This window comes from Flavobacterium degerlachei, assembly GCF_900106645.1.
Classification (GTDB): Bacteria; Bacteroidota; Bacteroidia; order Flavobacteriales; family Flavobacteriaceae; genus Flavobacterium; species Flavobacterium degerlachei.
On the sequence record NZ_FNMV01000011.1, the window covers coordinates 57,672 to 115,342 of the forward strand.

General features: G+C 32.4%; 49 protein-coding genes, 1 tRNA gene and 1 pseudogene (2 of these 51 cut by a window edge). 39 read left to right on the top strand and 12 right to left on the bottom strand.

The window, feature by feature from the left end:
* The 5 genes from BLV91_RS11955 to BLV91_RS11975 all read left to right on the top strand — a co-directional run.
* A protein-coding gene (locus BLV91_RS11955) for a DUF4199 domain-containing protein (RefSeq protein WP_091433605.1) crosses the window boundary here: on the top strand, positions 1-36 show its final stretch. 507 nt of this gene lie to the left of the window's left edge; 36 of the gene's 543 nt are visible here — the last part of the coding sequence; the start codon falls outside the window, past its left edge; it ends in the stop codon at positions 34-36.
* A gap of 3 nt (positions 37-39) precedes the next feature.
* Entirely contained in the window at positions 40-996 is a 957-nt protein-coding gene (locus BLV91_RS11960) for a glycosyltransferase family 2 protein (protein WP_091433607.1), read from the top strand.
* 130 nt (positions 997-1,126) lie between these two features.
* Entirely contained in the window at positions 1,127-2,854 is a 1,728-nt protein-coding gene (locus BLV91_RS11965; protein ID WP_091433608.1) for a phospho-sugar mutase, read from the top strand.
* Complete coding sequence (locus tag BLV91_RS11970; RefSeq protein ID WP_091433610.1) at positions 2,854-4,683, top strand: ABC transporter ATP-binding protein; 1,830 nt, start codon at positions 2,854-2,856, stop codon at positions 4,681-4,683. Before BLV91_RS11965 ends, BLV91_RS11970 begins: the two co-directional genes overlap by 1 nt.
* A gap of 74 nt (positions 4,684-4,757) precedes the next feature.
* A complete protein-coding gene (locus tag BLV91_RS11975; protein WP_091433611.1) occupies positions 4,758-5,459 on the top strand; it encodes a DUF2971 domain-containing protein in 702 nt (233 codons plus the stop codon).
* 15 nt (positions 5,460-5,474) lie between these two features.
* Here the strand turns inward: BLV91_RS11975 and BLV91_RS11980 are convergent, their stop codons facing one another.
* From BLV91_RS11980 to BLV91_RS11990, 3 genes are all read right to left on the bottom strand, one after another.
* Positions 5,475-6,197: a hypothetical protein gene (locus BLV91_RS11980; protein ID WP_091433613.1), complete on the bottom strand. Its 723-nt coding sequence runs from the start codon at positions 6,195-6,197 to the stop codon at positions 5,475-5,477.
* A 120-nt stretch (positions 6,198-6,317) separates the two neighbouring features.
* A complete protein-coding gene (locus BLV91_RS11985; protein WP_091433614.1) occupies positions 6,318-8,786 on the bottom strand; it encodes a TonB-dependent receptor in 2,469 nt (822 codons plus the stop codon).
* Between the two features lie 15 nt (positions 8,787-8,801).
* Positions 8,802-10,499: a M23 family metallopeptidase gene (locus BLV91_RS11990; RefSeq protein WP_175514004.1), complete on the bottom strand. Its 1,698-nt coding sequence runs from the start codon at positions 10,497-10,499 to the stop codon at positions 8,802-8,804.
* A 177-nt stretch (positions 10,500-10,676) separates the two neighbouring features.
* Here BLV91_RS11990 and BLV91_RS11995 point away from each other — a divergent pair, with 177 nt between their 5' ends.
* From BLV91_RS11995 to rny, 3 genes are all read left to right on the top strand, one after another.
* Positions 10,677-10,967 (top strand): hypothetical protein, encoded by a 291-nt coding sequence (locus tag BLV91_RS11995; RefSeq protein WP_091433616.1) that lies wholly within the window; start codon positions 10,677-10,679, stop codon positions 10,965-10,967.
* Between the two features lie 8 nt (positions 10,968-10,975).
* On the top strand, positions 10,976-11,269 hold the full coding sequence (locus BLV91_RS12000) for a cell division protein ZapA (protein WP_091433617.1): 294 nt from the start codon (positions 10,976-10,978) through the stop codon (positions 11,267-11,269).
* A 209-nt stretch (positions 11,270-11,478) separates the two neighbouring features.
* Positions 11,479-13,041 (top strand): ribonuclease Y, encoded by a 1,563-nt coding sequence (gene rny, locus BLV91_RS12005; protein ID WP_091433619.1) that lies wholly within the window; start codon positions 11,479-11,481, stop codon positions 13,039-13,041.
* Between the two features lie 83 nt (positions 13,042-13,124).
* Here rny and xerD read toward each other — a convergent pair whose 3' ends face one another.
* The gene (xerD, locus tag BLV91_RS12010; RefSeq protein ID WP_091433621.1) at positions 13,125-14,045 is read right to left on the bottom strand and encodes a site-specific tyrosine recombinase XerD; all 921 of its coding nucleotides are present in this window, start codon (positions 14,043-14,045) and stop codon (positions 13,125-13,127) included.
* A gap of 216 nt (positions 14,046-14,261) precedes the next feature.
* Between xerD and BLV91_RS12015 the strand changes: the two genes are divergently transcribed.
* Both BLV91_RS12015 and BLV91_RS12020 read left to right on the top strand, forming a co-directional pair.
* Positions 14,262-14,825, top strand: a complete 564-nt coding sequence (locus BLV91_RS12015; protein ID WP_091433622.1) for a porin family protein — start codon at positions 14,262-14,264, stop codon at positions 14,823-14,825.
* A gap of 75 nt (positions 14,826-14,900) precedes the next feature.
* Positions 14,901-15,314: a type II 3-dehydroquinate dehydratase gene (locus BLV91_RS12020; RefSeq protein WP_091433624.1), complete on the top strand. Its 414-nt coding sequence runs from the start codon at positions 14,901-14,903 to the stop codon at positions 15,312-15,314.
* 81 nt (positions 15,315-15,395) lie between these two features.
* Here BLV91_RS12020 and BLV91_RS12025 read toward each other — a convergent pair whose 3' ends face one another.
* The 4 genes from BLV91_RS12025 to BLV91_RS12040 all read right to left on the bottom strand — a co-directional run bounded on the left by BLV91_RS12025 (position 15,396) and on the right by BLV91_RS12040 (position 18,874).
* Complete coding sequence (locus BLV91_RS12025; RefSeq protein ID WP_091433625.1) at positions 15,396-16,271, bottom strand: cation diffusion facilitator family transporter; 876 nt, start codon at positions 16,269-16,271, stop codon at positions 15,396-15,398.
* 93 nt (positions 16,272-16,364) lie between these two features.
* Positions 16,365-17,678, bottom strand: coding sequence for a UDP-N-acetylglucosamine 1-carboxyvinyltransferase (gene murA / locus BLV91_RS12030; protein WP_091433627.1), 1,314 nt, complete (start codon positions 17,676-17,678; stop codon positions 16,365-16,367).
* Positions 17,679-17,773: 95 nt separating this feature from the next.
* Positions 17,774-18,496 (bottom strand): DUF4290 domain-containing protein, encoded by a 723-nt coding sequence (locus BLV91_RS12035; protein WP_091433628.1) that lies wholly within the window; start codon positions 18,494-18,496, stop codon positions 17,774-17,776.
* Positions 18,497-18,589: 93 nt separating this feature from the next.
* Positions 18,590-18,874, bottom strand: a complete 285-nt coding sequence (locus BLV91_RS12040) for a DUF493 family protein (protein ID WP_091433630.1) — start codon at positions 18,872-18,874, stop codon at positions 18,590-18,592.
* A 120-nt stretch (positions 18,875-18,994) separates the two neighbouring features.
* On the opposite strand from BLV91_RS12040, the gene BLV91_RS12045 reads away from it, so the two are divergent.
* The 5 genes from BLV91_RS12045 to BLV91_RS12065 all read left to right on the top strand — a co-directional run bounded on the left by BLV91_RS12045 (position 18,995) and on the right by BLV91_RS12065 (position 23,608).
* Positions 18,995-19,564: an AAA family ATPase gene (locus BLV91_RS12045; protein ID WP_245709686.1), complete on the top strand. Its 570-nt coding sequence runs from the start codon at positions 18,995-18,997 to the stop codon at positions 19,562-19,564.
* Positions 19,565-19,629: 65 nt separating this feature from the next.
* The gene (locus BLV91_RS12050) at positions 19,630-21,525 is read left to right on the top strand and encodes a RecQ family ATP-dependent DNA helicase (RefSeq protein ID WP_091433632.1); all 1,896 of its coding nucleotides are present in this window, start codon (positions 19,630-19,632) and stop codon (positions 21,523-21,525) included.
* The gene (gene fmt / locus BLV91_RS12055; protein ID WP_091433634.1) at positions 21,525-22,472 is read left to right on the top strand and encodes a methionyl-tRNA formyltransferase; all 948 of its coding nucleotides are present in this window, start codon (positions 21,525-21,527) and stop codon (positions 22,470-22,472) included. Before BLV91_RS12050 ends, fmt begins: the two co-directional genes overlap by 1 nt.
* 179 nt (positions 22,473-22,651) lie before the next feature.
* Positions 22,652-22,924, top strand: coding sequence for an HU family DNA-binding protein (locus BLV91_RS12060; protein ID WP_007136308.1), 273 nt, complete (start codon positions 22,652-22,654; stop codon positions 22,922-22,924).
* 123 nt (positions 22,925-23,047) lie between these two features.
* On the top strand, positions 23,048-23,608 hold the full coding sequence (locus BLV91_RS12065) for a YqgE/AlgH family protein (protein ID WP_091433740.1): 561 nt from the start codon (positions 23,048-23,050) through the stop codon (positions 23,606-23,608).
* On the opposite strand, the gene BLV91_RS12070 is transcribed toward BLV91_RS12065, so the two are convergent.
* Positions 23,605-24,444 carry an aminotransferase class IV gene (locus BLV91_RS12070; RefSeq protein ID WP_091433635.1) on the bottom strand — a complete coding sequence of 280 codons (840 nt, stop codon included), beginning with the start codon at positions 24,442-24,444 and terminating at the stop codon, positions 23,605-23,607. The two genes, BLV91_RS12065 and BLV91_RS12070, sit on opposite strands and share 4 nt — an antisense overlap.
* Before the next feature lie 54 nt (positions 24,445-24,498).
* On the bottom strand, positions 24,499-24,891 hold the full coding sequence (locus tag BLV91_RS12075) for an START-like domain-containing protein (protein ID WP_091433637.1): 393 nt from the start codon (positions 24,889-24,891) through the stop codon (positions 24,499-24,501).
* A 155-nt stretch (positions 24,892-25,046) separates the two neighbouring features.
* On the opposite strand from BLV91_RS12075, the gene BLV91_RS12080 reads away from it, so the two are divergent.
* The 19 genes and pseudogenes from BLV91_RS12080 (at position 25,047) to BLV91_RS12170 (ending at position 47,453) form a co-directional block, all read left to right on the top strand.
* Positions 25,047-25,120, top strand: a tRNA-Met gene (locus tag BLV91_RS12080).
* Between the two features lie 52 nt (positions 25,121-25,172).
* Complete coding sequence (locus BLV91_RS12085) at positions 25,173-26,546, top strand: tyrosine-type recombinase/integrase (protein ID WP_091433639.1); 1,374 nt, start codon at positions 25,173-25,175, stop codon at positions 26,544-26,546.
* Positions 26,547-26,716: 170 nt separating this feature from the next.
* Entirely contained in the window at positions 26,717-29,500 is a 2,784-nt protein-coding gene (locus tag BLV91_RS12090; RefSeq protein ID WP_091433641.1) for a type I restriction endonuclease subunit R, read from the top strand.
* A gap of 10 nt (positions 29,501-29,510) precedes the next feature.
* Positions 29,511-30,551: a ComEC/Rec2 family competence protein gene (locus BLV91_RS12095; protein ID WP_091433643.1), complete on the top strand. Its 1,041-nt coding sequence runs from the start codon at positions 29,511-29,513 to the stop codon at positions 30,549-30,551.
* 2 nt (positions 30,552-30,553) lie between these two features.
* Positions 30,554-31,894 carry an ABC-three component system protein gene (locus BLV91_RS12100; RefSeq protein WP_091433645.1) on the top strand — a complete coding sequence of 447 codons (1,341 nt, stop codon included), beginning with the start codon at positions 30,554-30,556 and terminating at the stop codon, positions 31,892-31,894.
* Positions 31,875-32,408: an ABC-three component system middle component 1 gene (locus BLV91_RS12105; protein ID WP_091433647.1), complete on the top strand. Its 534-nt coding sequence runs from the start codon at positions 31,875-31,877 to the stop codon at positions 32,406-32,408. The genes BLV91_RS12100 and BLV91_RS12105 overlap by 20 nt, the downstream gene beginning before the upstream one ends.
* Positions 32,398-35,565 carry an AAA family ATPase gene (locus BLV91_RS12110; RefSeq protein ID WP_091433649.1) on the top strand — a complete coding sequence of 1,056 codons (3,168 nt, stop codon included), beginning with the start codon at positions 32,398-32,400 and terminating at the stop codon, positions 35,563-35,565. The genes BLV91_RS12105 and BLV91_RS12110 overlap by 11 nt, the downstream gene beginning before the upstream one ends.
* Positions 35,565-36,806 (top strand): restriction endonuclease subunit S, encoded by a 1,242-nt coding sequence (locus tag BLV91_RS12115; RefSeq protein WP_091433651.1) that lies wholly within the window; start codon positions 35,565-35,567, stop codon positions 36,804-36,806. The genes BLV91_RS12110 and BLV91_RS12115 overlap by 1 nt, the downstream gene beginning before the upstream one ends.
* Before the next feature lie 17 nt (positions 36,807-36,823).
* Complete coding sequence (locus tag BLV91_RS12120; protein WP_091433653.1) at positions 36,824-38,113, top strand: ComEC/Rec2 family competence protein; 1,290 nt, start codon at positions 36,824-36,826, stop codon at positions 38,111-38,113.
* Between the two features lie 4 nt (positions 38,114-38,117).
* Entirely contained in the window at positions 38,118-39,419 is a 1,302-nt protein-coding gene (locus tag BLV91_RS12125; RefSeq protein ID WP_091433654.1) for a patatin-like phospholipase family protein, read from the top strand.
* A 4-nt stretch (positions 39,420-39,423) separates the two neighbouring features.
* Entirely contained in the window at positions 39,424-40,428 is a 1,005-nt protein-coding gene (locus BLV91_RS12130; RefSeq protein WP_139262326.1) for a ComEC/Rec2 family competence protein, read from the top strand.
* A 15-nt stretch (positions 40,429-40,443) separates the two neighbouring features.
* Positions 40,444-41,937: pseudogene (locus BLV91_RS12135) on the top strand (N-6 DNA methylase).
* A gap of 24 nt (positions 41,938-41,961) precedes the next feature.
* The gene (locus tag BLV91_RS12140) at positions 41,962-42,702 is read left to right on the top strand and encodes a phospholipase D family protein (RefSeq protein ID WP_091433657.1); all 741 of its coding nucleotides are present in this window, start codon (positions 41,962-41,964) and stop codon (positions 42,700-42,702) included.
* Between the two features lie 139 nt (positions 42,703-42,841).
* Complete coding sequence (locus BLV91_RS12145) at positions 42,842-43,705, top strand: phospholipase D-like domain-containing protein (RefSeq protein ID WP_091433658.1); 864 nt, start codon at positions 42,842-42,844, stop codon at positions 43,703-43,705.
* Between the two features lie 574 nt (positions 43,706-44,279).
* Positions 44,280-44,576: a helix-turn-helix domain-containing protein gene (locus BLV91_RS12150; protein WP_091433659.1), complete on the top strand. Its 297-nt coding sequence runs from the start codon at positions 44,280-44,282 to the stop codon at positions 44,574-44,576.
* A gap of 2 nt (positions 44,577-44,578) precedes the next feature.
* On the top strand, positions 44,579-45,073 hold the full coding sequence (locus tag BLV91_RS12155; protein WP_091433660.1) for a hypothetical protein: 495 nt from the start codon (positions 44,579-44,581) through the stop codon (positions 45,071-45,073).
* A 67-nt stretch (positions 45,074-45,140) separates the two neighbouring features.
* Positions 45,141-46,190, top strand: a complete 1,050-nt coding sequence (locus BLV91_RS12160; protein WP_091433661.1) for an AAA family ATPase — start codon at positions 45,141-45,143, stop codon at positions 46,188-46,190.
* Complete coding sequence (locus BLV91_RS12165) at positions 46,190-46,390, top strand: hypothetical protein (RefSeq protein WP_091433662.1); 201 nt, start codon at positions 46,190-46,192, stop codon at positions 46,388-46,390. Before BLV91_RS12160 ends, BLV91_RS12165 begins: the two co-directional genes overlap by 1 nt.
* 61 nt (positions 46,391-46,451) lie before the next feature.
* Positions 46,452-47,453: a DUF6371 domain-containing protein gene (locus BLV91_RS12170; RefSeq protein ID WP_262488620.1), complete on the top strand. Its 1,002-nt coding sequence runs from the start codon at positions 46,452-46,454 to the stop codon at positions 47,451-47,453.
* Positions 47,454-47,465: 12 nt separating this feature from the next.
* Here BLV91_RS12170 and BLV91_RS12175 read toward each other — a convergent pair whose 3' ends face one another.
* On the bottom strand, positions 47,466-48,443 hold the full coding sequence (locus BLV91_RS12175) for a nucleotidyl transferase AbiEii/AbiGii toxin family protein (protein WP_091433743.1): 978 nt from the start codon (positions 48,441-48,443) through the stop codon (positions 47,466-47,468).
* The gene (locus tag BLV91_RS12180; RefSeq protein WP_091433664.1) at positions 48,440-49,162 is read right to left on the bottom strand and encodes a DUF6088 family protein; all 723 of its coding nucleotides are present in this window, start codon (positions 49,160-49,162) and stop codon (positions 48,440-48,442) included. Before BLV91_RS12180 ends, BLV91_RS12175 begins: the two co-directional genes overlap by 4 nt.
* A 1,137-nt stretch (positions 49,163-50,299) precedes the next feature.
* Here BLV91_RS12180 and BLV91_RS12185 point away from each other — a divergent pair.
* The 5 genes from BLV91_RS12185 to BLV91_RS12205 form a co-directional block, all read left to right on the top strand.
* Positions 50,300-50,539, top strand: coding sequence for a helix-turn-helix domain-containing protein (locus tag BLV91_RS12185; protein WP_091433668.1), 240 nt, complete (start codon positions 50,300-50,302; stop codon positions 50,537-50,539).
* Positions 50,514-50,843 (top strand): HipA N-terminal domain-containing protein, encoded by a 330-nt coding sequence (locus tag BLV91_RS12190; protein WP_091433670.1) that lies wholly within the window; start codon positions 50,514-50,516, stop codon positions 50,841-50,843. The genes BLV91_RS12185 and BLV91_RS12190 overlap by 26 nt, the downstream gene beginning before the upstream one ends.
* Entirely contained in the window at positions 50,840-51,826 is a 987-nt protein-coding gene (locus BLV91_RS12195) for a type II toxin-antitoxin system HipA family toxin (protein ID WP_091433672.1), read from the top strand. Before BLV91_RS12190 ends, BLV91_RS12195 begins: the two co-directional genes overlap by 4 nt.
* Before the next feature lie 798 nt (positions 51,827-52,624).
* Positions 52,625-57,172, top strand: a complete 4,548-nt coding sequence (locus tag BLV91_RS12200) for a LamG-like jellyroll fold domain-containing protein (RefSeq protein ID WP_091433675.1) — start codon at positions 52,625-52,627, stop codon at positions 57,170-57,172.
* A gap of 421 nt (positions 57,173-57,593) precedes the next feature.
* A protein-coding gene (locus BLV91_RS12205) for a LamG-like jellyroll fold domain-containing protein (protein WP_091433678.1) crosses the window boundary here: on the top strand, positions 57,594-57,671 show its 5' end (the start). The gene runs 11,436 nt beyond the window's last position; only the first 78 of its 11,514 coding nucleotides appear in the window; it begins with the start codon at positions 57,594-57,596; its stop codon lies beyond the right edge, outside the window.

Genomic DNA, 57,671 nt, shown 5'->3' on the forward strand with positions numbered 1-57,671 from the left:
GCAATTGTAAAAAACGAAAATCCACAAAGCCTGTAATTAATGAATCTATCCATACTTATACCGCTTCTTAACGAAGAGGAATCGCTTACAGAATTGTACACTTGGATTATTAAGGTAATGCAAACAAATAATTATTCTTATGAAGTTATCTTTTTAGATGACGGAAGTACGGATAATTCCTGGTCTATTATTGAAGGTTTTGCTTCGGAAAACCCCAATATAAAAGGAATTCGTTTCATGAGAAATTTCGGAAAATCTCAAGCTTTGCATGCTGGTTTTGCAAAAGCCCAAGGTGATGTCATTATCACAATGGATGCCGACTTACAAGATAGTCCTGAGGAAATTCCCGGACTTTACAACATGATTACAAGTCAAGATTTTGATTTGGTTTCCGGATGGAAAAAGAAACGATACGACTCTGTTGTCGCTAAAAACCTGCCTTCTAAATTATTCAATTGGGCTGCCAGAAAAACTTCTGGAGTAGAACTGAATGATTTTAATTGCGGATTGAAAGCCTACAAAAATATTGTTGTAAAAAACATTGAAGTTTCAGGCGAAATGCACCGATACATTCCTGTTTTGGCAAAAAATGCTGGTTTTGGAAAAATTGGCGAAAAAGTAGTACAACATCAAGCTAGAAAATACGGTGAAACTAAATTTGGAATGGAACGTTTCATCAATGGTTTCCTTGACTTAATTACCATTTGGTTTCTTTCCCGATTTGGAAAAAGACCGATGCACTTGTTTGGAGCCATGGGATCACTAATGTTCATTATTGGTTTTATGCTTGCGGGCTATATTGGAATTTCAAAACTATATCATATGTATAATGACATGCGATATACTTTAGTTACTGACAACCCTTGGTTTTTCATTGCGTTAACCACAATGATTTTAGGGACTCAACTGTTTTTGGCTGGTTTCCTGGGCGAAATCATTTTGCGTACTAAAAACAACGAAGAGCGTTATAAAATTTCGACTCAGGTTAATCTATAATATAGCCTAGCCCTGATAGTAATGAAAATCCTTATAGGCCAGTTTTTGGACTATAAGATTGTAATGAATAGCAGGAATTAGCTCCTGAGAAAGCGACATACTTTAAAAACTTAAACTAAAAACATATAAAATGGAAATCAAACAAAACATTTTAGACGCATTGAATGTATGGCTAACTCCTACATTTGACAAAGAAACACAGGAAGCCGTTAAAGAATTGATGACTACATCCCCTAAAGAATTAGAGGAAAGTTTTTACAAAGATTTAGAATTTGGTACTGGTGGAATGCGCGGAATAATGGGCGTTGGAAACAATCGCATTAACAAATATACTCTTGGAAAAAGCACTCAGGGTCTATCTGATTATTTGCATATTGCTTTCCCTAACCAACCTATAAAAGCCGCTATTGCTTATGACTGCCGCCACAATAGCGACACTCTTGCAAAATTAGTTGCTGATGTTTTCTCTGCTAATGGCATTGAAGTTTATTTGTTTTCAGAATTAAGACCAACACCTGAATTGTCATTTGCCGTTAAACATTTAGGATGCCAATGCGGAATTGTACTTACAGCTTCACACAATCCTCCTGAATACAACGGATACAAAGTATACTGGGAAGACGGTGGGCAAATCGTACCGCCAGAAGACGAAAAAATCATTAACACCATTGAAAATTTAAGCTTCGACCAAATCAAGTTTGATGCAAACGAAGATTTGATTCACTATATCGATACTGACGTAGATAAGGCATTTATAAAATCATCTATTGAAAACGCAAGTTTTAATACGCCTGCTGCCGCAAAAGAAAATTTAAATGTAGTGTTCACCTCATTACACGGAACATCGATAACACTAGTTCCTGATACTTTATCGCAAGCTGGTTACACTAATGTGCATATTGTTGAAGAGCAAAGAGTTCCAAACGGTGATTTCCCAACTGTAAAATCTCCAAATCCAGAAGAGCCAGAAGCATTAGCCATGGCAATGGAATTAGCTGACAAAACCAATTCGGACATTGTAGTAGGAACTGATCCTGACTGCGACCGTTTAGGAGTTGCTGTTCGTAATAACGAAGGTCAAATGACTTTGTTAAACGGAAATCAAACTATGATTTTGATGACTGCATTTCTATTAGAACAATGGAAAAAAGCAGGAAAAATCAATGGAAAGCAATTTGTGGGTTCAACTATCGTGTCTACTCCAATGATGATGGAACTAGCTACAAACTACGAAGTAGAATGCAAAGTAGGATTGACTGGTTTTAAATGGATTGCTAAAATGATCAAAGATTTTCCTGAATTGGAATTCATTGGTGGTGGAGAAGAAAGCTTCGGATTTATGGTAGGAGATGCTGTTCGTGATAAAGATGCTGTTGCGGCTACTTTATTAATATGCGAAGTTGCAGCTCAAGCTAAAGCAAAAGGTAGTTCAGTGTACAAAGAGTTATTGCAACTGTATGTAGACAATGGATTTTACAAAGAGCACCTAGTTTCACTAACCAAAAAAGGAATCGAAGGTTTACAGGAAATTAGCCAAATGATGGTTGATTTACGTGAAAACCCATTAAAAGAAATCAACGGACAAAGAGTGATAATAGTCGAAGATTACCAATCTTCTGTAGCTAAGAACTTATTAGACGGTTCAGAAACTGTAATGGAAATTCCGAAATCAAATGTATTGATTTACTACACTGAAGACGGATCTAAAATTTGTGCAAGACCAAGTGGAACAGAACCTAAAATAAAATTCTACATCAGTGTAAATGCAGAATTAGAATCTGTTGAAGATTTCAAGGAAGTGGAAAGCGTTTTAAACGAAAAGATTAAAAATATTATTATTGCAATGCAATTGAACTAATGGACAAAAATTTAATAAAACTTCTTCCCTATACAAAACCATACAAAACCCATATTGTCTGGAATGTGATATACAACATTCTGTACGCTTTGTTTAGCACTATTTCTATGCTAACCATTTTTCCGGTTCTTGAAGTGCTTTTTGGTAAAACCAAAGTCATACTAAAAGAACCTGTATATACGGGAATAGGAAATTTAAAGCAGTTTGGTTCTGATTTTTTGTATTACAAAATTTCAGAATTAACAAAGGATAATGGTATTCAAGTCGCTCTTTTGTTTGTTGTTTTAATGGTAATCACGACATTTTTATTCAAAAACCTATTCAATTATCTGGCATCACACCATATAATGCATCTGAAAAATGGTGTTTTAAGAGATTTGAGAAAATCAATGTACAAAAAGATTGTCGAGTTGCCTATCTCCTATTATTCCGAAAAAAGAAAGGGAGATATTATGGCACGTATGCTTGGTGATGTAAACGAAGTTCAAAATTCCTTTTTCTCTATATTAGAATTAGTTGTAAAAGAACCGCTTACTATTATTTTCGCCTTAGTTACTATGTTTATTATTAGCTTAAAACTTACTTTGTTTGTTTTAATCTTCATGCCTATTTCTGGTTTTATCATATCAAAAGTTGCTAAGAACCTAAGAGCAAAATCATTACAAGCACAAAGAGAAAGCGGTTTCCTGATTTCTATTGTAGATGAAACTCTTGGCGGATTGAAGGTGATTAAAAGCTATAATGCAGAACCAACCTTCAAAGGCAGATTCAACGATTCAGTAACCCGATTATTGAATTTAACAAACAGCATAGGAAGTAAAAACAATTTAGCAACACCATTAAGTGAATTTTTAGGAGTGACGACAATTGCCATCTTACTTTTTTACGGAGGAAATTTAGTCTTAGTAGAAAAAACATTGGATGGATCGGCCTTCATCGTTTATCTAACTTTGGCATTTAATATTCTTACGCCAGCAAAAGCTATTTCTAAAGCGTCGTATTCCGTAAAAAATGGACTTGCAGCCGCAGAACGTGTTTTTGAAGTACTGGAAGTGGAGAACGAGATTGTTTCTAAAGAAAACGCCATTGCCAAAAACACTTTCGATTCGGAAATAACTATCAAAAATGTAAACTTTAAATACGAAGAAGAAACTGTTTTAAAAGACTTTTCTCTTCAGGTTAAAAAAGGACAAACGATAGCTCTGGTAGGACAATCTGGAAGTGGAAAAAGTACAATTGCCAATTTATTGACTCGTTTTTATGACGTAATTGATGGAACTATTAGTATTGATGGAACCGATATAAAAGACATCAATTTGCAATCGCTTCGCGGCTTGATGGGATTAGTGACACAGGACAGCATCTTGTTTAACGACACCATAAAAGCCAACATTTCATTAGGAAAAGAAACCGCCACAGATGAGGAGATCATTGAGGCGCTAAAAATTGCTAATGCTTATGAGTTTGTCAAAGACTTACCAAAAGGAATACATACTAACATTGGAGACAGCGGAAACAAGCTTTCTGGTGGTCAAAAACAACGATTATCAATTGCTCGTGCGGTATTGAAAAATCCTCCAATCATGATTTTGGACGAAGCTACTTCTGCATTAGATACTGAAAGTGAAAAATTCGTACAAGTAGCCTTAGAAAACATGATGCAAAACAGAACGTCGATTGTCATTGCACACCGTCTTTCTACCATTCAAAAAGCAGACTCTATCGTAGTAATGCAAAAAGGAAAAATTGTTGAGCAAGGAACGCATGATGAATTAATTGCATTGAATGGCATGTATAACAAATTGGTTACAATGCAATCATTCGAATAATGATTTAAGACTATATATTAAAGGTATATTTGATGAATGATAATTTTCTGTTTCTAAATTTGTAAATTTAAAAAATGTACCTTAATAACCCAAATATCACACTTTCTGCTGATCCAGACACTATTGTTTGGAAGTATTTAGACTTGTCTAAGTTTTTAGATTTGTTGATGTCCAAAAAATTATTCATGTCAAGATCCGATAAGTTCGAAGATCAATATGAAGGTACATTTAGCGAACCTACTTTTGAGGAAATCAAAAAGCTTTCGACCAATAATCCTGACTTTTTAAAATATTACAAGACTCACCGTGAAAAAGTGGCAATTAGCAGTTGGCACATTAACGAATACGAGTCTTTTGCTATGTGGCAAATTTTTACGCAAAACAGTGAAGGATTAGCTATTCAATCAACTATAGGAAGACTACAAAATGCCTTAATTCCTGAAAATAACTACAAGCAGTTTATTGGAGAAGTAAATTACATTGATTATAAGAAGGAATACATTCCTTTTGACGATATGTTTTTCCCCTTTTTATTCAAGCGAAAAAGTTTTCAATATGAGCGTGAAGTCCGCATTCTTACTGATGTTGCCGAAAATAAAATGACGCTTAATGACGGACTAAAAATTAACGTAGACATTGATCAGCTGATTGAGAAAATATACATCCATCCTAAATCAGAGAACTGGTATAAAAACCTAGTCATTGATTTAGTAAAACAACTAGGATTTGATTTCGCAATCGAAAAATCAGATCTTGAAAGTGATATTCTGATTTAAAGTTTATTCTTTATTTTATATCGGTTCGTAGCTGGATACTTTCCAATCACCGTTTGATAGATCAACATAATTATAATGAACAACATCATTTTTATCAAACTGTCCGTTTTTATTAGTGTCTTCAACGGTTCTAAAATACAGACGGTTTTTTGATTCTATTAAATTCCAATCAATCAATTCATGAAAATTAGTAGATATTTTAGTGAATTTCTCGCCACTAATATCACTTAAATACAAGGATTTAATATCACTAGTATCTAATTTCCCATCTCTATTCGTGTCCATATCAAACATGGTATAAACCATAACTTGTTTTTTAACTCTATCCGAAACTGATTTTAGATAAGTCGCAGTCAGAATCAAAGCAGGTTTATCAGTTAATGTATGTATCGAATCAGAATCAACTCTTTGAAACTTCAGATTTTGCAAATAGCCTGTAATTTCATTTTCTCCATAATTAGAAATCGTAAAACTCAAATCGATTACACTAGAAGAACCATATCTTGCCTTTGTACCACGTTCATAAACACGCAAATCAGCAATTGGATGAATCAAATAACTAGTTCCCTCAATCTGAATAGGTAAGTCGGCAATAGCAACTTGAGTAGAATCAATATTTGTAATTCCTTTACCTTTATTAGTGGCATCATAAATTACTTTTGGCTTTTCCACCTCTTCCTTACAGCTGGCCAAAAGTAAAATTGCCATACCTAATAATGCTATATGTAACTTTTTCATAATGATGTAATATTAAAAAATAAATCCAAATGTAATCATTTTTAAAAATGCTTCTGATATTTATGTCCAATTAATGTGTTAAAACAGCTCGAACCACTTTAGAACGACATTAGCCATTTACTATAGCTTAGCACTCAACTTAATATTAAAAACTCTTGTAGTCATAAAATTTGGGATCGCATATTCATTTTTAGAATACACATCTCTAACCCATGTATTGGTAATCGCATTTTGATTGTTGAAAAGATTGAAGATTTCAAGTCCTAAAGCAAGCTCTTTAAAGTTCCCAAACCAATTCGTATTTAGCTTCTCTGAATTGCTATCAATAAACACTTTAGAGAAACCTACGTCTGCCCTGCGGTAATCATTCAATCGATTTTGATACAAATATGGATCTGCATAAGACGGAGAACCTCCTGGCAATCCGGTGTTGTACACCAAATTCAAATATATTTTTACGCTAGGAATATTAGGCATATAATCCTGGAACAAAAGTGCAAATTTAAGCCTTTGATCTGTTGGTCTGGCTATATATCCTCTATCGTTACTATTTTCTTCTGTTTTTAAATAACCAAAACTCAACCAAGACTCCGTTCCTGGAACAAACTCCCCATTCAGTCGAAGATCTAGTCCTTGCGCATAGCCCTTAGCAACATTAGAAGCGGCATAGCGAATTCTGACATTATCAATAGTATAAGTATTCACATCAGTCAAGGATTTATAATACAGTTCAGAAACTAGTTTAAAAGGACGATTCCACATTTTAAAACTATAGTCATCGCTTAACACTAAATGAACTGATTGTTGCGCCTTGACATTAGGCTGCACCACTCCATCGGCATCCCTCAGCTCTCTATAAAAAGGTGGCTGATGATAGACTCCTCCAGAGAGTCTAAAAACCATTTCCTTATTCCAATTTGGTTTAATCGAAATTTGTGCTCTTGGACTAAAAGTAAACTGCGCATCTCCTTTGCTATTCGCTCCTGAGACTTCCCAGTTATGCATTCGCACTCCCGCATTATACCAAAGTTCAGTCGCACCTACATTCCCCTTTCTACTCCATTGCCCATAACCAGAAAACCTGTTAATAACATTAAAATTAGTTGCACGAACATCTTGATAGGGAACTAAAGGTCCTTGATAAGACGAATATGGCTGATCATTTTTAGGTAAATTAATAATGGGAGGATTAATAGAAAATCCAGCTGAATCTATCATTTCCCACTCCACCACACGATCGCGAATCGATTCACGAGTATATTTTACTCCCCATTCTATTTCATTTTTTCGCCAATCGTGAAATCCCTTTACTTCGGCATTTACAATTAAAGCATCCAAATCATTTCGAGCATGATTCAGTTGCGAACCAATTCCTTTTGTAAAAGCAACATCACCATAGGTTTCTGACCCTATATTTGAATCTACTTCTCCCAAGCGATATTGTGCCAAAATATCAAAATGTTCTTGTTCCAAAGTATGAAAAACCGAACCGATAAATTTTAATGTAAAATTAGGAGTCGCTGCATACGTTGTTTTCATTGCTCCAAAATAAGTTTCATACTTATCTTGCTCCTGGCCTTCATAATATACAGAAAGTGCCAATGGCTGATCAATTGTACCAAATTTCGTTTGACGTGTTAATGGTTGATACTGATATTTATTTTGAGAAATATTCCCTAAGAAACTCCATTGCCATTTGGCTGAAGCCTGATAATTTACATTCGTTTGTACGTCAGCAAATGTTGGAGTATAATTTGTTTGGGTATCTTGGCTTTTTACCAAAAGGCTATTGTTCCTATATCGAACTCCTGTTATTGCGGTCCATTTTTTATTTTTTGAAATTGCATCAAATGAAAAACTTCCTCCAAGCAAACTTGCTTCAATTGTTGCACCAAATTCTGAAGGTTTCCTATAGGTTATGTCCAGTACAGAGGATAATTTATCCCCAAATTTAGCCTGAAAACCACCAGCAGAAAAATCGACATTTTGCACTAAATCAGTGTTGGTAAAACTAAGTCCTTCTTGTTGCCCAGAACGAATCAGAAAAGGGCGGTATATTTCGATCTCATTTACATAAACTAAATTCTCATCATAATTCCCACCACGAACCGCATATTGTGTACTCAATTCATTATTAGAATTCACACCAGGCAAAGTTTTCAAAACATTTTCGATACCAGCATTGGCTCCTGGTATTTTCCTGATCACCTCCGGCGCTATGGTTGTTATTCCCTGAACTAGCTTTTTATTATTTGTAGTAACAATAATTTCGCCCATTTGCTCTTGCTGGTCATTCATCACCAAATTGAGCTCCAGCTCTTCATTTGCTTTTAAAGTAAGAATAACAGTCGTTTTTTTTAAAGAAACATGCGTAAAAGTGACAATCAACTTTTGAGCTGCTGGAACTGTAAGAAGGTAAAATCCATTTGCATTAGACTGCGTTCTACTACCAGAACAGGAGACATTTACATTGTCTATCGGATTATTATTTTTGTCCAAAATAATCCCTTTTACTCGAGCTGATTGAGCAAAAGAAGAAAACCCCAACAAAAACGCAATAAAAGCAAAGATGACTATTTTTATATTCAAGCTGTCTATATGTTATTATTTTTGACTTCTAAAAAAATGAGTCTCAAAGATAGTTGAATTTCCTACATTATCTGTTAGCACAACTTTTAAATCATTGGCTCCTTCAGCAACAATACCATCACTAAAATTATGGGTTAATTTTCTTGTTTTATTGTCATATTCGAATAAAATCCATTTTCCGTTTAAATAACCATTATAGGATTTTATTCCAGATCCACTGTCATATATAGAAAGCTGAATGGTTTTCTGAGAACTTATCCACTTTCCTTCAATGGAATTTGCAATTGAAATCGTTGGTGCCGTTGTATCCATTGCTAAAGTATATTTCCCTAACGATCTTACATTTGCAGAATACACATTTCCTTTTACTCTAGTAGAATTATATCCAGTTCTTCCTTTAGAATCAACATCAGCGATGAAAACTTTTTCTTTTTGGGCATCAGTGTATTTGTCACTCTCCATCGAAATTTCAAAACGAGAATGAACAGGAACGCTGTCGTCATGAAGATACAGCACATCGTTTCTAACATCAAAATTCATATCGAAATCTTCATAAAATGTTCCAGCAGGAAAGAATACAGAGACCTTATTTTTAGAAAAATTATTGTCTTTGTTTACTTTTAGAAAGTAATTTGATACTACAGCTTCTTTTTCAACAATAGCAGCCGAAGAATCAAAACCAATTGGAATTGAAATGGTATTTAGATTGCCAAAAAAATCAGATACTTCGATACGATACACAGAGCTAAGATTTGGAAGCACTGTTACAATTCCATTGCTATCATCTGTTTTTATTATACTTAATTTATATGGGTTAATCATGAACAACTTTTGCACCCTTTGATACGTTTTTCTATATCTTGAGTAATCTACCAATGCATTTATATAACGCATTTCATCAAAAGAGTAAGTATCAAATTGATATCCAAAATTAGGTTTACCGTTTAAAAAGCTTTGAATTTTATAAGCACCGTTTCTATTACCAGAAACATTGTCATAATCAACTGCAGTAACACCAAAACCAATTTTCCCATTGGCTAAAACCTTATTAGCCAAATATGTTCCATCTTTCTGCAAAGACAAACTTAGCAAAAGTGGACGTTTCGATTTATTTACTGACGTTTTATCATCTAAAGGGTAAACATATACGGCAGAAACAGTTGGTTTCTTAGTGTCCTTTATATACTTATCAAAACCAAACAACAAAGGATTAATAATCTTTTCTGTTTTACTGTCGCGAAATTCAAAATGCAAATGAGGTCCTTCAGAAGATCCTGTATTTCCAGTAAGAGCGATGGTTTGTCCTTTCGATACAGTCAATTCATTGGGTTTTAAAAACAACTCTATTTCAAAAGATTGTTCCTTATAATGTGCTTTCTGAATGTAATCATCAATGGCGTCAGTAGTTTTTTGAAGATGACAATAGACGGAAGTATATCCATTGGGATGTGTTATATAAATTGCCTTTCCATTTCCAAAAGTTGAAATCTTTATTCTGGACACATAACCATCGGCAACAGCATGTACGGCTAAACCTTCTCTTTGCAACGTCTTAAAATCAAAACCGGCATGAAAGTGATTTGGCCTTAATTCCCCAAAGTTCCCAGATAATTCCATTGGGATGTCTAAAGGCGGACTAAAATAGTCTTTTGGATAGGCTGTTTGGGCAAAGCCAGAAACTGAAAACAGTAGAAAAAAAACAAAATATCTCATCATATACATTTTTGCTAAGATAAAAAACTAATTCATTATGCTTTGTAAAAAAAGTAGATTTCGTAACCAATTACATTACAACAACTTACTTATTTTATGATAAAAAAACAAATAAAATATTGTAATAATAAAAAGTAATACTAAATTTGTAATATTAAGTAATGAATAGGCTATAAAATGAGTGTAATTGCAGAAATAATTGATACTCTTGAAAATAAGATTGAAAAACTGATTACAAAAATAAGAAGTTTAGACAAAACCAATCAAGATTTAAAGATTGAATTAACAAAGTCTGCACACATCATACAAACTCAGTCGAATGAGATTGAAGCGTTAAAATCGCAGTATGAAACACTTAAGATTGCCAACTCACTACTAGGCAGTGACGATAATAAAAGAGATACAAAGCTCAAAATAAATTCTTTAATTCGTGAAATTGATTACTGTATAGCACAGCTATCTGATTAGTAAAAAATATGGACGAAAAGCTTAAAATTAAAATATCAATTGCAGACAGAGTCTACCCGTTAACGGTTGATCTCTCGCAAGAAGAAGGGCTGCGAAGTGCTTCAAAAAAAATTGACGTAATGATGAAGCAATTTGAAGAAAATTACGCTGTTCGTGATAAACAAGATGTTTTAGCCATGTGCGCTTTACAATTTGCCTCACAATCAGAACAAAAACAAATTGACAATTCTATTAATGGTGAAGAGACTATTGAAAGAATTAAAAAAATCAATGCGCTTTTAGATCAATATCTCGACAATTAAACGTTCTTTACAGAAACTAAGATACTGCCTACATTAGTTCACATTTGGTAAACTCAACACTAACAATTTAGAATGAGCAAATCATCACTACTAAAGCATGCCACGCTTCGGCGAGGAAACTTGAACAGTGAGTTAGCTCAAAACTTGTCTTTTCGAGTTTATACAAACAACTTAATGTAGGCTTTTTTTATATATAAATTTTAACAAACATGGACATAGTAACGATCATCATTTCAGGGATTATAGGTATAGCGGCGGGTTTTGGAATCGCAAAAATAATTGAAAAAAGCAATATTTCTAATTTAATTAAAAGTGCAAAAAAAGAAGCTTCATCTATATTAAAAGACGCGAATCTTGAAGCTGAAAACATAAAAAAAGACAAAATTCTTCAAGCAAAAGAAAAATTTATTGAATTAAAATCAGAACACGAACAAGTAATTCTGGCAAGAGACAAGAAAGTTGCTGAAGTTGAAAAAAGAATAAGAGACAAGGAATCACAAGTTTCTAATGAATTATCTAAAGCGAAGAAAGTAAATGATGATTTTGAATCAAAAGCAGTTGAATACACCGCTAAAATCGAAATCCTTGACAAAAGACAATTAGAAGTTGACAAATTGCATAAAAGTCAATTACAACAACTTGAAGTAATATCTGGTTTATCAGCCGAAGAGGCAAAAAACCAACTAGTAGAAGGACTTAAAGCGGAGGCTAAAACCGAAGCAATGTCTCATATACAAGACACAATTGAAGAAGCTAAATTAACAGCGCAGCAAGAAGCTAAGAAAATAATCATTAACACGATTCAAAGAGTTGGAACAGAAGAAGCAGTTGAAAACTGTGTATCTGTTTTTAACATTGAATCAGATGACGTTAAAGGTAGAATCATCGGACGTGAAGGAAGAAACATTAGAGCACTAGAAGCTGCTACTGGAGTTGAAATCATTGTTGATGACACACCTGAAGCGATTATACTTTCTTGTTTCGATCCTGTTCGTAGAGAAATTGCCCGTTTAGCATTACATAAATTAGTAACTGACGGACGTATTCACCCTGCACGTATTGAAGAAGTGGTTGCTAAAACTGCAAAACAAATTGATGACGAAATTATAGAAGTTGGAAAACGTACCGTTATAGATTTAGGAATTCATGGATTACATCCAGAATTAATAAAAGTAGTAGGACGTATGAAATACCGTTCTTCTTATGGACAAAATTTACTACAACACTCTCGCGAAGTATCTAAACTTTGTGGAATCATGGCAGCTGAATTAGGTCTGAATGTCAAATTAGCTAAAAGGGCAGGTTTATTACACGATATTGGAAAAGTACCTGATGCAGAAAGTGATTTACCTCACGCATTATTAGGAATGCAATGGGCTGAAAAATATGGTGAAAAAGAAGAGGTTTGCAACGCTATTGGAGCTCACCACGACGAAATAGAAATGAAATCTTTATTATCTCCAATTGTACAGGTTTGTGATGCTATTTCAGGTGCAAGACCAGGTGCAAGAAGACAAGTATTAGACTCTTATATTCAACGTTTAAAAGATCTTGAAGAAGTAGCTTACGGATTTAATGGTGTGAAAAACGCTTACGCAATCCAAGCAGGTAGAGAACTTCGTGTTATTGTAGAAAGCGAAAAAGTTTCTGATGATAATGCTGCAACTTTATCTTTCGAAATTTCACAAAAAATTCAAACAGAAATGACTTATCCTGGTCAGGTTAAAGTAACTGTAATTAGAGAAACTAGAGCGGTAAATATCGCTAAGTAATTCTCATACCAACTATATAAAAGCCTTGTCAATTGCAAAATTGACAAGGCTTTTTTTTGATCTGTATTTTTGGGCAAGAAAAACTAAAGTCTAAAACTCCTTATTAAGAGCTTTCTAGGATGAAAATTATTAATCACTTCAGCTAGAAACTTTCGATCAAGATGCAAGTAAATTTCAGTAGTCGTGATAGATTCATGCCCAAGCATTAATTGAATGGAACGCAAATCAGCACCGTTCTCCAGAAGATGTGTGGCAAAGGAATGACGAAAGGTGTGTGGACTTATCTTCTTATTTAATTCTGTCTTGACAGCCAAATCTTTTATGATTGTAAAAATCATAGCTCTTGTGAGTTGTCCTCCTCTCCTATTCAGAAATAAAGTATCCCCAAACTCCTTTTTTATATTCAGATGCACTCTCATACTATCTTTATAAATATGAATGTATTTTTGGGCTGCTTTACCAATAGGCACAAACCGCTCTTTATTACCTTTACCAGTGATTTTGATAAAACCTTCATCAAAAAATAAATCGGAGATTTTCAATGAAACTAATTCTGTTACGCGGAGCCCACATCCATACAGTGTTTCAAGCATGGCGCGATTACGCTCCCCTTCATTTGAAGTCAAATCTATGGCCGAAATAAGATTGTCAATTTCATCAACTGACAATACATCAGGCAACTTCCTTCCAGTTTTAGGCGACTCTATAAGTTCCAATGGATTATCTACACGATAATCTTCAAATATTAAATACCCAAAGAAACTTTTAAGCCCTGATATTATTCTAGCCTGCGAGCGTGCATTAACCTGAGTAGATACTGAGTATATAAATTGTTGAATGGTCTCTTCGGTAATTTTAATTGGTGAAACTTCAATTCCGTTTGTAGTCAAGAAAAGACACAACCGCTCAATATCAAAAGAATAATTTTCGACAGTATTCTTAGACAGACCGCGTTCGATTTTCAAATAGGACTGATAGCTCTTGATATAGGAATTCCAATTCATAAGTACAAAGTAACGCTATTTTACAATAGAAAAAAACCTTCCGTAATCATGAAATACAATACCAAATCTGAATCCCTTCCAATTAAAACTAACGAGCTGTCCAATAAAATTATGTGATAATTATTATACAAATTTCAATAATGTTACAATAACTATCAATTAAAAGAGTTCTAAATTGCCTAATATAAATCGACATTAATATTAAAATAATAAATCATGAAAAAAACAATTTTGATTGGGCTATTTTTCTTTGCCTTATCCACAAACGTACAAGCGCAATTAGTTAAATTTGGTGTTAAAGCCGGAGTAAATTACGCAAATCAAAACGGTAGTAACATAACTGTAAACAGCACAAATTATGATACTGAAGCGATAACTAGTTATCATGCTGGACTAATTGCTGAAGTTAAACTAACAGATGGTTTTTCTATCCAACCCGAATTATTGTATTCAACGCAAGGAGCAACATACAAAAATGCTTTTGAAGAATTCAAAAATGAAGTAGGCTATTTATCTATTCCGGTTTTAGCAAAAATTCATTTAAACAAAACATTCAGTCTTGATCTGGGACCACAAGCTTCTTTTTTATTAAGCGAAAGAAACAATTTTGACGTTAATAATGCAGAGACCTTTGAATTCGCAGCAGTTGGAGGTTTAGGAATTAATATCACCAAAAACTTTTTCCTACAAGGCCGTTATGTTTTAGGTCTTTCAGAAGCTTCAAAAGAAGCTGAAGTTAAGAACTCAGCTCTTCAAGTATCTGCTGGATTTACTTTTTAAAATCACATAAAACTAATTTTATCAAAACCGTTCTTTAATTGGAACGGTTTTTTTATTTTTACAAAAACATGAATTATGAAAATCGCTATTATTAATGGTCCAAACTTGAATCTCTTGGGCAAGCGCGAACCAGAAGTATACGGAAACCAAACTTTTGAAGGCTACCTTACTGGCTTAAAACTTAAATTTACGGAAATAGAGTTCATTTACTTTCAAAGTAATATTGAAGGAGAGCTAATTGATAAAATCCAGGAATTTGGTTTTTCATATGACGGGATAATCCTAAATGCAGGAGCTTACACCCATACCTCGATAGGAATAGGTGACGCAGTAAAAGCAATAACTAGCCCGGTGGTAGAGGTACACATTTCCAATACCTTTTCGCGAGAAAGCTTTAGACATCAATCCTATATTTCAGGTAATGCTAAAGGTGTTATTCTTGGTTTTGGACTCAAAAGTTATGAATTAGCTATTCTGTCATTTTTATAATAACCACTTCTAATATATCAATAAAAAAGCGACTGCGATTTTAAAATCACAGTCGCTTTTTTATATAAATAATTGCCTAAATTAACTATAACTATCTGGTTCAACATGAATCAAAACATGTCCAAGCTCTGGGATTTCTTTGCGCAATGTATCTTTTAATTTATGGGCTAAATCGTGCCCTTCCTTAACAGATATATTAGCATCAACAATGGCATGAAGATCCACATGGTATTTCATTCCTGCCTTACGGATAAAACACTTTTCGGTATCTTTAATCCCTTCAACTTGGTAGGAAACTTTTCGTATTTCTTCTATTAAATCATCGTTTAAATGCTCGTCCATGATTTCGCCTAGAGCGGGCCTAAAAATCAAATAACTATTATAAAGAATAAATCCCGAAGCAAAAAGTGCAGCCCAGTCGTCAGCTGATTCGTAACCATTCCCCAAAATCAGAGCAATTGATATACCAATGAATGCGGCAACAGAAGTAATTGCATCAGATCGATGGTGCCAGGCATCTGCCTTTAATGAAGAACTATTAGTTTCCACACTTCTTTTCATCACCAAGCGAAAAGAATATTCCTTCCAAATAATTATTGCGCCAAGAACAAAAAGAGTCCAAGACTTAGGCAAGTCGTGAGGCGTTTGTATATTAATGATGCTTTCATAAGCAATTATTGTAGCAGACGTAATTAAAAAACCGACCACCAGAAATGTAATTAATGGTTCAGCGCGACCGTGTCCATAAGGATGGTTTTTATCTGCAGGTTTATTTGAATATTTAATTCCAAATAAGACTAAAAACGAAGCAAATATATCCGTCGTTGACTCGATTGCATCAGCAATCAAGGCGTAAGAATTACCAAAAAAACCAGCAAAACCTTTAATAATCGCTAAACAAGCATTTCCTACAATACTAAAATAAGTTGCTTTTATTGCTTTCTCTTCGTGTGACATATTGTGTTAAAATTAAAAAAAATCGTTTAAATAAATCTCTTTATGAATGCTAAAAGATTTATTTAAACGATTTATAAGTATGACCTATTTGCTTTATTCTACACGAACAATATTCGCTCCAATTGCTCTTAGTCGTTCATCAATTCTTTCATAACCACGATCTATTTGTTCTATGTTTTGAATAGTACTAGTCCCTTTTGCAGAAAGCGCAGCAATCAATAAAGATATACCTGCACGAATATCTGGAGAAGACATCGTCGTAGCTTTTAATTGCGATTGAAAATCATGTCCCATAACCACCGCTCTATGCGGATCGCACAACATTATTTTTGCACCCATATCTATCAATTTATCCACGAAGAATAACCGGCTTTCAAACATTTTTTGGTGTATTAACACATCCCCTTTAGCTTGAGTTGCTACCACCAAAACGATACTCAACAAATCAGGTGTAAAACCTGGCCAAGGAGCATCTGCTACGGTAAGAATCGATCCGTCAATATCAGTTTTAATTTCATATCCATCTACGTGAGAAGGAATATATATATCATCACCTTTGCGTTCTAATGTGATCCCTAATTTTCTAAAAGTACTAGGAATAACCCCTAAGTTGTCCCAGCTTACATCTTTTATTGTAATCTCACTTTTTGTCATAGCAGCCAATCCTATCCAGCTACCAATTTCAATCATATCAGGCAGAATTCTGTGTTCACAACCACCTAAACTCTCTACTCCTTCAATAGTTAACAGGTTTGATCCTACACCTGTTATCTTTGCTCCCATTGAGTTTAACATTTTACAAAGTTGCTGTAAATAAGGTTCACAAGCAGCATTATAAACTGTTGTTTTTCCTTTTGCCAAAACAGCAGCCATAACAATATTAGCAGTTCCAGTTACTGAAGCCTCATCTAATAGCATATCAGCTCCTTTCAAACCTTTTGGCGCTTCTACTCCATAAAAATGGTCTTCTCTATTGTAACGGAATTTCGCCCCTAAATTTATAAAACCTTCAAAATGGGTATCTAATCTTCTTCTTCCTATTTTATCTCCCCCTGGCTTTGGAATATATCCTTTTCCGAAACGAGCTAAAAGTGGACCAACAATCATAATCGAACCACGTAATGAACCGCCTTCTTTTTTGAATGCTTCGGTTTCTAAATAACCTACATTTACATCATCTGCTTGAAAGCTGTATGAACCTGGTGCATTTTTTTGAATTTTTACACCCAAATTTTCTAATAATGTAAGCAATTTATTGATATCAATAATATCAGGAATATTGTTGATTGTAACTTTTTCAGGAGTTAAAAGTACTGCACATAAAATTTGCAATGCTTCATTTTTCGCTCCTTGTGGAGTGATTTCTCCTTTTAGACGAATGCCTCCTTCTATTTTGAAAATTCCCATATGATTTTATTATAATTTAAAGATTATTAATACTGAACTCTCTTAACTTTTAAAAGCTGATTTGCTTTCCCAGAGAACATCAGAACACAATATATCTATTTCTGATTATTATTATTTTTTTGAAAAGGTTTTGATTTACCTGTCTTAAGATTTTTGTTGCTTTGGATCTTTGGTTGTCCAGCTGGCGCAATTTTATTCGATATACGTTTATTGGTACGTAACAAATCTGTGGTATTCAAAAGTGTTTCTGTACTTTCAAGCATATTTAACTTACCATCAGACAATTCGTATAAATGTTCGTAAATAACATCATCTTTCACTGTGTCCTTATTCCAGCTCAGGTAGGACTTTTTCATGTGATTTGCTATTACTTTAACCAAAGCATTTTTCATATCTCCGTCTTCCCATTTATTGGCAACATCAATCATGTACTTTATGTTATTCCCATAATACCTGTATTTAGGAAAATTTTGCGGGTATTTTAATACATCTGGTTTCAGTTGTAAGACTTCACGAGATGGTATTGGGTATGGTGATTCAACATCCAATCTAAAATCAGACATAATAAAGAGCTGATCCCATAATTTGTGCTGAAAATCAAGAACATCACGTAAGTGAGGATTCAAACTTCCCATTACTTGAATGATGTACTTTGCTGCTTTATTCCGCTCTTCGACATCTTCAATGGCAACTGCTTGCTCAATAAGCTTCTGCAAATGACGACCATACTCCGGAATAATCAAATGCGATCTTTCAGCATTGTATTCCAAATGATGAACGACATCGTTCGCGTTTTCTTTTTTATATTTTGAATTCATAGTGGAATTTAATTTTTTATTCTAATAGTATAAGCATGATGATGCAGAAACAAAACTGAAATTTGCTTTATCCTCAAGTATCTTACCCCATATTTATAGTGAAATAATACCCTTTATAGTAGAGACTTCTAGGTATTTATCAATTACTTCTTGAGAGTCCTTAACTTGAACATCGATTGATACGCTGGTAAATTTTCCAGTTTTGGATTTTGTTGTTTTGATAACAGCACCCATACAATCAAAAGCCATTTCAACGCGCTTTATATTATCACTTTCAGTTGGCACAATAAATTTAAACAAGTATAAAGCGGGCCAGGTATTACTCATATCCAACTCCACTTTTAATCTCTCATAAAATTCTTCAGTATTCTTATCCATTTTATCTTTAAAAATAATAGCAAATATACGGTTTCAAATGCAAAATATGAATTATGGAATATTAATTTTTATCGAAATGGATTATTTTAATGACAATCATTTTTTCAAATTCCAATTAGTTTGAGTAAGTTTGCGCCTTATTTCAAAAAAGTGCAAAAAGAAATCATAATAATTATCGGAGGACCGGGAACAGGTAAAAGTACCATAATAGACGGATTGATAGCAAAAGGTTTTTGTTGCTATCCTGAAATTTCTAGAGAGGTAACTTTAGAGGCAAAGAAACAAGGAATTGAGCAATTATTTCTTGAAAAACCTTTACTATTTAGTGAACTACTATTGGAAGGAAGAAAAAAACAGTTCGAAAATGCTCAAAACGAGCCACATGAAGTTGTTTTTATTGACCGAGGAATCCCTGATGTCTTGGCTTATATGCATTACATTGGCGACAGCTACCCTGCTTCTTTTGATACTATTTGTCGAGAACACGTTTATTCTAAAATATTCATTCTTCCACCATGGGAAGAAATTTATATAAGCGATGAAGCCCGTTATGAAAATTACGAACAGGCCAAATTGATTCAAAATCACCTTGTTGAAACCTACGAAGGTTATGGCTATAATCTTATAGAAGTCCCAAAAGACACCGTTGATAACCGAATTCTTTTTATATTAGACGAAATTTCTAAGTAATTCGGATTTTGTATTTAGAATTACGGAGCAGGAATTGATAATTCGAAATTTGCAATTCAAAATCAATGTCTGAAGCATTACAAATTCTACAAAAATACTGGAAACACGACTCTTTTAGATCGCTGCAAAATGAAATCATCGATTCCGTTTTAAGTGGTCAGGATACTTTTGCTTTAATGCCAACTGGCGGTGGGAAGTCAGTCTGCTTCCAGATTCCAGCAATGATGAATGAAGGAATTTGCTTGGTCATATCTCCATTAGTGGCGTTAATGAAAGACCAGGTTGCTAATTTACAAAAGCGAAACATAAAAGCAATCGCATTGACTGGCGGAATACGATCTGACGAGATGATTGACTTGTTAGACAACTGTCAATTTGGGAATTACAAATTTCTTTATCTGTCTCCGGAACGCCTGCAATCAGATTGGATTTTGGAGAGGATAAAAAACTTGCCCATCAACTTAATAACTATTGATGAAGCACATTGTGTTTCCCAATGGGGACATGATTTCCGACCAGCCTATTTAAAGATTTCTAATTTAAAAACGTATTTCCCAAAAGTCCCTTTTTTAGCTTTAACAGCAACTGCAACACCAAAAGTCAAAATAGACATCATCAATGAATTAGGATTACATGAGCCTCAAATTTTCGAAAAATCATTTGCTAGAAAAAACATCGCATATATGGTTTTTGAGGTCGAAGACAAACTCTTTCGAATAGAACAAATCTTAAGAAAAAACCTGCAATCCTCTATCATATATGTACGAAACCGCAAATCATGTTTAGAAACCTCTTCTCAATTAAACTCATTAGGATTTAAATCTACTTATTACCACGGTGGGCTGAGTTCGAAAGAAAAAGATAAGAATATGCAATCGTGGATGCAGGATCAAGTGCAGGTTATTGTTGCCACAAATGCTTTTGGAATGGGAATAGACAAAGCAGATGTTAAGACTGTAATACACATTCAGTTACCTGAAAACTTAGAAAACTATTACCAGGAAGCAGGACGTTCCGGACGAAATGGCGAAAAAGCTTTTGCCGTTTTACTAACTAGTCCTTCAGACATTCGCCAAGTAGAAAGTCAGTTTATCAACATCCTTCCCGACAAAAAATTCCTAAATGAAATATTTGTCAAATTATGTAATTTTTTCCAAATTGCCTATGGAGAAGGTATTGACGAAAAATTTTCTTTCAATTTAAACCAGTTCTGTTTGAAATATAAATTTCCAGTTCTACGTACATATAATGCGATGCAGTTTCTAGACAGACAAGGAGTCATTACATTATCACAAGAATTTTCTGAAAAAATAAGCTTGCAATTCATTATTCCTTCAAAAGAAGTGATGCGCTATATGAGTTTGAATCCAAATGACGAAGAAATTGTTTTAGCAATACTCAGAACATATCCTGGAATTTATGATATGGAAACCGCTTTTAACCAACCATTTATAGCAAAAAAATCAAATCATACTGAAAATCAAGTACAAGCAGTTTTACAAAAGCTAAAAGAAAAAGATATTATAGAATACCATGCTAAAAATAATGACGCTTCGCTAATTTTTAATGAAATACGAGAGGACGAAAGAACTATCAGCAGGGTTTCAAAATATTTAGAAAATCAAAATCAACTAAAAAAAGAAAAGCTTAAATCAGTTTTACATTACATCGGCGAGCAAAACGTTTGTAAGAGCAAATTGATCTTAAATTATTTTGGCGAAAAAACAAATGATGACTGTGGCATTTGTTCCTATTGCATTGCCAAAAAAAGTGCAAAAACAGATATAGATAAACTTTCGAAAAAAATTATTGCCCTACTAAAAACAGAGGAATTAAATTCAAGAGAGATTGAAAATAGGACAAAGAATACCTCTAATGAAGTTATCTTTGCCATACAACAGCTACTAGAAACCGAAAGTATAATAGTAAACTCAAACAATAAATATACCTTAAAACGATAATGGAAAAATTACGAATTGTATTTATGGGCACACCCGAATTTGCGGTTGGGATTCTGGATACCATAATTAAAAACGACTATAATGTTGTTGGTGTTATTACAGCTGCTGACAAACCAGCTGGACGAGGACAAAAATTAAAGTATTCCGCCGTTAAGGAATATGCGCTGGCAAATAACCTAAACCTTTTACAACCTACTAACCTTAAAGAAGAGTCCTTCCTTGAGGAATTAAAATTGCTAAATGCAAATTTGCAAATAGTGGTCGCTTTTAGAATGTTACCAAAAGTGGTTTGGGATATGCCAAAACTAGGAACCTTTAACCTCCACGCTTCACTCCTGCCTAATTACCGAGGCGCAGCGCCTATAAACTGGGCAATTATTAATGGCGAAACAAAAACAGGTGTCACCACTTTTTTTATTGACGACAAGATTGACACAGGCGCCATAATTCTGAGTTCTGAAACTGAAATCGATCCAAATGAAAATGCAGGTCATCTTCACGACAGACTTATGGATTTAGGCAGCGAAGCTGTTGTTAAAACGCTAGAATTAATTGAACAAGGAAATGCAAGCACGACTATTCAAACAGAATCACCTGAAATAAAAACGGCATACAAGCTAAACAAAGAAAACTGTAAAATTGATTGGACTAAATCAGCTTCAGAAATAAACAATTTAATACGAGGATTGAGTCCTTATCCAGCTGCCTGGTGTTACTTTACAGACAAAAATGAAGAATGGAGCGTGAAAATTTATGAAGCAAATCTGATTACGGAAGAACATAGCTTAGCAACTGGTACCATCATATGTACCAAAAAGGAAATGAAAATTGCGGTAGAAAATGGCTACATACAAATCTTAAGTTTGCAATTTCCAGGTAAAAAGAAGATGAGTACATCTGATTTCTTGAATGGAATCACTTTTTCAGAGCTTGCAAAAGTGCACTAAGACTACTAATAACGGGACTTTTCTACAAATCATCAGGAAAAACCCCTGTTTTATGAACAAAAAAAATAAGTTATCAACAAAACGGAGTAAAATAAAAGAAAACACTTGCGAGGTAGGGATTTCCTGCTAAATTTGTGTATTAACAATTATTTTTTAACCAACAATTAATAACTATTATTATGAACAAATCAGAATTAATCGATGCTATCGCTGCTGATGCAGGAATTACAAAAGCAGCTGCAAAGTTAGCTTTAGAGTCATTTTTAGGAAATGTAAGTGGAACTTTGAAAAAAGGTGGTAGAGTATCTCTAGTAGGTTTTGGATCATGGTCAGTTTCAGCTAGAGCTGCCAGAGACGGTAGAAATCCTCAAACAGGAAAAACGATTCAAATCGCGGCTAAAAATGTTGTAAAATTCAAAGCTGGTGCTGAATTAGAAGGTGCAGTAAACTAATTGTAAGTTTTAAAACCTAATATAATAAAAACCTTCCTGATGGAAGGTTTTTTTATACATTTAAACGATTTAATTTGGTTATATTTTAATTTTATCCTTAAATTTAATAGAAAAAGCACCATTATGATTTCAGAAAAATTAATAAAAGGACAACTACTTATAGCAGAGCCTTCTATAATAGGGGATCTATCATTTAACAGATCTGTGATTTTATTAGCGGACCATGATAAGGAAGGATCAGTGGGTTTTATCATAAATAAACCATTGAAATATACTATTCATGATTTGTTACCAGAGATCAATGCAAAGTTCAAAATTTATAATGGAGGACCTGTCGAACAAGACAATCTCTATTTTATCCACAATATTCCTGACCTAATTCCAAACAGCATTGAAATTTCAAATGGCATATATTGGGGTGGTGATTTTGAAAGCACGAAAGAGCTTATCAACAACGGTAAAATAAATAAGGAGAATATCCGTTTTTTTCTGGGCTATACTGGCTGGGACGAACAGCAATTAGAGTCTGAAATGAATGAGAATTCATGGATTATTGCTCCTAACAGCTATAAAAATAAAATTATAGGTAAGTCAAGCACTCATTTTTGGAAAGAACAAATCATTGAATTGGGTGGTGACTACCTTATTTGGTCAAATGCACCAGAAAACCCCTATTTAAATTAAATAACTCTTACAATTTCATTTAATTTTTCCAATAAAACCTTTGACATAACTACATCAAAGCTCTTTTTCCTATACTTTGTGATGGGCTGAATTCCTTTTATCACATTTGTTACAAACAACTCATCGGCTTTCTGTAGGTCAAAAGGAGATATTACCTCTTCTACAACCTCTAGAGATGTTATTTTTTTGGCTATTTCCAGAATTTGCTTCCTCATAACCCCATTTAAACAACCTTCTGAAACTGGAGGCGTAATCAGCTTATTACCCATCAACATGAAAATATTCCCTTGAATTGCTTCAACGACATTCTTACTGTCATTAAGCAACAAACAATTGTCAAATCCATTTTCGTTCGCAAAAATGCTAGCTGTGATATTCAATATTCTATTTGTAGTTTTTATTGATGACAACAACTGCTTAGTAACATAAAAGTCCTTAAACAAGTCCACTTCATATTCCTTCTCTGCTATTGAATACAAGGTGTTATCAATACCCACAACATGGATCAAAAAGGATATTTCATTGGTTTGAGGTAAATAGTACCCACCATCATTTCTAAAAACTGTAATTCTAGCGCGAGAAGATTCTGCAAAGGCATTATCATTTACCAAAGAAAGCAATTGCTCTTCAAAATATTCCATTGTAAAGTTCATTGGAATTTCCATTCTCACAACACGCATAGATGACATAAGTCTGAAATAATGATCTTCTAAAAACAGGATTTTAGAATTTACAATTTTAACCGTTTCAAAAACGGCATCGCCATATAAAAAAGCACGGTTCTGCGTTAATACATTTGTATCCTGAGGTACTATAGTCCCATTAAAATTAATCATAAAAAAGCCCTAAATTTTGTTCAGGGCAAAGGTAAGTTATAAAATACAATTTTACTATACAGATCCAATTAGATGTTTAAGGTCTGATATTTGATTTTCCCAAAGTAGAGAAGCTTCAGCAACCTCGTCTTCGTCTGCAAAATCAACTACCATTAAAGAAACATCTTTTGTTAGCTCATCCACTAAGATATGAAGCTCGAAAAAATACTCGGTATCCTTTCCATTACCGTCCACCCATTTAAATTTCACTTTTTCACCTGATTTTTTAGAAGCAAGTCTCGCTTTCTCCTCTGAATCATTCCAAATAAAAGTAAAAAATTCACCGCGCGAATTTACATTGTCCGCAAACCATTCTGATAAACCAGAAGGAGTTGAAATGTACTGATACAATAATTGCGGAGATGAATTGATGGGGAACTCTATTTCGTAACGTACTTTTTGATCCATGAGCTACATTTGTTTTTTTTTCGAATATATAGAATATAATGCCTAAAAAAAAACCTTTTTAAAAATATTTTTTTTTATTTCAAATTCGCTTGCACACTGAAATATTATTTTTATATTTGCAGCCGCGTTCAGGGACGGTTATCCTTAGAACATTTGGCGAGGTAGCTCAGTCGGTTAGAGCGCAGGATTCATAACCCTGAGGTCACGAGTTCAAATCTCGTTCTCGCTACAAACTTAAAGTTTTGAAAATCACGGATTAGTGTCAACTAATCCGTTTTTTTATGCCTAAACTTTTAGTACTTTTACAGAACGTACACGATTACGTACACGATTTGCCTATGAAATCTAACTACTCAGGACCTTACATCTATACTGGAAACGTAGACATAAAAGCATGGTCTACCCTATCGAAATTAGCAAAAGAAGAAGCATTATCGAAAGAATGGTATGTTTACTATTCCTTTCGAAATCCGAAAACAGGAAAACTAGTTCGTCAAACCAACATAAAAACAGGTGTCAATAGTCTTAAAACTAAACAAGAACGCTTTGCTAAATTGGCAACTATTCAAGACAACTTGCTGTTTTTATTAAAAAGAGGTTTTAACCCATATGCCGATAATTCCATATTAGAAGAAAAAACATTTCAAAAATTAGATGCTGAAATAAACGGTACCACAACTGCTCCCGTTGCTAAAGAAAAGAAGCATGAAAAGATTCCCGTACTAAAAGTACCGAAAACTAAAGTCGTAGTTGAAAACGAAAAATCCATCAAAGAAGCATTTCAATTTGGATTAAAAATCAAACAAAATGTTTTGGGTGCTACTTCCTATAGTGGTTTTCACGGAAGAATTAATCGTTTCCTTACTTGGCTTGATAAAAACGGAAGTAGTTCCGATAAAATATCAACTTTAGAAAAAAAAACCTTTATCAATTATTTAAACTATGTATTAGAAAATACTAGTGCAAGTAATCGAAATAATACGAGGACTGATTTAAGTGCTCTTGTCCAAACATTAGTAGATAATGAGCTAATGAATGACAATTATGTCAAAAGCATCAACGTACTTAAATCAGCACCTGAAAGAAACAAAACTTATTCAGTAACACAAGAAAAGGACATTCTAGAATATATAGAACAGAATGACGCTATCCTATTATTGTACATTCAATTCATAACTTATAATTTCCTAAGACCTGTTGAAGTAAACAGACTTAAAATAGGTGATTTAGACTTAGAAGGAAAAAAACTTTTTGTTCGAGCCAAAAATAAGGCAGTCAAAGTTAAAATTATCCCTCAAAAAATAATTGACTTACTTCCTGATTTATCCAATATGGATCCTAATCATTATTTATTTACTCCAACAGCTATTGGAGCAGAATGGAAAGCAGAAGAAAACAATAGAAGAGATAACTTTTCTAAAAAATTCAAATTGGTTAAAGACCATTTTAAACTGAATAAGGATTATGGTTTGTATAGCTTTAGACATACTGCCATTACAAACCTTTATAGAGAAATTCGAAAAACAAAAACATCTCACGAAGCCAAAAGTATACTAATGGGAATAACTGGGCACCAAACTATTGAAGCCCTAGAAAAATACCTTCGTGATATTGATGCAGAATTACCTGATGATTATTCTCACTTGTTGCGATAAAAACTGAGATACTTCATCTCTTTTTACAAAATGTGGTTTCCCGTAAAAGCCCTTGAATAATTTGCAGTATCATTGCTATAAAGAATATTCGTACTTAAAAACTCAGTTTCGAATGTAAAAGCCAACAATTTTTCTATCTTTAAACCTGATTAAAAGCGCCAATTCATTTAATGCTCAACCAAAACCCCGAACAAATCGCCAGAGATAATATCGACAAACAGTTGATGGCTTGTGGGTGGATTATTCAGGATAAGAAAAGAATCAACTTAGCCGCTGGTTTGGGAATTGCCATTCGTGAATACCAAACTGATATAGGCCCAGCGGATTACGTTTTGTTTGTTGACAAAAACGCGGTTGGAATTATTGAAGCCAAACGAGAAGAAGAAGGCATTCATTTGACTTCTGTCGAAGAACAATCATCTCAGTACGCCAATGCGAAACTCCGGTTATTAAATAACGATCCCTTGCCGTTTGTGTATGAAAGTACGGGTGAAGTGACTCGCTTTACCGATTATAGAGATCCAAAACCACGTTCTCGAAATGTATTTACCTTTCACCGTCCAGAAACTTTCTTCCAATGGTCAAAAGAAACCAAAACACTTCGAGCGCGTTTACATGATATTCCTGTTCTGCCTATTGACGGTTTGCGAGATTGTCAAATTACGGCCATTACCAATTTAGAGCAATCTTTCAAAGAACAAAAACCAAAAGCCTTGATCCAGATGGCAACGGGTTCAGGTAAAACTTTTACAGCGATTTCATTTGTATATCGCTTGCTGAAATATGCAAAAGCCAAACGCATTCTGTTTTTGGTTGATACCAAAAACTTAGGCGAACAAGCCGAAGGCGAATTCCGTTCTTATACCGCCAGCGAAGACAATCGGTTATTTACAGAATTGTATGGCGTCACTCGTTTAAGTAGTTCGTTTATTCCTGACGACAGTCAGGTATATATCAGTACCATTCAACGGATGTATTCCATTTTGAAAGAGACAGACTTAGACGAAAGTGCCGAAGAAGAAAACCCGAACGAAAGAACTTTCGAAGTCAAAACGGCTGTTCCTGTAGGCTATAATGAGAAAGTGCCTATTGAGTTCTTTGACTTCGTAGTTATTGATGAATGCCATCGTAGCATTTACAATTTATGGAAACAAGTATTAGACTATTTTGATGTATTTCAAATAGGACTTACGGCAACTCCTGACAACAGAACCTTTGGTTATTTTAACCAAAACTTAGTTTGTGATTATGGTTATGAAAAAGCCGTTATTGATGGTGTTTTGGTACCTTATAACGTGTTTACGGTAGAAACCCAAATTACCAAAGAAGGCAGCGTAATCAAACTGGGCGAAAAAGTAGACAAACGAAAAAGACTCACCCGCAAGAAATTCTGGGAAGCCATAGATGAAGACGAAGTCTACACTGGAAAACAATTAGACAATGATATTGTAAATCCAAGTACCATTCGTACCATAATTAGGGCAGTCAAAGACAATTTACCGGCTATGTTTCCCGATCGTGTGGATGAAAACGGTATTTTTGAAGTACCAAAACTATTGGTATTTGCTAAAACTGATTCCCATGCCGAAGACATTATTGAAATAGTACGCGAGGAATTTGGAGAAGAAAATAAATTCTGCAAAAAGATAACCTATAAAAGTGAGGAAGACCCAAAATCAGTCTTGCAGCAATTCCGTAACGATTATTACCCACGTATTGCGGTAACGGTAGATATGATTGCCACAGGAACGGACATACGCCCGCTAGAAGTCTTGCTGTTTATGCGAGATGTAAAAAGCCGTTCTTATTACGAACAAATGAAAGGCCGTGGTACCAGAACCTGTTCTGTAGAAGAATTGAGAGCTAAGGGAACCCCTTCGGCCAAATTTAGCAAAGACCATTTTGTGATTATTGATGCAATTGGTGTCGAGAATTCTCAAAAAACCGATAGCCGACCTTTAGAAAAAGCACCAGGTGTTTCATTGAAAGATGTCTTGGCGAATGTGGCGATGGGAAACACTTCCGAGGATATGTTGACTACGCTTGCCAATCGTTTGATTCGTTTGGAACGCCAACTGTCCGAAAAAGACAAACTCAAGTTTGCCGAGCAAGCCAATGGTTTTACGATCAATCATATTGTAAAACAATTGCTGCATGCCTATGATCCAGATGCGATTGAAAAAATTGAACAAAAGACCAAAGGCGCTATGCGAGGATTTCCTCCTATAGATATTGATGCGGCTATAGCCAAAGGCAAACAGCAGTTGATAGAAGATGCCGTTGCTGTTTTTCATAATCCAGATTTACGTGATTTCATTGTGGATATCCGCAAAAAATACGACCAGATTATTGATGTGGTCAATATGGATACGATTACCAATATAGGCTGGGTCAAAGACCAAGACGAAGCGGCCACAACCACCATAACCGATTTTAAGAACTGGATAGAAAACCACAAAGATGAAATTACCGCCTTACAGATTTTCTATGCCCAGGACTACCGCCACCGTACTTTTACCTATAAAATGATAAAAGACCTGAGCGAAAAACTAAAAACCGAAAAACCATTATTGGCACCATTAACCGTTTGGCGTGCGTATGAACAACTGGAAAAAACCAATGGCTCGACGAAAAGCGAATTGATAGCTTTGGTTTCCCTAATACGCCGCGTTGCGGGTATAGACAGTATTGTAACAAGCTACGACAAAACAGTAGACAAAAATTTTCAAGATTGGGTGTTCAAGAAACAAGCGGGAACCTTAAAGTTTACAGATCCCCAAATGCAATGGTTGCGCATGATGAAAGACTATGTAGCCAATAGTTTCAGTATAGACCGAGACGATTTTGATTTAAGCCCATTTAATGCAGAAGGCGGATTAAGCAAAATGTGGGCATTGTTTGGCGAAGAAATGGATGCAATCATTAATGAATTAAATGAAGTTTTAGCGGCTTAAACTAATTATTATGAAAATTAAATTTTTACAAGCATTTAATGGAGACTCAATATTAGTTTCTTTTAAAGACATTAAAGGAAAGAATCGAAATATTTTAATTGATGGAGGAACTCCTAGGACTTATCAAAGATTCTTAAAGGCTGAACTTGACAATTTATTTGAAAGGGAATGTATTGATTTGTTAATAGTTACACACATAGATGACGATCATATTGGGGGTATTAAAGAATTATATCAAGATACTAAATTTGACAGGAGTTTTATAAAAGAGGTATGGTTTAATTCAGGTAATTTACTCTCAGATTATTTCAAAGAAGATAGAGACAAAACGAGAGAAGTAAATATTATTATGGATGATCAAACAGATATGAGTGTTGATCAAGGTATAACATTAGAAAATTCATTAATAAAGGAAGGAAAATGGAAACAGACTCTAATTAAAGTTTCTGAAGAGCCATTCTTGATCTATGGATCACGAATTACAATACTTTCCCCATCTGAAATAGGATTAAAAAAGTTACATAAAAAATGGGAAACTGAAATTGATAAAAAAGTTAACATGTCAAATGAACATGATGATTTTTTGACACCTATTTCTGAATTAGTGGAAAGAAATTTTACTCAAGATAGAGCGGTTCCAAATGGAAGTTCAATAGCCATACTTTTTGAGAATACAGAGGGCAAAGCATTATTACTTGGAGATTCACACCCATCGGTAGTAATTGACTCCCTAAAAAAACTTGGCTATAGTGATCAAAATAAGTTAAAGGTAGATGTTGTAAAAGTCTCTCATCATGCGAGCAAGGGGAACACCAAAAAAGAATTATTATCTTTAATCGAATGTGAAAAATATGTAATAAGTACAGATGGTAGTAAGCATGGGCTACCTGACAAAGAAGCTATCGCCAGAATTATAGAACATAATCCTAATTGCAAATTATATTTTAACTACGACGATTATTCAAATAACTTATTTCTTACCGAAGACTTCGAAAAGTTTAAATTTGAAATCTGCTCTTTATCCCAAATGAATTACACAATAGAATTATAAATATGCCATCTATAGAAGATAAATTAAGATTTTTTGCTGTAAAAGTTAATAACGGTAGTGGCGTTATTTTTCAACCAAATACGACTGAATACACATATATCCTTTCGGTTAAACATAATGTTGAAAAAGAAGACAAATCAATTTTGGACATTGGAGACATTATTGTTAAAAGAAATAATGAAGAAATTGTAGTTGTAAATCAAGCTATTGCCCATGAAAATTTAGATTTAATAATATTAATAGTTCCATATATAGGAAATCCAAACTTTATTTTAACTACATCTGAACCTATAAGAGATGAAGAATTGAATATTTTTGGATATCCTGATTATCTAAAAACTCAATTAATTAAAACAACTAATTTAGTTTGTAAATGTGGATTAGCTCAAGTGCCAAATATATCTTATGAAATTACAAGTAATAACCCTATGTATTCATTTAATCGTGGAGCTCAACAAAATGTAATTGGTTTTTCTGGGAGTGGTATTTTTAAAATTAATGGAGAAAACTTAATATTAAAAGGGATTTTCCCCAGATTAAATGATCCTGAAGGAGCACATAGTAAAATAAATGGACTTTATATTGCGGGTTTAAATGAAATAATAAGAAAGAATGGCCTTCTTGAATTGTTACCAGATTATATGTGTAATTTTTCTTTTTTAAAAAATGATGCTTTTGCCTTGCAAGCTGGTTTCGCAAGCTCAAACATTGAATTTACCAAAAACTTTCTTATAAGTAAAACCCAAGATGTTATTAACAGTACATTAACCCCAAATGAGATTAAGAATTTATTTAAAAATAGATTAGTTTTATTCAATCAAGATGAAAGTTTTTTGCAATCTAGAGGAATATGGATTCTGTGGCTGGAGTTTCTTACGATATTAAATATTGTAAAAAAAGAGAATTACACTATTGAAAAAATTAAAGAAATATTTAATAATATCCGACTAATTTCTGTTGATGGTGATGGTGATTGGTCAGACCAATTAACCAATATGGTATACTCTGATTACCGAGGTTTAAAAAAGGATGGCATTGTAATAATAGGTATATCTAAACCACCTGCTGACGATGAAACTTACATTTTAGACAAAAGGATTCCACACATAGCTAACGCTATTAAAGATAATAAAAAGTCACACGATAGAGGGTTATTACAGATAGACGATGGGATTAGTTTTCCTCTAGAAGATTATAAATTTATTCATATTGAATATTTTAAAAAAAAGTCAATTATAAAAAAACATGCTCAATATGCTGATATTTTAGATGACGATGTATTACTACAAAAATTGATTATTGAGTATAAAATCCTAATAGAAGATGAGCAAAAATATAATTGAAATTTTAAAAGAAAACTTTTCACAACAGGAATTTGAACTATATCAAGGAACTTATGGAGGGTCAATCAATGCTTTTTTTATAAAAAGCGATAGTGAAAAAGTATTAAGTGAAACTTGGGAGAAAATACGAAATATGATTGGAGTATACTTTCAATCGAAACTTGAATCTGAATTTGATGTTTGGAATATTTATCTATTTTATATAACCTCAGACGTTAGCAAAGAGGTAAAGCATCGAATTGAACACGATACAATTTCTAGTCGAAAAATTGTTGTGAATGACCAAAAGGCAATGAGTAGTTCTGACTTCAAAGATTATCTGTTTTCAGAACACATAACTAATATAAATTTGAATGTTAATCTTTCAAGTAAAGTAAGTCCTAAGTTTTCAAAGAATAAAATTTTATCAGGAATTATAGATAAGATAGATCTTGTAAAGGCAAAAAAAAATAAAGAAGATTTTTTTGGAGAAGCACTAGAACAAATTGAAAAATCACTGACAGATGAAGTTTAAAAAAGTAGAAATACAAGCTTTTAGAGCTTATGAAGAGATTGCTAATGGAACTTTTGATTTCAATATTTCAAAAGACGATCAAGAAGTAACAGCAGACTTTGTTTCAATTTTCGCACCAAATGGTTTTGGAAAAACATCATTTTATGATGCTGTAGAATATGGTCTTACTGATAGCATTGATAGATTTTTAAAGAATGTAAAATTAAATAAGGAGGCTGCCAAGTCAGAAAGACAACTCAATCTAAATCAAAAGGGTCAATATCTTTTGAGAAATAAATATGCCCCTGACAGTTTAGATACCGAAATAAATATTCATTTTACAGATTCTACCATACCATCCATAAAAAAGAAAATAGATAAAGCCAATAGAAAAGGTACGGTGGATTTTCATTTTACTGAAAGTCGAGTACAAAACAAATATTTTCAATCAGTTATATTGTCACAGGATTGGATTGATGCTTTTTTAAAAGTTGAAGATCCATCTGCTCGATATGATAAATTCATGAGCTATTTTGGAGATAAGAAGTTAGATGATTATTATAAAAAAATAATCGAACTAATAAATCAGAACAATAAAACAATTAACGACATTAAAGAAAAATTAACTGGAGTTCAACAAATATTAGATTTCTCAGGAGATAAGGACATTCTTAAAAAGGTCAATGATAAAATCGTTGAATTGAATACCTTAGGTGATAAAATTAATCCTATACTGGAAACTTACAGCGAAACTGATTCATTTAATCTATCTAATTTCATTTCAGAGAGATTGAATGACATCAATTTCAAAAATAAGAAACAGGAGGAACTTTTAGCGTTTATTGCCAGTGTTTTTTCTGAAAGTACAGATGTAGTCGGTATTGAAAATTATTTTAATTCAAAAATTGATTTTGTAAAATCGGATAATGTTCTGATAGAGTTACAAAATATTCTAGAAAATTTTAAAAAGAAAGACAAATCAATTAATGAGTTAAATCAGATTACTAAAAATCAGAAACAATTAATTTTAGAAAAAGAAAAGATTGAAGGTGTTTTTAACCATTTCTCGGATTATATTCAAATTAACGATGAAGTTTTAAAAATTGAAGAGCAAATTACAAAAGAAAGTGAAAAGGAAACTGAAATAGAAAAAGAGGTTTTAAATTTAAGAATTCTTGAATCTGATCAAAAAAGTAAGCTTGAAAACCTTAATAATCAAATCAATGATCTAGAATTAAATATTGAGAACCTCCCTCAATTGAATAAAACATATAATGATAACACCATTAAATCTGTTGATCTAAAAAACAAAATCGACAGTGAGGAATTAAAACTTAAACCTTTACTACAATCCAGACTAGATTTGGAATTAGAAATTAAAGAATTAGATAACGCTGTCAAAAATATTGAGAAAAAACTGTACCCTTCAATCAACGAAAAACTTTTTTTTGATTCCAAAGATTTAATACTCGAAATTGAAGGAAACGAAAAAGATCTCAAAGAAAGATCAAAAAGTCTTGAGCTGATTAATGTACAAATTAAAGAACAAGAGAACTTAAATAAAGATATTGCCACATTCATTTTAAAAGGAGCAGAGATAATTGATAAAACTCAAGAATCAACTTGTCCACTTTGCAACTTTGAATATACTTCTTTTAAAGAACTTTCACTTCGTGTTGCTAATAATAATTTATTATCAGATCTTTTATCATCACTAGCAAAGCAACGTACTGATATTGAAGTTCAAATTGATTCAATATCGGAATTACTAAAAGAAAATATTAAAAAAATCACTAATTCATTAAATAAAAATCTAGCAGAAAAAACAGAAGTATTATCAAAACTTTCAATAAATATCATAGATATTGAAATTTCTAAAAAAAGCTTAACTACAGCATTTGATGAGTTAAAGCAAAGTTTGCAGAAATTCAATCTTATGTTAGCTGGTGTTTCTTATGGGGAATTTACTAAAGCAAATGAAGATCAGTTACTTACTCTTAAAAAAGAATTATCCATTCATAATCAGGAAATTGAAAAAAGCACATTAGCTTTAAATTCTAAAATTGCAGAACTTGAAATTATTGAAAATAGAATTAAAACATTTGGAATATCAATACTCGAATTAAAAGAGAAAGAAGTTTATATAAAAATCACAGAGTATTATAAATTTGAATTTCCTAATCAAAAAATAGAGCTAAACTTATTAGAGAAGCAACTAATAACTGTTACCGATCTCGTAGTATCGAATATAACACAAATTGATGAGCTCCAGAAAAGTATTACAGATTTAGACGAAATACTCAAAAAGTACACTAAAGAATCCGTTGATAAAGAAGTTTTAACAAAAACAGAAGAAAAAAACAGTTTAGTAAATAAAATTCTGTCATTTGAACTTGATATTAAATCAAAATTAGAACTTGATGCTAATGGATTTGATAAGGAATCTTTAATAAAACAATTAAACGAAAAAAGAGATAGTATAAGAATGACATTTGAAAACAATGAGCAAAAAATAAAAAATTATAATTTGCTCATTGATCTGAAGAAAAATGTAGAACCATATTTAAAATATGAACGAGCAAAAAAAACCGAAGGAGAACTAAAACGAAGAAAATCATTTCTTGAAAAGAAAATAAAAAAAGAATTAGAAAAAGAAAAAAATGCAGTTTCAAGCTATCTCAGTGAACAAATTAAATCTTTTTTTTATGAAGATATTATCAATGATATATATCGTCGAATAGATCCTCATCCTGATTACAAAAAGATAAAATTTATTTGTGATTTTAAAGATGATAAACCAAAATTAAATGTCTATTTACTAAAAGACGAACTATCTGATGATCCCATAATTCCAAACTTGTATTTTAGTGCTGCTCAATTAAACATTCTAAGTCTTAGCATCTTTTTAGCCAAAGCTTTAAATGCAAAAGACAATAAAGATAATCCGATAGACTGTATTTTCATAGACGATCCAATCCAATCAATGGATAGTATAAATATATTGTCTACAATTGATTTATTCAGAAGTATCATGGTAAATCATAACAAGCAAATCATACTATCAACTCATGATGAAAACTTTCATAATCTTTTGCAAAAGAAAATGCCCTCAGATTTATTCAAATCAAAATTCATGGAATTAGAAACTTTTGGAAAAGTCAAAACAGTTTATACATAATGCAAAATAAATCATCAAAAAACTGGAAATATAAAAGATTAGGTGATATGTTCACTTTTGTTGGAGGTGGTACACCTAGAAAAACCCAATCAGATTACTGGAATGGTAGTTTAAATTGGGCATCAGTTAAAGATGTAAAAGGTAACATTCTTAAATCTACTAAAGATTTTATAACTGAAAAAGGCTTGAAAAATAGTGCTTCAAATCTTGCAGAAAAGAATGATGTGATTTTAATAACAAGGATTTTACCAGGGAGATCAATAATCACAAATATTCACACTGCAATTAATCAAGATTTAAAAATTGCTAAACCAAAATTTGAAACTACTTCAAAATTTATCTACTATTTTTTTAGTGCAATTGAAAGAGATTGTATCAAAAAATCTAGTGGAACAACGGTACTAGGAATTACTTTAAATAATTTGAATGAATTATTAATTCCTGATTTATCACTTGAAGAACAAAACTCTATAGTCTCCAAAATAGAAGAACTATTTAGCGAGTTAGACAAAGGCATCGAGGATTTAAAAATCGCACAACTGCAACTCAAAACCTATAGACAAAGTGTGTTGAAATATGCTTTTGAAGGGAAGTTGACGAATAAAAAAGTTAAAGATGTTGTATTGCCGAAAGGGTGGAAAGTTGCAAAATTAAGTGAAGTCTCATCTTTAATTACAAAAGGGGCATCTCCAAAATGGCAAGGAATAAATTATACTCAGGATAACTCCCAAGTGCTTTTCATTACTAGTGAAAATGTTAGAGAAAATTATATTGATATCTCAAAACCAAAATATCTTGAATTGGCCTTTAATGAAAAACAAAAAAGATCTATACTCCAATATGGTGACATATTAATTAATATTGTTGGCGCATCAATTGGTAGAGCAGCCATTTTTAATTTAAAAATAAATTCTAATATTAATCAAGCAGTTTCAATTGTGAGATTGAATAATGAAACTGACAAACATTATATTTCATATTTTTTAAATTCAAATAAAGCGTTTAGCTATTATAATTTAAATAAGGTAGATGTTGCAAGAGCAAATTTAAGTCTTGCCGATATAGGAAATATTGAATTTTGGTTACCTACTCTCCAAGAACAACAAAAAATTGTCCAAGAAATAGAAAGCCGTTTGAGTGTTGCCGATAAAATGGAGGAAAGTATTGCACAAAGCCTACAACAAGCCGAGGTGTTAAGACAGAGTATCTTGAAAAAGGCGTTTAGTGGGGAGTTGGTTTAAAAATAAATAAAATAAAAATGTTAAATTCAAATTTCAAGTTCCATCCAGTAGGTCAAGGGAGTTTTTACACAGGGCACTTAAAATTATATAATAAAAGTCATAAAGAATTTAATTTTGTTTATGATTGTGGTAGCTTAAGTGACAGGAACAACATAAACGAATCTATTAAATATTATAAGAAAAGACTTTGGCATAATTCTTTAGATGTTCTATTTATATCACATTTAGATGATGACCATATAAATGGAGTAAAAGACTTACTAGATGGCATAAGATGCGAAAATATTTATTTACCCTATTTAACTCCTTTTGAAAGACTCTTTGTTGCTATTACACATAATCTTAGAGATGTTGATAATTTTAACGATTTTATTAATTTCGTAATTAGTCCCTCTGATTACATTCTATCCATAGAAGGAGCTAATATTGGAAAAATAAACTATATAAAGGGAAACTCTGAAAATGATTTACCTCATGATAAAGCTCCCGAAAAACCTTTAAATCCTGATAATTTTGATAATGAATTTATTGACAACCTTGAGATACTACTCAAAAGTGAATTCAATGAAGAAATTTTAAAATTAACTAAAGATCAAAAAATAGTTTTTAAAAAAGCCAATGGAAAATTAAAGTTTGGAATTGTATGGGAGTTTTATCTTTATAATGAACCTGGAACGACTAATCAAACAGACAATTTTATTGAATCAATTGAAAAAATCTACGGTTTCAGAGTTAATGAACAATTAACACAAGCTGAATTAAATACAATTTTAAGTGCTAGAGATAATTTAAAAAAACTAAAAATCAAATTTAGAAACACTTTTAAAAATTTGAATAAAACAGGACTAATTGTCCAACACAAACCACTGGCTCATAAGCAATCCTTTTTACATAAAGAAGAAAGTTTTCATTCTAATATTGAACATTATTTTAATCCTTTTTATAGAAGATTGAAACGGTTTCACTTTAAAAATATCGACCCAATTGAATACAATTGGGGAGTAACGCTATTAACGGGTGATATTGGATTAAACCAAATTGAAAATTCTTTTTATGTTAAAAATCATTTGAATTATGTTCTGGTTTTCCAAGTTCCACATCATGGTTCAAATACTGGCTGGAATAGAGACTTCCTTAGAAATTTAAATCATAAAGGCAAGACATCTGCAATTATCAATTTTGGTTACGGAAATACTTATGGCCATCCTAAACCTAATATCCTTCTAGATTTAGACAGCGACAATTTCGATATAAGATTTTGTAATCAATTTGAAAGTTTTGAATACACGATAGATTTAATGTTTTAAAATTATGAAAAACAATAAAAAAATAGGATTGAGTCTATCTGGAGGAGGATATAGAGCAACAATATATCATTTAGGAACGCTTAGAAAACTTAAAGAAATGAATTTACTCGATAAAGTGGATGTTATTTCTACTATATCTGGTGGTTCAATTACTGGAGCTTATTATGGATTAAAAGGTGAAAAATTTGAAGAGTTTGATAAGGGTTTAATTAATATAGTAAAGAAAAGTATAATCAGAGGAATCTATTTTTCATTTCGGTTTATCTGTATAATTATTACTTTACTATTAATTTTAGGATTGATTGTATTTCTTTTATTTACTAAATATGCTTGGATTTCAACACCTTTATTATTAATTACAGTTTTTATAATAATTGTATTTCAGTATAGTATTTTCCCAGTTAGTCATATAATAAATAGACTATATTCAAAATGGTTTTTTGAAGGTAAAACATTAAAAGATTTTAATATAGCACCAATTATTGCAATCAATGCAACAAATGTCGAAACAGGAAGGCCTTTTACGTTTTCTAAAAACAAAATGAGTGATTCAAGTTATGAATATCCTACTAATGGAGAAACTCCTATAAAATTTAAACAAGATAATTTCCCAATATCATTAGCTGTTGCATCTTCAACTTGTGTTCCTTTTGCATTTACACCTATTTATATTGAAAAAAAATTCTATCACAATGAAAATGACTTTTCCAGAATTAAACCTTGTTTAGTTGATGGTGGTGTTTATGATAATCAAGGAGTTCATAAATTAACTCATGGAAACAGTTCTTATGTATGTGACATAGTTATAGTAAGTGATGCTGGAGATTTGATGCCAAAGATAAATTCATTTAATAATGTAATTCAACTTTTAGTAAGAACCAGTGATATTTTCATGAATCGAATTAAAAATTATCAAATGATACAGCATGTTTTTGATAATTACAAATTCAATAAAAAACCAATCGCATACCAATCTTTAGGTTGGGATTTTGATAGTTGCATAAAAGGCTTTATGGATAACCTTAAAAAAGGAGCTATTATAGATGATGTCATTGATGCTCATGAGATTTCTAGATCAGAAATAGAAAATAAAGAATGGGAATTAATTCAAAATAAGCTTGAAGAAAGGATTCATTACAATGTGATAAAATCGAAGCAACCAACTAAAGATGAATTAAACATAGCTAGGTCTGTTTCAACCAATCTAAAATCACTACAAGATTTTCAAATTAACAATTTAATAAAACAAGCCGCATGTTTAACAGAAATACAAATAAAACTGTATTGTCCAATTTTAATAGATTAATCTTATGCGGTACGAAATAGAAATGCTTAATGTAGGTAATGCTGATGCAATTATTCTAAGATATTTTAATAATGAAGGCCACGAATATGTTGTAGTTATTGATGCAGGTAATAAAAAAGATGGTATAAAAGTAGCTGAACAAATTAATGCTTTTACAAATCAAAAATATATTGATTTAGCCATATGCAGCCATCCAGATAGCGATCATATCGGAGGTTTCTTTTATTTAGTTGAAAATATAAGAATTGATGAGTTTTGGATTCATGACCCAGCTAAACATGTTGATATAAGTGAAATTAGAAAATCAATTAGTCTAGCAAAATTGACAAAGAGCATGAGTAAAATTACAGAATCGATTGATAATAATATTAACTTATTAGAAGTAATAAGAAGAAAAGGCATATCACACAAAGAGCCTTTTACAGGAGTTAATCACAATCAAATTCCATTAACTGTTTTAGGGCCTTCAATCCTTTTTTATGAAAGTTTAATTAAAAATTTTAGAGATGTTAAACAATTATTTGAAGAAGAAAATAGATTAGAATATGATGATAAAGAAGTATATGAAAATGATATTGAATATTTATTTGAATCTTTATCATTAACATTAGATGAAGATGATGATAAATCCTCTGAAAATAATAGTAGTACAATCATTGCATTTCATCCAGAAAATAATAAAAAATATTTATTTACAGCAGATACAGGTCCAATGGCATTACAAGAAGTTGTTGATAATAATTTTGAATGGACAAAAAATTTGGATTGGCTTGATGTTCCTCATCATGGAAGTAAAAAAAACTTAAATTCATCATTAATTCATCATTTTTCACCAAAAGTTGCTTTTATTTCAGGAAAAGGTAAAAGGAAATATCCAAGTCAAGCAGTTGTTAAAGCTTTAAAAAAAGTAGGTACTCTAGTTTATTCTACATCGAAATCGAATAGTAATATAATTCACAAAGAAGGGTTTGATTTTAGACCAGGATATGAAACAGCACAACAATATTAGATTAAACACAAAATTATGAGCAAAGATAATTCAGCAAACACCTCAAGCATAGTTAGTAAAGTATGGGCGTTTTGTCAAACCCTTAGAGACGATGGGGTGGGCTATGGTGACTACTTGGAGCAATTGACCTATTTGTTATTCCTAAAAATGGCAGACGAATACAGCAAACCACCACACAATAGAGAAATGCCTATTCCTGCTGAGTTTGCATGGGAAACCTTGACTACCAAAAGTGGTACAGAGCTAGAGTTGCATTACAACATTATGCTACGGGAATTGGCCAAAGAAAAAGGAATCTTGGGGCAAATTTTTGTAAAAAGTCAAAACAAAATACAAGACCCCGCTAAATTGTATAAACTCATTGCCCTCATCAATGCCGAGAACTGGATCTTGATGGGCGTGAAAGACAAGGGCGATATCTATGAAGGCTTATTAGAAAAGAACGCCGAGGATACTAAAAGTGGTGCTGGGCAGTACTTCACTCCTCGTCCATTAATCAAAGCGATGGTAGAATGCTTGCGTCCGGAACCCTTAAAAACTATTGCAGATCCAGCTTGTGGTACTGGAGGTTTTTTCTTGGCCGCTTATGACTGGATAGTTGATAATCGCGATTTAGACAAAGAAGCGAAACAATTCTTGAAATACGAAACCTTTTTCGGGAATGAGATTGTCGCCAGTACAAGACGATTAGCACTGATGAATTTGTTTTTGCACAATATTGGCGATATAGATTAAGCTAACTTTATTTCTCCTAATGATTCCTTGATTACTGCCTCAGCAGTACGTTATGATTATATCTTGGCTAATCCGCCTTTCGGTAAAAAGAGCAGCATGACTTTTACCAATGCTGAGGGCGAACAGGAGAAAGAAGACTTGACCTATAACCGTCAGGACTTTTGGGTAACGACAAGTAACAAACAGTTAAACTTTGTGCAACACATCCGCTCCATGCTTAAAACAACCGGAATGGCTGCAGTAGTCTTGCCAGATAATGTTTTGTTTGAAGGTGGCGTAGGTGAAACGGTCCGTAAAAAGTTGTTAGAAACTACCGATTTACATACTATCCTTCGTTTACCAACAGGTATTTTCTATGCCAATGGCGTAAAAGCGAACGTATTATTTTTTGATGCAAAACCATCGAGTAAAGACGTTTGGACTAAGGAAACTTGGGTCTATGACTACAGAACAAATGTGCATCATACCTTGAAGAAAAATCCTTTAAAACTAAATGATCTAAAAGATTTCATAAAACTCTACAGCCCGGAGAACAGGCACAAACGTGCGGAGACCTACACTGCAGGGACCAATCCTGAAGGACGTTGGAGAAAGTTTACTTACGAGGAAATCATTGCAAGAGATAAAACTAGTTTAGACATCACTTGGCTAAAAGACAAATCCCTAGCTGATTTGGACAACCTACCGGATCCTGATGTTTTGGCTTTGGAAATCGTGGAAAATATCGAAGCGAGTTTAGATAGTTTTAGAGCGATTATAGCTTCGTTAAAATAGAAATTAAAAAACATCATATTTACAATGGCGAAATTTTTAAATACAACTGGTGTATCTTATCATTTAGAAGAACTCATTAAAGGAACAAAAGAGAGATTAATTCTTATCAGCCCCTACTTACAGTTCTCCGAAAGAATTAAAGAACATCTTAGTAATTTGAATATTCAAAAAAGGGACATTAGAATTGTTTACAGAGAAAACAAGCTTCAATATGAAGAGAACAACTGGTTAGAAAGCCAAATTGGAATTCGCACAAGTCTCTGTAAAACCCTTCATGCTAAATGCTATATAAACGAAAATGAAGCAATCATTACTTCAATGAATTTGTATGCATTTTCTCAACAAAATAACAATGAAATGGGAATATATATTTCCAAGAAAGAAGATACAGACTTGTATAATGCGACACTTGAAGAAGCTCAACGTCTATTGACGATAAGTGAAGAATTTAGAGTGACAGTCAAAAAAGTCACTCCAGATACACTACCAAGAATAGAAAAAAAAGTTGCGGAAACAAAACCATCCAATATTAAATTATCAAGAAAGAATACCGGTTTTTGCATCAGAACTGGCGTTGCAATTCCGTTCAATATAGAAAAGCCAATGGGACTTGACTCTTATAAATCTTGGAGTAAATACAGCGATCCAGAATATGCAGAAAAATTTTGTCATTTCTCAGGTGAGTCATCAAAAGGTAGTACTTGTGTGAACCGACCGATACTTAAAAATAATTGGAAAAAAGCAAAGGAACTATTTGACTTATAATGTTTTAATTGGTTGTTTAGTGCTATTTCGTTGAGTATAAATACAGCGACCCTAAAGAATCTTCATGGCACGTTTTTATGAAATGATTATATTGTTAAAAAGGAAAAATAATTACAGAACTGATTAAACATTTAAATAAATGAAGTTTATTCCAATCATGGAAATATCAGGTCAAATAATGACTTTGATAGAAGATGCAGAAAAGAGTTTGATAATAGTGTCCCCCTATATTGAAATAGCCAAATGGGAAAAATTAAAAAAGTGTTTACAGAGAGCTGTCGACAGAGGAGTAAGCATCATAATATATACACGAGAATATGCTAAACAAAATTTGGATCCATTAAGGGCATTTAAGGTAAAGATAATTTTAGTTAAAGATTTACATTCCAAGATATATCTAAATGATGCTTATGGAATCGTTTCTTCTCAAAATTTATATCATTATTCAGATATCAATTCTATAGATTTCGCATACAAGACTGAAACCGATGAGGAGAGAAATCAACTAGTTAATTTGATAAATAAATATTTAGCGAACTCGAAACCTATTGAACAATATATTATTGCGTCAAAAACGGAAGTTGGTAATGAGATTGTTGTTGAAAAAGAAGAAGGCACAAATGTTTTTCCTTTAAAAGATATCGATTTGGAAAAAATTAAAGAATGGTTCCATGATAAATTTCCCGAAATTAAAATGAATAGTACTAAGCAATATGTTTATTGCAATAAACTATTAGCTTGTGGTGACGTCATGTTGAGAGAAGGGTTTGAGATTCGATTTTCTTATGGTATTAAAAATCAAGATCAATATATAAAAGCAATACAAACACTTAATTTCGAAAATAATAATTATAAATATGAGAAAACTTTAGTAACAAATAATTCTCAAGCCCCTTATTTAATTTATGTGCCACAAGAAGTTACTGATATTCAAAAGTTAATTTATGATTATATTTTTATAGCCAAAACGATTATCGATAAAACTAGAAATATTAAGATTTAAATTATATTTTACAATAAATAAAATAGTGAAGCCCGAGACTCATATAAAGCTAATAGATTCCAAAAAGCGGAATATCCATACCTAGAAAAAGAAAATCAAAAGTTTTCTAATTCTAGAAATAACAGTAGCCAAAATGATGAGTATGGTTACTGTATTAGAACAGGTATAAAAATTCCATTTGACACTCAAAAACCTTATTCTTATGAGGCCTATCAAACTTGGGCGATATTTGAGAACTGGAATTACAGAGAAAATTATTGTCATAAAACTGGGAGAGAATCTAATGGAAGGACTTCAATGGCTATCCCAATTTTGAAAAAATAATCTCTAATGAATCCGTAATATAAAACTGTATTTAAATAAAAAAATCATACCTAGAAGCACTTTTAGTATGATTTTTTTATTTAATGAAGTATATTCAATCTAATAATAAAAAAATAATCCGACCGAATCCGACCGAATCCAACAGAAACTAACAGAATCCGACAGAATCCGACAGAATCCGACAGAATCCGAACTACCATATTTTGAGTTTTTTAATATTTGCATTAAGTAATTTTAAATAAGCTTAATCATGAAAACACAAGATTTTTTACAATCCTTTGAGAACCTCAAATCAGAAGTTCAAGACATCAAAATATTACAACAAAGAGTCCTACTTTATTTAGAACGCCCTGACGGCAGCAAAAAGGAAAATCCTTCCTACATAGAGGAACGAATTTCGGTTAAGGAAACCTGCCAAATTTTAGCATGCTCTGAAGTCACGCTCTGGAAACTTCGTAAGGACGGGACATTACCCTACACTCAACACAAAAGGACCATTCGATTCAAAAAAATTGATATCATAAATTATCTAAACCAAAAAAGATAGTTATGAAATCAGTTACTCTTAACCTGCGTATTTCTCAAAAATTGAGAGATAGGCTAATCGATGATTCCCATGAAAAAGGCATTACACTATCTGATAATTCAAGGGAGATACTTACCGCTTACTGCAAAGCAAAAAATAGTGATGAAATTGACAATCAAACATTATATGACATCCGTTTTTATAATAGTAGTGAATTCATTTACCTTATCTTTTGGATGTTTGAAAAAATTAGATCCCCAAAACATTTTGGGCCTAAAACTGAATTGGAAGATCTAAAAAAAATTGTATTACAAGTTGTAACAAATAAGTTTTTCCCTCCAGACTTGAAACAAGAATTCGAAAAAGTACTTATTGATATTCAAAGAGTAACTAATGAATTTGATTCAGAAAACAATCAATTTAAGTTTAGCCAACTCTGTACTGAAGAAGTTTTTGACTATTCAATCTTGACAGACTTTATTAGAAATAAGGCATTTGAAAACAGAATCTATTTGTAGTACAGTTTGCATTACAGTTTGTGATACAAAGTGTAACACAAACTGTAATGCGCCAAAAACATAACATATGAACACTAAAATCAGACCAATATCAGACCATACAGATGTATTAAAAAAAGAACTTGAAGCCGATTTAAACAATTCTGGAATAACAACCACAAATCCTTCCAACTGTTTCAAAATAAAACCAATTAATGAATGGATAGAGGACGCAAAAAACCGTCCAATCCCAAATATGCTTTTTAGTGAGCTATGGTATGAAAATGAAACCTGCATATTATTTGCCGACACTAATCTGGGTAAATCCATTTTGGCGTTACAAATGTCAAATGCCTTGAGTAAAGGAATTGCTATTTTTGGTTTTAAAATGGAAATACTAGCTCAAAAGGTATTGTATTTTGATTTTGAACTATCAGACAAACAAGTAGAAAACAGATACTCCAACCAATATTCTGAACATTATGTTTTCAGTCCAAATTTACTTCGGGTAGAAATAAATCCTGAACAAGATATTCCTGCCGAATTTAAAGATTTTGATGATTACTTATGTCACTCGTTAGAACTTGCAATTGTTGAACATGACGCCAAAATTATCGTCATAGACAATTTAACTTATTTAAAAACGGATACAGAAAAAGCAAAAGATGCTTTACCACTGATGAAATTTTTAAATAGTATTAAGAAGAAATACAACCTTTCAATATTAGTGTTAGCTCATACTCCGAAACGTGATGCTTCGAAAGCACTAACTAAAAATGATCTTTCTGGGAGCAAAATGTTAATGAACTTTTGTGACAGTTGTTTTGCTATTGGTGAAAGCGCACAAGAAACAAGATTGAGGTACATCAAACAAATTAAGCAACGAAATACAGAATTGATATATGACACCCAAAATATAATTGTGTGCAAAATTGAGAAGGACACTAATTTCTTAGAGTTCGTTTTTATGGGTTATGAGAATGAATTGGACCATTTAAAACCAAGAAACAACGAAGAACAGTTTAATGAAATTTTGGAACTAAAAAAACAAGGTTTACCCAACACTCAGATTGCTGAAAAACTAGGAATAAGTGAAGGCACAGTTCGAAACAAAATAAAAAAATCTGAAAACGCATAATGACAGCAGAACTAACATATCAAATAATAATGACGCTTCCTGAAAACGAGCGTGTATTACTATTCGATAAGTTAGAACCACAAATGAAAAAATTTGACATAGGCAGATTACTCTCAGATGATAATCAAAAATTAATAGAAAAAAGAGAAATGATTGAATTCTTAATCCGTACTCAATTCAGCAAATTTAAGAAGTCGTAACACTCGTAATATTCGTAACCTCTACGAAAATTACGAGCGCTACGAATTATAAAATAAAAAAATGTATAAATATTCTCTTGATAAATCCAGTAAAAAATTTATTTGCCCAAATTGTAGTAAAAAAAAATTTGTGAAATATGTTGACAATGAAAACAATGCGTATTTAGAAGACGGATCCGGTCGATGTGACAATGATAGCAGCTGTAAGCATCATCAATACCCTAATAAAAATTGTGTGATTTCCGAATTTATAAAACCAATAATCACAAGACAAGCCTCTACTTTACAATCTGATTTATTGGTTTTATGCGGCAGGAATTTTAATGAAAATAATTTGATTCAATTTTTGAAAATTTATTTTTCAGAAGAAGAGGTTCAGTCGGTTATTTTGCAATACAGACTTGGAACATCAAGGCATTGGCTTGGTTCAACAATTTTTTGGCAAATCAATCCTCAAAATAAAATAATGACGGGGAAAGTGATGCTTTTTAATATTAAAACAGGCAAAAGAATAAAAAAACCGTTTAACCATATTCACTGGGTTCATAGACTTTTAAAGTTAAATGATTATGTCTTACAGCAGTGTCTATTTGGTTTGCATATAATCAACGAATCGACGAAAAATAAAATTGCCATAGTAGAGTCAGAAAAGACCGCTTTGATCATGAGCTTATTCTTGCCAGATTATATTTGGATGGCAACAGGCAGTAAAAGTAATTTTAAAAAAGAAATGCTTTTACCTTTAAAAAATCATCCTATTTTGGCTTATCCAGATAAATCAGAATATGATGATTGGAACAAAATAACATTAGAACTACAAAAAGAAGGCTTTGAAATTAGATGCAGTCGCTATATTGAGGATAAAAATGTACCGGATGGAACTGATTTAGCTGACATTTATCTTGAAAGCAGAACGAACGATTCTACTAGAGTTCAAAAACAACTCACTAAAACAGAAATTGAGGTTAATAGACTAGCAAAAATTAACCCTACAATTATTAACCTTATTAGAACTTTTGATTTACTGGATAATGAGCATAATGAGATTATGAATATTGATTGATAAAAGCAACTCTTACACTTCTATTTCCCAAATTACAGTTCTTAAACGTTCTTTAATCATTTTTAAAGTATTTTGAACAAGATTTTCATTTGGTAAATCTCCATAAACCAAATTTTTAAAATCAGTCGTATAAGTTACTTTTAACTCATTCCAAACCGAATCCAATTCTTTAAAAACAACCGCATCAACAGGATGATTCACCAACCATTTATTATTATTTTTAAAACTTATCACATCATCACTGGCTACTGTCAGTAACATTTTTTCGAACTCCGATGAATGAAAAAAATCAAACAATTCTTTTTGTTGTAATAATTGATGTAAGTCATAAGCATGCCTTATTTTTTTCTTTAAATCTTCAATAGGGTACTCCGAATAGGAAAACCGAACAAGGCTCATTATTTTTTCACAAAGAGTCCTTACAGATTCTAATACCAATACTTCAAAAGGGAGTAATCCATTTTGTTTAGCAATTTCAGTTTGTCCATTATTAATCATCATATTCCCTATATAAGAATTAACATTCTTTGTCGTATAAGGTTCAAAATAACCCAACCAAGTAGCCTCTATAATGATTACATCTCTAACTTGTCCGTAATTACCATTAAATTCTTTTGCATAAGTATGTGCCGTTTTCCGGTTCATTCCCATTTTATGAGTTACTTCCTCTACCATAACTTCCGGTAATACTGTATTTATAACTTCACTAATTTTTTTAATTTTATTCGTTAGCTTATTATTAGTTTCACCATCATGTCTCAATACAACAAGGTCAATATCTTCCGAAAATCGTTCTATCAAATTAAAACATTTTGAAAGAGCAGTTCCTCCTTTAAATATAGTGTGCTTACCAATTTCATTATGAAAAATCGTATGCAAAGCAAAAGTAACCCAGTAATCTTTTTCAATATATATTTCTGGAATATTCATTTGTTGAGCCGTAAACCGAACTGCTTGCCTGAAAAGTAGTTTATTCTCGTGTAGTTTCATATAATATTCCATTTTTCAGTTTGAGTCAATACTTTATCAACAGGTAATTTATATTTGGTAACAGGGTTTAATGTCTTATAAAGCGAATCAGACAGAATCTTTTCATTTAATTCATCTAACATTGCTCCCAAAAGGGCTTTTGTTGCTGGTGGATATTTAAGAGCCAAACGAACCATTGTACTTTTGTCCTTTTCCGATAAATCTTTTAGAATTGCTAATAATCGTTTACACGAAAATGCAGGATTACTATCTGGTATTTTCTTAATGTAACGAATAGCATCTAACAATTGTAACAAAGGGATATTTTCCTTGGTAATATTGTTCTTTTGTTTGATAAATGAAATCATATAACGTTCCCGTTTAAAAGCAGAACGAATTTCATTTTTACCTATTTGAATTGTATTACTAACTTGAGTCGTAAGTCCTAATTGATTATACACACTATAACCAGTTAAATACCCCGCTAGTTTCCCATCACTTTCCATCAAGTCCTTTACAATTTGAGCTTGATTAGGTTCCAATTTACCAAAAGGAGTACTTTCAGGTTTATAATACTTGCCCTTAGAAAGCTTTGCTATTTTCCCTGATTTAGTCATTCTATTGAGTGCTTTAATAACTGCTTCTTTTTTATTCACCTCAGTAACAAAGTCAGCATAGGTGAATATGTAGCCTTTAGGAAGTCTATCAATTGTAACCGATATACATTCAGATGTTTTCATAGATTATTAATACTACAAATATAAATAATTTGTCCAGTTTATTTTACAAAAAACTGGACATTTTTAAAATAAATTTGGATAATTCCGCAATGGTTAATACCTTTAAACTTGTTTAAAGGTATTAACCATTGCATAAATATTGCATAATTCCGTCTTATTACAATCAATTTAGACCGAATTCAAGATCTTCTTCTTTATATAAAATCTACCTCAAATTTTACTTTTCAATCAATATTCTCGTTCTAAAAGTAAATTATTAAAGCAAACAAATTAAGATTAATTAATTTTCATTAATTTAGCTTAAAATTTTAATATTAACCGTACACGAATCCGTACACGATTACTTAATTTTCAAGTCCTGTAACAGCATATAACTAGGGATTTATTTGGTAAAAATATCAAATTCATAACCCTGAGGTCACGGGTTCAAATCCCGTCCTCGCTACGAAAACAAACCCTTAAACAACAACTGTTTAAGGGTTTTTTATTGGGAATAATTCCTCACTTGAGCTAAATAAAAAGTGAGAAAATCCAAAGATCCCACAGTTATATTACTGACAATGTGAACGATACAAAATCAGACCTCAGGTTCAGCTGAACTATTTCTTTTTTAAATAAAGAAAAAAGTACTGCACTTTAAGGTTTGTAAATTCATTGCCCAAATTGTATTGTAAAAATCTATTCTGACAAAATTAGTTTTTGGTACAAAAAAAAAATACCAAACACTAAGCAAAAAAGGTAAAAATAAAATATAGTTTTCATTTTTACCTTTTGAACTTTAACAAAATATTTACCCATGTTAATTAAGTCTATCTTAAACTCTTTAAACTAATATCCTTTTCAATCCCTGCACCTTTATGATAATGTCCAAATATTAAAACAAAAAAAAGACAAATTATATCTGAAAGACTTTAAAATTTACTCCTTTACAAATCAACGGCGATTATCGCCGTTAATAAAGCAATATGTAAACTAAATAATTCAAAAACATCTGACTAGATTTAGTGCATTATAGAGCACTAAATAACAAACACACACTAATATCAGAATAAAAAAACATTATTTAGTGCTATTTAACGCTCTTTTTATTAAATTTAATAAAATTTATATTATTTTTGTATAAAAAAGAGCCGTATAATGCACTTTAAAGAATTAATAAAAATAATAAAAGACCGTAGAGAAGTACTGCAGGTGACACAAGAAACCTTGGCAGAGTCATCTGGCGTTGGCTTAAGAACCTTAAAACAATTTGAAAGTGGAAAAGGAAATCCAACACTACTTACTTTAGGAAAGTTGGCTGATGCCTTAGGTATGGAGGTATGTCTAAAAATTAAAAATCTATCTGTAACAAATGAGAAAGGCAAAAATATTATATAAAGATGAAGAAGCAGGTATATTAACCCAACACGATGATGGTTCATTTACATTTCATTATCATGATTATTGGATTGCAGACAGCTCTAAACCAGGTATAAGTCTAACTTTACCTAAAAGCAAACAAGAATTTCATTCAAAATTCTTATTCCCCTTTTTTTACAACATGCTTCCAGAAGGTTCTAATAGACAAGTAGTCAGTAAATATAATAAAATTGACCTCGATGATTATTTTGGATTGCTGATGACTACCGCAAAAGACGATAGCATTGGTGCCGTTAGAGTTATTAAAATAGAAAAACAATGAGTTTACCTGAAATACAATATTGTCCCGGTACATTAGCCGAAGGTTTTCACACTTATAGCAGAACCTGTTTGAATAGAGTGTTCCAAGGTAAAAAGGTACATCATGAATTGCCTTATGATTCTCCTGCATCCAATTCTGAAACAGATGATTTATTTGAAGAAAACAGAAAACGTATTTCCATTTCAGGTGTGCAGGAAAAATTTTCTGTATTACTTGAAAAAAACAAGTTAAGACTTATCAATGAAGGAGAACGCGGTACCTATATCCTAAAACCAATTCCAAGTATAGGAAAAAAATCAGACCAAATGCCTTCTAACGAACACTTAACCATGCAAATTGCCCGCCAAATTTATGGAATAGAAACTGCTGAAAATGCACTGATATTCTTTAAAAATGGTTCCCCAGCCTATATTACCAAACGTTTTGATGTAAAAGATGATGGCACAAAACTCGCTCAAGATGATTTTGCATCCTTGGCCGAAAGGACACCACAAACACATGGAGAACATTATAAATACTTAGGAAACTATTTAGAAATATTTCAATTAATGCAGAAATATTTACCCGCTTACAAATTGGAAGCTCCTAAAGTTTTAAAAATCTTGATTTTCAATTATCTATTCTCAAATGGCGATGCTCATTTTAAAAACTTTTCTTTGCTCGAAACCCCTATGGGAGACTATAGATTAAGTCCTGCTTATGACCTTCTAAATAGTCGTATTCATATAGAGGATAAAGACTTTGCATTAGATGATGGACTATTACCTAGGAATTTAGGCCAAGGGAAAATTAGCCAACAATTTGCCATACTGTCAGAGCAAGCAGGAATCAGTTCAAAAATTTTTAATGACATTATGAATTTGATGTTATCACAATCGGATAATGTAGAAAAATTGATAACAGCTTCTTTTCTGAACGATACCACAAAAAAAATTTATAGACAATCTTATCAGGGTCGTTTAAAACAATTAATGAAAAGATAAGTTGGAATCTTGTATTATTCAAAACTTTGCTACTAACCACTTTGTCATACATTTCAGTTACCACTCATTTGCCAACGTTCTTGGGTAAAATGAAGAGTGAGGAAAAAGAGTGAGGAAAAGTAAAAAATACGACATAAACCAATTTAAGCTGAAAATCATAACGCCTAATAATCAGTACTTTACAAAGTAACAAAAGTGACATTTCAATTTTCATAACCCTCTGAGGTCACGGGTTCAAATCCCGTCCTCGCTACACACAAAAACTTAAACAACAACTGTTTAAGGGTTTTTTATTGGGATTATGTTTTCAAAAATACCGACTTCAAAACTCTCAAGTGAGGAACTCGAGTGAGGAATTTACAAATTGAGATACAAATATTACTTCATTAAAGATTTCAACCTAGTTCATTACTAAACAAGTAAGTTTTTTCTAAAATTCTCTAAACTATTTCAAAAGGTCTGCTATCAAAATCTATGATTGATCTTTCCCTTTTATAAATAGAATATTTCCATCTATTTGTTGTCATGATATTCTAAATTGAATAATTGATTAAAAAGTTCATAAGACAGATTGTAATTTCCAACATATCCCCAATATTTATTTATCATTAAACTATTAACCTTGTATTTATTAAAACAAAACATTTGTACAATTTTATAGTACTTACCTGACTTTATTTTTAATTTAATGCACTTAATCAGATTTAATTGCTTTTTATCGAAGATACAAAAAGAGTTTTATTATTTTTGTCGTGCCAAATAAAATGAATATAAAAGATCTTTTATTCCCGATTAAACATGAGAAAACTTTACTTTAAAAAGCCGTTCATCAGATTTCACTCTTTAATATTGTTTTTATTATTTTTTGTGGTTCCTACTCTTATCATGGCACAAACACAAACAACACCACAAGTTAATTTTTCACAAAGAACATCCTCAGCGACACCTGCTAAAAACATTTATAATCTAAAGGGTGATTTTACCATGCTAGGTAACACCAACTTGACTCTTGTTAACTATAATAATGGTACAAATAATGAAGGTAATTCGATGAAATACGTCGATATAGACGGCGATCCATCTACTTTAAATTCTTCTATGGCAACTCTTGAACTCACTAATTCAGGAGAAAATAGCGCAAACCAAAACTGTTCAACAGTAATTTTTGCAGGACTCTATTGGACAGGAAAATCAAATGATGCTAATGAGACTTTTTCTGTTAAAAAAGGATCTGTTACAAAAAATTATAACAAAAAAGTAATCTCTTTAAAGGGGCCAGGAGCAACGTCCTACACTTCAATTACAGCAAAACCTAAAGGGCCAGATTTTGAACTACGTTTTCCTGGCACTGCCCAAAGTGGAATTTTTATTGGATATCAAGAAATAACAGATTACGTTAAGACACATGGTCCTGGAGCATATACAGTTGCTGATATGGCTTTGACTGAAGGAACAAACTCTAATCCTGGATTATCAGGTGGTTGGGTAATGGTTGTTATTTATGAGAATCCTGTCATGAAAAGTCGTGCTGTAACACTTTTTGATGGTTATGCGTACGTAAATGGCCAACGAGGCGGTGGAGGTGAATACGGCACAATTCCTATTTCAGGATTCACCACAGTAGGAGCCGGTCCCGTAAATATGAAACTAGGGGTAATGGCGGCTGAGGGTGATGTAGCCACAAATTCAGGAAGTGATTATTTAGCGGTACAAAAACTTAATGCAAATCCAGCTGTTTACAATAATACTAACTATTTGACATTAAGTCACGCGAGGAACACAACTTCTAACTTCTTTAACTCTTCTATTTTCCCTGTGCCGACTCCAGGTAAAAGCAACCCCATTTTGCAAAATAACACAGGGGTTGATTTCAGTATGTTTACAATTCCAAACACAGACAATGCAGTTATAGGGAACAATCAAACCTCAACCACTTTTAGATTTGGTTCAACTTACGAAGTATACACCATTTTCGGTTTTGCCATGTCAGTTGACTCCTATATACCAGAACCTAAAGGACTAATAAGTGTTACGTCAATTAATAATGTTCCAAATCCCCCAGTTTTAAATGTCTCCCCAGGACAATCTATTAATTACTCTCTCTCTATTACCAATGAAGGTACTGAAGCTACAAATAACACTATAATTTCAATCCCTGTACCAGCAACAGCTATATTCAATACTGGACAAACAATTAGCTATCATACCTATAATGGCTTTAGCACGACCAATAAACCTTATTTTGATTCAGCAACTAATAAAATACTTTGGAACTTAGGTACACTACCTATCACGTCAGGACATCCCGAGTATGTGTATGCAGATATCAGCTTCAACTTAGATGTTACAACGGATTGTAACACTATTTTAAGTGCTGGTTGTAGCCCTGAAGTTTCTTTAGAAACAGGAACAATAACTGGTACTGGGGCCACTTCAGGCTTAGCATTTACAAAATACTTTTTTCAAGGTTATGATAATAGTGTATGTCATTTACCAATTGTAGGTTCTATTAAAGTTGCAATAGACGAAAGCTCATGTTTGTCTAGCATGGCTGGGCCAGATCAAATTGCCTCATGTGGAGGGGAAAATATTAATTTGAATGCATCTACAGCACAAACAGGAGCATGGTCAATAGTTAGTGGTCCTGCAGGCGGTGGCGAAGTTTTTTCGAATATTGCGAGTCCTACGTCAGTCTTCTCCACCCCTAATATTGGCGTATATACCCTAAGATGGACTACAAGCTGCTCCACTACTGACGATGTTTTAGTAAATTTTGCCAACTGTAATATTCTAAATTTTGATGGAATTGATGACAACGTTACTTTTAAAAACAATTATAGCCTGAATTCTGGTTCATTCAGTATCGAGATCTGGGTAAAATCAAATGAAACAAATGGAAATAAACAAACTATTTTATCTAAACGGCTAGGATCTAGCACAACAAATGGTTATGATTTAAAATTAGTAAATAACATCATTTCCTTTAACTGGAATAATGGTAAATCTATCGCATCCAACTATCCTATTAAAACGGATAGGTGGTATCATGTTGCTGTTACATATAACGGCACAAATTACAAACTATATATAGATGGTATTTTAGTGCACAAGGCCGTATCTGGAGTTAATCCAATAATTAATAATGCAAATTGCCTACTTGGTGCAATGGATCAAAATAATGGAACACCATTCAACTATTTTAACGGATGGATGGATGAACTTCGAATTTGGAAAGTAGAATTGACAGTTGATCAAATTCGACAAATGATGAACCAAGAAATACAAAACAATGAAGGAAATATCATAGGAGCAATAGTACCATTAGAGATTCCTGGATTATCTTGGACTAATTTAGATGGCTATTACCAAATGAATCCTACAAATGATATAATTAACGGTTATGTATTAGGTAAATCTATATCAGCTATAAATGGAAAATTACGAAATATTGGAACGCAACAACCTGATACAGCCCCACTACCTTATACATCAAGAGTTAGTGAACAAGATTGGTCAGAAGATGACACCTGGACTAATTATCCTGTTTGGGATGTGCCAAATAGCTTAGCAATAGATGGCGTAACTAGAATAGACTGGAACATTGTTAAAACGAATCACAATATCACATCTAATGGAAACAAAACTGTATTGGGTCTATTGGTAAATAGCAATACATTATTTGCAGAAAATGATTCGAAAATAGAAGTTTCTAAATACTTAAAACTAGACGGTAAGATAAACTTAGTTGGCCAATCGCAATTGATTCAAATTGAAGGAAGCGTATTAGATGTAAACAGTTCCGGATCTCTTAAAAGGGACCAACAGGGGCAATCAAACAAATATAATTATAATTATTGGAGTTCTCCTGTAAGCCCTATTAACACTGCAGCCAACAACACAAACTATAGCGTTGGAAGTGTTTTAAAAGACGGAACTAATCCTAATTCAGCAGGAACAATCAAATGGATTGGTGGTTATGATGGGTCACCCACTACTCCAATCAGCCTGGCACGTTACTGGATCTACAAATTTGATAATTATAGTAATGCTTACGCAAATTGGGTTCGAGTGGGTGAAACTGGTTCAATACGAGTGGGCCAAGGTTTTACTTTAAAAGGTAGTGGAGCTAGTGGAATTACTCAAAATTATTCATTTATTGGAAAACCAAATAATGGAACAATAACAGCGAACACCGTTAGTTCAGGCCAATTATTGCTAGCTGGAAATCCTTATCCTTCAGCATTAGATTCCAAAGCATTTATAATTGATAATTTAGACTCTATAGATGGATCACTCTATTTTTGGGAACATTATACAACTAACAATACTCATGTTTTACGAGATTATCAAGGCGGGTATGCTGTAAGAAATTTAACCGATGGAGTCCCACCTGTGTCTCCTCCGTTAATTAGCGGTCTTGGATCTAGCACTAAAATACCTCAACAATTTATTCCGGTGGGACAAGGTTTCTTTTTAAGCGGAAAATCTGGATCAGGCGGAACTATTACCTTTAAAAATAGCCAAAGAGATTTTCAAAAAGAAAGCGAAACTGAACTTTCAAATACTATGTTCAAATTTGCACCAAAAATTAAAAATCAAAAAGTGAGGAAAAATAATGATACTAATCCAATACTAAAAGAACAGTTTAAGAAAATTCGCCTAGGTTTTAATTCAAATAACAATTATCATCGACAAGTTTTGATTGGTTTTATGAATGAAAATGCGACAAGTGGAATGGATTATGGCTATGATGCTACTAATTTTGACAATTTCCCTAATGATATGTATTTTCTAAACGGAGAAAATAAATTGGTTATTCAAGGAGAAGGATTTTTCGATTCAAATGCCATTTATCCTATTGGAGTAAAGGCAGACCGTGCAGGAAACGTACAATTCATGCTTGATGAGATTGAAAATTACGATAAAAATCAAAATGTTTTTATATATGATAGCACCGACAAAACTTACCATAATATACGAAATGAAAAATTTGAAGTGACAATACCAAAAGGTGAAAATAATGATCGATTTTCATTATGTTTTAAAACTAAAAAGGAAAAAGAGCCAAAAGAAAAAGAGATAAAAGACAACAAAAAATCAGAAACGATAAAAATGACGCATCTTCTGCGAAAAAATGTTTTTGATATCAATAAACAGTCGACCGAAACGACTCTTATAAAAGTAACTTTATTTAATATGAATGGCCAGTCAGTTACCACATGGGAAATTGAAGATCAATCTCAGCAAAACATTCAGGTACCCCTTAAAAATCTCAGTTCTGGTGTCTATATTGCAAAAATTTATACTTCAGTTGGAGAATTAAGCAAAAAAATTATTATTCCATAAAAACGGATATCTACATTAATAAAAAAGAGAAAACTGCCCTGAAAAGCAGTTTTTTTTTGCTCAAATTTGAATTCAATTTGAGAGAAAAAAGTTCTGAATTTTGTTAATAGAAGTAGTTCATCTGGGCATAAAACCCGTTTATCGAAAAAAAGCACATACAGGTCAATAACAATAGTTAATTACTTAATTTTAAGGTAAATAACGTAATACAATCTATGTCAAATATTTGCAAACAGATAGTAAATCCGTTATAAAATCTAGAAAGTTGTTTTTTTGTGAGAATTGATAAAAAATCACGGTTGGTTCTTTTTAATTGAGAAAGGGTTAAAATAAAAAACTGTTTTCTCACTAATAAATCACTGACCTTTCTATCTGCATTTTTATAAAAAATTTAATTATTTGATTCTAAAGTGTAGGCCTCATGAAAAAAAAATACCTTTTTTTAATTTTATTAATTTTAAATTCCATTTACAGTTTTGGACAATGTTCTGGAGTAAAT

Excerpts from the sequence above, each read along its gene's own strand:
- BLV91_RS12190 (WP_091433670.1), top strand. The coding sequence starts at position 50,514 with ATGAGAAAGGCAAAAATATTATATAAAGATGAAGAAGCAGGTATATTA.
- BLV91_RS11970 (WP_091433610.1), top strand. The coding sequence starts at position 2,854 with ATGGACAAAAATTTAATAAAACTTCTTCCCTATACAAAACCATACAAA.
- BLV91_RS12000 (WP_091433617.1), top strand. The coding sequence starts at position 10,976 with ATGGACGAAAAGCTTAAAATTAAAATATCAATTGCAGACAGAGTCTAC.
- BLV91_RS12130 (WP_139262326.1), top strand. The coding sequence starts at position 39,424 with ATGCGGTACGAAATAGAAATGCTTAATGTAGGTAATGCTGATGCAATT.
- BLV91_RS12110 (WP_091433649.1), top strand. The coding sequence starts at position 32,398 with ATGAAGTTTAAAAAAGTAGAAATACAAGCTTTTAGAGCTTATGAAGAG.
- BLV91_RS12050 (WP_091433632.1), top strand. The coding sequence starts at position 19,630 with ATGTCTGAAGCATTACAAATTCTACAAAAATACTGGAAACACGACTCT.
- BLV91_RS12185 (WP_091433668.1), top strand. The coding sequence starts at position 50,300 with ATGCACTTTAAAGAATTAATAAAAATAATAAAAGACCGTAGAGAAGTA.
- BLV91_RS12040 (WP_091433630.1), bottom strand. The coding sequence starts at position 18,874 with ATGGATAAGAATACTGAAGAATTTTATGAGAGATTAAAAGTGGAGTTG.
- BLV91_RS12175 (WP_091433743.1), bottom strand. The coding sequence starts at position 48,443 with ATGAAACTACACGAGAATAAACTACTTTTCAGGCAAGCAGTTCGGTTT.
- BLV91_RS12020 (WP_091433624.1), top strand. The coding sequence starts at position 14,901 with ATGAAAATCGCTATTATTAATGGTCCAAACTTGAATCTCTTGGGCAAG.
- BLV91_RS11960 (WP_091433607.1), top strand. The coding sequence starts at position 40 with ATGAATCTATCCATACTTATACCGCTTCTTAACGAAGAGGAATCGCTT.
- BLV91_RS12150 (WP_091433659.1), top strand. The coding sequence starts at position 44,280 with ATGAAAACACAAGATTTTTTACAATCCTTTGAGAACCTCAAATCAGAA.
- BLV91_RS12015 (WP_091433622.1), top strand. The coding sequence starts at position 14,262 with ATGAAAAAAACAATTTTGATTGGGCTATTTTTCTTTGCCTTATCCACA.
- BLV91_RS11975 (WP_091433611.1), top strand. The coding sequence starts at position 4,758 with ATGTACCTTAATAACCCAAATATCACACTTTCTGCTGATCCAGACACT.
- BLV91_RS12160 (WP_091433661.1), top strand. The coding sequence starts at position 45,141 with ATGAACACTAAAATCAGACCAATATCAGACCATACAGATGTATTAAAA.
- BLV91_RS12035 (WP_091433628.1), bottom strand. The coding sequence starts at position 18,496 with ATGAATTCAAAATATAAAAAAGAAAACGCGAACGATGTCGTTCATCAT.
- BLV91_RS12195 (WP_091433672.1), top strand. The coding sequence starts at position 50,840 with ATGAGTTTACCTGAAATACAATATTGTCCCGGTACATTAGCCGAAGGT.
- BLV91_RS11995 (WP_091433616.1), top strand. The coding sequence starts at position 10,677 with ATGAGTGTAATTGCAGAAATAATTGATACTCTTGAAAATAAGATTGAA.
- BLV91_RS12075 (WP_091433637.1), bottom strand. The coding sequence starts at position 24,891 with ATGGATCAAAAAGTACGTTACGAAATAGAGTTCCCCATCAATTCATCT.
- BLV91_RS12115 (WP_091433651.1), top strand. The coding sequence starts at position 35,565 with ATGCAAAATAAATCATCAAAAAACTGGAAATATAAAAGATTAGGTGAT.
- BLV91_RS12145 (WP_091433658.1), top strand. The coding sequence starts at position 42,842 with ATGAAGTTTATTCCAATCATGGAAATATCAGGTCAAATAATGACTTTG.
- BLV91_RS12155 (WP_091433660.1), top strand. The coding sequence starts at position 44,579 with ATGAAATCAGTTACTCTTAACCTGCGTATTTCTCAAAAATTGAGAGAT.
- BLV91_RS11990 (WP_175514004.1), bottom strand. The coding sequence starts at position 10,499 with ATGAGATATTTTGTTTTTTTTCTACTGTTTTCAGTTTCTGGCTTTGCC.
- BLV91_RS12125 (WP_091433654.1), top strand. The coding sequence starts at position 38,118 with ATGAAAAACAATAAAAAAATAGGATTGAGTCTATCTGGAGGAGGATAT.
- rny (WP_091433619.1), top strand. The coding sequence starts at position 11,479 with ATGGACATAGTAACGATCATCATTTCAGGGATTATAGGTATAGCGGCG.
- BLV91_RS11980 (WP_091433613.1), bottom strand. The coding sequence starts at position 6,197 with ATGAAAAAGTTACATATAGCATTATTAGGTATGGCAATTTTACTTTTG.
- BLV91_RS12095 (WP_091433643.1), top strand. The coding sequence starts at position 29,511 with ATGAAAATTAAATTTTTACAAGCATTTAATGGAGACTCAATATTAGTT.
- BLV91_RS12165 (WP_091433662.1), top strand. The coding sequence starts at position 46,190 with ATGACAGCAGAACTAACATATCAAATAATAATGACGCTTCCTGAAAAC.
- BLV91_RS12170 (WP_262488620.1), top strand. The coding sequence starts at position 46,452 with ATGTATAAATATTCTCTTGATAAATCCAGTAAAAAATTTATTTGCCCA.
- BLV91_RS12065 (WP_091433740.1), top strand. The coding sequence starts at position 23,048 with ATGATTTCAGAAAAATTAATAAAAGGACAACTACTTATAGCAGAGCCT.
- BLV91_RS12105 (WP_091433647.1), top strand. The coding sequence starts at position 31,875 with ATGAGCAAAAATATAATTGAAATTTTAAAAGAAAACTTTTCACAACAG.
- BLV91_RS12090 (WP_091433641.1), top strand. The coding sequence starts at position 26,717 with ATGCTCAACCAAAACCCCGAACAAATCGCCAGAGATAATATCGACAAA.
- BLV91_RS12025 (WP_091433625.1), bottom strand. The coding sequence starts at position 16,271 with ATGTCACACGAAGAGAAAGCAATAAAAGCAACTTATTTTAGTATTGTA.
- BLV91_RS12085 (WP_091433639.1), top strand. The coding sequence starts at position 25,173 with ATGCCTAAACTTTTAGTACTTTTACAGAACGTACACGATTACGTACAC.
- BLV91_RS12140 (WP_091433657.1), top strand. The coding sequence starts at position 41,962 with ATGGCGAAATTTTTAAATACAACTGGTGTATCTTATCATTTAGAAGAA.
- BLV91_RS11965 (WP_091433608.1), top strand. The coding sequence starts at position 1,127 with ATGGAAATCAAACAAAACATTTTAGACGCATTGAATGTATGGCTAACT.
- fmt (WP_091433634.1), top strand. The coding sequence starts at position 21,525 with ATGGAAAAATTACGAATTGTATTTATGGGCACACCCGAATTTGCGGTT.
- murA (WP_091433627.1), bottom strand. The coding sequence starts at position 17,678 with ATGGGAATTTTCAAAATAGAAGGAGGCATTCGTCTAAAAGGAGAAATC.
- BLV91_RS12120 (WP_091433653.1), top strand. The coding sequence starts at position 36,824 with ATGTTAAATTCAAATTTCAAGTTCCATCCAGTAGGTCAAGGGAGTTTT.
- BLV91_RS12070 (WP_091433635.1), bottom strand. The coding sequence starts at position 24,444 with ATGATTAATTTTAATGGGACTATAGTACCTCAGGATACAAATGTATTA.
- BLV91_RS12100 (WP_091433645.1), top strand. The coding sequence starts at position 30,554 with ATGCCATCTATAGAAGATAAATTAAGATTTTTTGCTGTAAAAGTTAAT.
- BLV91_RS12180 (WP_091433664.1), bottom strand. The coding sequence starts at position 49,162 with ATGAAAACATCTGAATGTATATCGGTTACAATTGATAGACTTCCTAAA.
- BLV91_RS12200 (WP_091433675.1), top strand. The coding sequence starts at position 52,625 with ATGAGAAAACTTTACTTTAAAAAGCCGTTCATCAGATTTCACTCTTTA.
- xerD (WP_091433621.1), bottom strand. The coding sequence starts at position 14,045 with ATGAATTGGAATTCCTATATCAAGAGCTATCAGTCCTATTTGAAAATC.
- BLV91_RS12060 (WP_007136308.1), top strand. The coding sequence starts at position 22,652 with ATGAACAAATCAGAATTAATCGATGCTATCGCTGCTGATGCAGGAATT.